The following is a 55122-nucleotide window of genomic DNA, read 5'->3' on the forward strand; positions in this document are numbered from 1 at the left end:
CGCTTCAGCGGCGGCGACTCGATCTACTCTACACACCCCCAACACCCCACGCAAATCATCGCCGCAACACGATCCCGTGGCCCAAAACCCCCTACAACACGGCCGGTTTCGGGTCGAAGGACCCCAAACAAGGACTTTCGGACCGCAAAGAGTCAACATGCCGTGCGTCACAAAATCGGCGCGGCCGCCACGGCGCCTCAAATAAGTACGCCCTAGTGCCCCGGTGCGCCCTCGGTCTTGCGCATCATGGTGGACAGCACAACGGCAACCACCGCGATGAAGGTGGCTGTGAGGAATGCGGCCTGCATCCCGGCAACGAAGCCGGACGCAGCTGCGACCACCGCGAAGATCGAAACGAGAAGTGCAGTCCCTGCGGCTCCCGCCACCTGCTGCAGCGTGCTCATGATGGCCGAGCCATGAGAGTAGAGGTGCGGCGGGAGCGGGTTGAGGCCAGTGGTGAACGCCGGCGTGAACAGCAACGCCAACCCCAGGCTAAGTACCGCGTAAAGGACCACGACCCACCACAAAGGGCTGGCCGCGTTGAGCATTGAGAACTGCCACAGCGTAAGCACCAACAGGACGGAACCCGTCACAGTCAGCGGCAGCGGGCCGATCTTGTCAAACAGCCTGCCGACAACCGGGCCGAGCAGGCCCATCGCCAAACCGCCCGGAAGGAGCGCCAGGCCGGTCTCCATCGGCTGGAGGCGGAGAACGTTCTGCAGATAGAGCGGCAGCAGGATCACCGCGCCGAAGAGGGCCATCATGGCAACCACCATGAGGAGGACCGAGACCGTGAACATGCGGAAGTTGAAAGCCCTGAGATCCAGTAGTGGCGCGTCGGACTTCTGCAGTTTGAGCTGGCGGAAAACAAACGCCACCATGCACAGCACACCGACCGCGAGCGCCGCGATAGGAACGGCGGTTGCGCCTGAGTGGCCGCCGATCTGGCTCAGGCCATAGACCAGCCCGCCGAAGGCAGGAACCGTCAGGACCACTGAGAGGAAGTCCAACTTGACGTTGCCGCGTTCACCGACGTTGGTCAGGAACCTGGCGCCGATGCCCATAGCCAACAACGCCACCGGCAGCACGAAGATGAACATGAATCGCCACGAAAAGTGGTCGAGGATAATCCCGGAAACCGTGGGACCCAAAGCCGGCGCGACCGAGATCGCGATGGTCACGTTGCCCATCACCGCACCGCGGCGGGACAGGGGCACCAAGGTCAAGATGGTGGTCATCAGCAGAGGCAGCATGATTGCCGTGCCGCCCGCTTGGACGATGCGCGCCAACAGGAGCACCCCGAAACCCGGGGCCAAAGCCGCGAGCAGGGTGCCGCCGCTGAACAGGCCGGTGGCCAGCAGGAACGAAGCCCGGGTGGTGAGCCTCTGCAGGATGAAGCCGGTGGTGGGGATGACCACGGCCATGGTCAGCATGAATCCAGTGGAGAGCCACTGGACTGTCGGGGCGTCAACGCTGAGGTCGGTCATGAGCCGCTGCAAGGCGACGTTCATGATGGTCTCGTTGAGGATCACCACGAAAGTGGCCACAAGGAGCGTGACGATGACGGTAACAGCCTCGCGCGACATCCTGTCGCTGGCCAGCTGTGTCGCCGATGATTCTGGCGCGGATTCGCCGTGCGCGTCTGATGTGACGTCGGTAGACATGAGGATTCCTCAGCTTTGGGTGCGATGGTTCCGGCGCTCGGCACCGTTGAAGACTGCAACAGTCTAAGCCGCAACAGCATTCCCGTCAGCAGCTTAATCCAAACGTTTGCGGACCGGCATCCGGAAGTTAAGCGTGCCGGAAGTTAAAGGTGCCGGAAGTTAAGACTGCTCAGGAACTCAGCGGGACGTTGTCGATCAACCGCACAGGGCCGACCTTTGCCGCAATGATCGCAAGCCCCTCACCCCGAAAGGGGGTTTCCTTGCAGTTTTCGGCGAGCGGTTCCAGCGTGCGCGGATCGACGACGTCGAAGTAGTCCAGCTGCACAAGGGGCTGCGATTCAACGAGCGCGACGGCGGAGTCCAGCTCGAGCGGCTCATTCGCCAAGGCGCGGGACTCGAGGAGGCGGAGGGCGCGGGACAGCACCAGCGCCGCCTCCTGCTCTTCCCCGGACAGGAAACGGTTCCGGCTGGAAAGGGCCAGCCCTTCGGGGTTGCGCACAGTGGGCACAGCCACGATGTCCACTGGAAAGCTGAGATCTGCCACCATCCGCTTCACGAGAGCCAACTGCTGGGCATCCTTCTGGCCAAAGTACGCGCGGTACGCGGCAGCACCGCCGTCGGCGGCTGGACCGCCCGGCAGTCCGTAGTGCAGCAGTTTGGCAACCACCGTCAGTGCGCCGTCGAAGTGGCCGGGGCGCGAGGCACCCTCCCATTTCTCTCCGAGCGGTCCCGAAGTCACCCGGACCAGCGGCTCGCCCCCGGGGTAGACCTCCTCCACGGTAGGGGCGAAGACGAGATCCACGCCCTCGGCGTCAAGGAGCGCCATATCGGCATCAAGCGTCCTCGGATAGCGTTCGAGGTCCGCGGCCTCGCCGAACTGCAGGGGGTTCACAAAGATCGAGGCCACCACAACGTCATTCTGTTGTACGGCGGTGCGGGCGAGCGCCGCATGACCTGTGTGCAGCGCACCCATCGTGGGGACGAGGCCTTGCGAGCTCCCCCGCTTTTCCGCGAGCAAGCGCGCGCTTTCGGCGCGCAGTTCCGCCGCGGTGGTTACAAGTTTGATGGTCATTCCCGGTTTCCTTCCTGCGTCCCGGCAGGGTCGTTGCCCGGACGTTCCTCACCGTTGTCCGGCGTACCTAAGGCGTCCAGGGCGTTGTTGATGTCCGCAAGCTGGCCTTCTTTGAGCAGTCCTCGATTGACAGCCCGGCGGGCCGTGGCGCGGGCCATGGCCCGGTAAGCGGCAAGGACATCGCCGCCGGCACCGCCGTCGTACTCCTTGAGGGCCTCCGCATGGGCGGCGACCGTCCCCACATCCCCGCGGGCCACCGGCCCGGTCAGTGCCGATTCGCCCGAAGCCAGGGCGTTCTCCAAGGTAGCGCGAAGCAAAGGGCCCAGCATGCGCTCCGGCGCGTCGACGCCGATGTCCCGGAGCAGCTGGGATGACTGGGCCACGAGGGTGACCATATGGTTCGAACTGTGCGCGAGGGCCGCGTGGTAAAGCGTGCGGTCGGCCTCGGCAATGGCGACCGGCTCAGCGCCCATCTCCACCACGAGGGCCTGGGCGATGGGCAACATCGCGGCGTCGGCGGTCACACCGAAAGTGCAGTCCATGAGCCGGGTGAGGTCCAGGCTCATGCCCGTGAACGTCATGGCCGGGTGGAGTGCGAGCGGAATGGCACCCGCCGCGCGCACCGGCTTCAGTATTCCGACGCCGAAACGGCCGGAAGTGTGCGCCACGAGCTGTCCGGGCTGCCACGCGCCAAGCTTGGCCAGTCCTGCCACCAGCTCGCCGAGGGCATCGTCCGGAACGGCAAGGAGCACCAGTTCGGACCTCTCCACGATTTCTTGGATTTCGAGGATCGGCACCCCGGGCAAGAGCGCCTCCGCCCGCTCCCGGCTCGCCTCCGACACTGCGGAAACCCCGACGACGGCGTGCTCGGCCGCGCGCAGGGCCGCACCCAACACGGCACCCACCTTGCCGGCGCCGATGATTCCAACGCCGAGTCGTCCTGGCCTAGCCATGGTCGGTTTCCTCCTGGGTTGATGCACGCTGCGGGGTTGAGGCACGCTGCGGGGCCGGCACCGCGGACGGACGTTGCGCCAACCAATGCTCGGAATTGTCCTGCGCCAGGTTCTGCAGTTCGCGGGCTTTGCGGGCCCGGACGGCCTGCTGGTCGAACAAGCCGACTGCCTGCTCGGTGGCTGCCTGGATAAGCTTGGGCGCCACCGGCCCGGGGGTCGTATGCAACACGAGGTCCGCGACGCCGAAGAGCCGGGCCAACGGACCTTGGTGGAGGGCGATGGACTGGGTTCGTTGATGCGGGACCACCACCAGCTTCCGCCACAATCGACCGGAGCGCAGCAGCAGGGCCGTGTCCGTTGACAGGAAGCCGTTGCGTCGCCAGCCCAACGGGGAAAGGATCCAGGCGCGCTTTGGCGTGGTCACAAAGCCGGCGCCCGAGTCCAAGCCTGTCAACCCTGCGGCGAATACGCGCTCGGGATCGGCGGTGCCGGGATCGGGCAAGACCAGTGAGAGCATCATCATCACCTCGGGCTGCCGCCCGACGGGAAGCAACATGGTCCGGTGCTCGCCTTCGCTACGGCGGTGTTCACCATAGCCGGCAACGTTCACATGGATTCTGTACCAGCCAAGAATCCGCCACAGCGGCGGCTGGGTGACTTTCAGGGCCTGGATCCGGCCGGGAGGAACGGTCTGGGCCCGGGTGTCCAGGAGCCCGTAGCGCAGGCGGATGCCGTCCGGGGAGATGGCCGCCGTAAAGTTGTAGCCCGTGTTGAACGAGCGCCAGTAGGCGGTTCCCAAACCAAGGATGGCCGGAATCAGGTAGAGGATGAATGCCCGGGATTCGGTCAGTACCGACACCACCACGGACGCGATGGCGCTGAGCACAATGAAGAAGCTCTGCTCGCTCAAGATCAGGGAACCGACAAGCCGTCCAGGCGGTACGTAGAGCACCACCTGTTCAGGCGCTTCGGGCACCTCCACCGTTTCGCTGCCGTCAGCAATACCGGCGGCCCGGCCGAGGATGGTGGCACGGAGTTGTTTGGCTTGCTCGAGCCTGAGGTACGAGAGCCGCACGGCCGAGTGGCCCGCGTCCGCCACCTCGAACTTCAGCTCCGCGAGCCCGAAGATGCGGGCAAGCAGGGGCTGCACGATATCAATCGCCTGGACCCGGTCAAGCCGCGCCTGGCGCTGCTGTTTGAACAAGAAGCCGGTGTTGACCCTTACATAGCCTTCGGCAAGCTGGTACCTGGTGAAGTACCAGCTGAGGACGAAGGACCCCAAGGCCAGTAACAGCACGACTACGCCCCCGGCCAGGAGCAAGAGGGCGCGTTCGTTGAAGTGGTCGCCCAGGTTCCCGCGGCCTTGGATGGCCCGTTCGAAGGTATCGCGGCCGAAAAAATACACGATCGCCGCTAGCGCCACCCATCCCCGCACGAAAGGCGACGCCGGGTGGACGCGGTGCCAATCGCCGTCGACGACGGTCTGTTCCTGGGTCACAGCCCGGCCAGCCTCGCTTCGCCGCGGGCCGAAAGCTGCTCGCGCAGCCGTGCGCCTTCAGCGGCGGGAAGTCCGGGAAGGTGGGCGTGGGTTCGGGCTGACGCCGTGTGGAGCTTGACGGTGCACAGTCCAAGGACCCGCTCGACGGGTCCGACGGCGACGTCGACGTACTGCATCCGGCCGTAGGGAACCACCATCGTCCGCTGGAAGAAGATGCCGTGGCGGATCAGCAAGTCATCGTCGCGTTCCGCATAGCCGATGGCCCTCACTTGCCGAGGAATCAACGCAAGCCGCCAGAGGGCAAGCAGGAGAAACGCCCCTGGAACGGTGACGGCGAGCCACATCGGCGGCCACTTCCACCATCCGAGTTCCACAAAGAGCAACGGAAGACTGAACAAGCCGACTGTGATCAGGTTCGCAATAGCCCATTCGACGAGCCGCACCGTCACGTATTTCGGCGAAACACGCAGCCACTCGATGCCGGGAGGATCAATCGCCACGGTATGCATATTCGCCTTCGCCCTTGGCCTCGCCACGGCGTGAATCCCCGACGCCGGGGCCGCCTTCCAGGTCTTCCGGAGGGATTCGGCAGAACCGTTCCACGACGAAGCCCACGATGGTCATGATGACCCCGCCCCCGCCCATGATGAGCGCGAGCCACAAGAGGCCTTGATCGCTGCGGAAATTCCAGAGCCGGAGTTGCTCAATCGCGATTCCCACATGCCAGCCCAGCAGCACGGTTCCCGCATAGGCGCAGGCCTGGGCCAGCACTAAAGTCCGCGCGGCCAGGATCGGGTTGAGCATGGTCTTCTTCTTGCCGTTGCGCCAGCGCAGGACGCGGATGCCCATGATCAAGGTGAGCACGGCGATAAAGCCCATGGTTACCAGCGCGGAAGGAGGAAGCACCGGCGTCGCCATGCTGTACCGCGTAGTGAGCACAGTGGCCAGCCAGCCGATCGCCGTAAGGGCGACGGCGATGATCGCCAACAAGAGCGGACGCATGGCCTTCATGGACTACTCCACCGCTCCCGCGGCAGCAACGCTGCCGGATCCGTCGAAGCCGTCGAAAGGCCGAAGCCCGGGAAAGTCCTCTGCCTTGGTGGCCAGTTCGGCGACGCTCTCACCCTTGAGCTGCGCCGCGGGGTCCAGAAGGGCCCAGGGGTAGAGCACGAAGGCCCGCTCGGCGGCCCGCGGATGCGGCAGGGTCAGGGTTTCGTCGTCGCTGGTGAGATCGCCATAGACGATGATGTCCACGTCCAGGGTGCGGGGGCCCCAGCGGACCTCGCGGACCCGGTGGTGCGCTTGTTCGACGTCGTGGCAGTGCTGCAACAGTTCGAGCGGTGTCAACGTGGTCTCAATGGCGATCACCATGTTGAGGAAGTCCGGTTGCCCCACGGGCCCGCCCACGGCTTTGGTTTGTACCACGGGAGAGACACCGAGCAGGCGGATTTCAGGGCGGTCAACGAGGTCGGCAACGGCCGTGGACAGGGTGTCGTTCCGCTCACCCAGGTTGCTGCCGAGAGCCAGGATGGCTTTTGTGAAACGGGAGGTCATGAGCGCTCCCTATGGACACTGACGGTGACGTCCCCGAAGGGTACTTCGATGGGAGCCTTGGGTTTGTGGACCGTGACATCGACGGCGTCGATGTTGAACCCGGCCAGGATCCCCTCGGCGATCCGGACGGCAAGGGCTTCGATCAGGTTGAGTGGTTCGCCAGTGATGAGGGATGTGATGTACTCCGCCACTTCGCCGTAGTGCGCCGTGAATTGCAGGTCATCGGTTTCCGCCGCCTTGCTGAAATCGGTGTACAGCACCGCATCGACGACGAACGGCTGCCCGTCCCGGCGCTCGAAGTCGAAGACACCGTGATGCCCGACGGCGGTCACGCCGGTCAGAGTGATCTTGTCCAAACCGGTTCCTCCCCCTTTGTTCACGAAAGTCAGTGCCTGATGCGCGCGGCAACCTTGACGGCGTCAAGGCTGGGGCCGACGTCGTGCACGCGCACGGCCCAGGCGCCGTTGGCGGCACTGATTGCCGTGATCGCAGTGGTTGCGTGATCGCGTTCCTCCGGTGCCGCCGCCTTGCCGGCGACTGTCAGGAGCGAACCGAGGAAGCGCTTGCGGGAAGCCCCGATCAGGACCTTGTGGCCGAGTTCATCCAGCTTGCCCATGTACTTGAGGAGTTGCCAGTTCTGGTCGGCGTCCTTGGAGAAGCCGAGGCCTGGATCGACAATGATCTGTTCCGGTGTGACGCCTGCGGCGTAGAGCTTGTCGCGGACGCCCTTGAGCTCCTCGATGACTTCCTCAACCACATCGCCGTAGTCGGCAAGGCTGTTCATGGTCTCGGCGTCGCCCCGGCGATGCGTCAGGACATAAGGCACCTTGGTGCGTGCAACGAGTTCGGCCATCTCCGGTTCGAGGCTGAGCCCGGAGACGTCGTTGATGATCGCCGCTCCGGCCTCCACGGCCGCAGCGGCCGTCGAGGCGTGCGTCGTGTCGATGCTGACAAGCGCCCCGGCCTTCACGAGTGCCTGAATCACCGGCAAGACCCGTCGCTGTTCTTCCTCCGGGGATACGGGCTCGGCGCCCGGGCGGGTCGATTCGCCGCCGACGTCGATGATGTCCGCCCCCGCGTACAACATACGCAATCCGTGGGCGATGGCGGTGTCCGCCGTGGGGTGCTTGCCGCCGTCGCTGAATGAATCCGGCGTGACGTTCAGAATTCCCATGACAAGCGTGCGGTCGGTCGGCAGGTCCGCGAAACGGGCTGCTGGACGTGGTTTGCGGAGAATGGGCAGCGGGCTGGTGGCCGGTCCCGTTCCTGGTGCTGCTGCGAGGGAATCCATGGTCAGTGTTACCTTCCGAGTATGAGGCTCATGGCTTCGGCGCGGGTGGCCGGGTCATGAAGTTGCCCGCGCACCGCGCTGGTGACGGTCTTGGCTCCGGGCTTGCGGATGCCGCGCATGGACATGCACATGTGTTCGCATTCGACGACGACGATCGCGCCCCTGGGCTTGAGGTGGGTCACGAGCGCTTCGACGATCTGGGTGGTCAGGCGTTCCTGCACTTGGGGGCGGCGGGCGTAAATATCGACGAGACGGGCCAGCTTGCTCAGCCCGGTCACCTTGCCGTCGGGGGAAGGGATGTACCCAACGTGCGCGACGCCGTGGAACGGAACCAGATGGTGCTCGCACGTGGAATAGAACGGGATGTCCTTGACCAGCACGAGCTCCTCATGGTCGAGGTCGAACGTAGTGGACAGGACATCCTCGGGATCCTGGTGCAGGCCAGCGAAGACCTCGGAGTACGCCTTGGCAACACGCTTTGGCGTATCGAGCAGTCCGCCACGGTCCGGATCCTCGCCCACGGCGATAAGGATCTCCCGGACGGCCGCCTCGATGCGGGGGCGGTCGACCTTATATGAGTGGTGGCCGTGGCCGTGGCCACCTGTTTTCCCCCCGGAGGTGCCGCCGAAGTCATGACCGGCGGCACCGCTGAAGTCGTCGTCGTCGATATGAGTCACAGCAGAAAGCTTAGCCTTGATGCGAACCGTCGATGCCCGCGTCAGGTCCTTGACCGGTGAACGACTCCTGGCTTCCGACTCCCTGCGGGTGCGGGGGCTGGGCGTCCAAAGGCTCTTCGAGACGGGCCTTCTTGGCTTGTTCCTGGGCCTCGCGCTCAGCCCTCTCGGCGCTCGATTCCACGGGCGGAATCGTCTGGACCGGACGGGATTCCTTGGAAAGCCAGATCTCGCGGAAGTCCCGCTTGCGGATGTCCCTGAAGATGTCGGCAATCTCGGCCTGGTTGAGCGTTTCGCGCTCGAGCAGTTCGAACGCCAACTGGTCCAGGACGTCACGGTTTTCGGTCAGGATGGCATAGGCCTCGTCGTGCGCCTGGTCGATCAGGCGGCGTACTTCCTCATCGACGATGTACGCCACCGAGTCGGAGTAGTTGCGTTCCTGTGCCATGTCGCGGCCCAGGAACGGCTCGCCGCCGCCCGCGCCCAGCTTCACGGCGCCGATCCGCTCGCTCATGCCGAACTGCGTGACCATCTTGCGGGCCGTGGCCGTGGCCTTTTCGATGTCGTTCGAGGCGCCCGTGGAGGGGTCGTGGAACACGATTTCCTCGGCGACCCGGCCACCCATGGCGTAGGCCATCTGGTCCAGGAGTTCGTTGCGCGTGATCGAATACTTGTCGTCCTCGGGAACAACCATCGTGTATCCAAGGGCACGGCCACGCGGCAGGATAGTGATCTTCGTGACAGGGGCAGAATTGCGCAATGCTGCTGCCACCAGGGCGTGGCCGCCTTCGTGGTACGCGGTGATCTTCCGTTCCATTTCCTTCATGACGCGGCTGCGCTTCTGCGGACCGGCCATGACGCGGTCAATTGCCTCGTCGAGGGCGCGGTCGTCAATCAGGTTGGCATTGGACCTCGCTGTCAGGAGCGCGGCCTCGTTGAGCACGTTGGCCAGGTCCGCACCCGTGTAGCCCGGGGTCTTCTTCGCGACGCCCTTGAGGTCCACCCCATGGGCCATCGGCTTGCCCTTGGCGTGGACGTTCAGGATCTGTTCGCGACCAACCAGGTCAGGTGCTTCAACAGTGATTTGCCGGTCGAAGCGGCCTGGACGGAGCAGGGCAGGGTCCAGGACGTCCGGACGGTTGGTTGCCGCGATCAGGATGACGTTGGTCTTGACGTCGAAGCCGTCCATTTCAACCAGGAGCTGGTTGAGGGTCTGCTCGCGCTCGTCGTTGCCGCCGCCGATGCCGGCGCCACGGTGGCGGCCGACGGCGTCGATCTCGTCAACGAAGATGATGGCAGGCGCGTTGGACTTGGCTTGCTCGAAAAGGTCGCGGACGCGGGAGGCGCCGACGCCGACGAACATTTCGACGAAGTCCGAGCCGGAGATGGAGAAGAACGGAACGCCGGCCTCGCCTGCTACGGCACGGGCCAGGAGGGTCTTGCCGGTGCCCGGAGGGCCGTACAACAGCACGCCCTTGGGGATCTTGGCGCCTACGGCCTGGAACTTTGCCGGCTCTGCGAGGAATTCCTTGATTTCCTGGAGCTCTTCGACCGCTTCGTCGGCGCCGGCGACGTCAGCGAAGGTGACCTGCGGCATGTCCTTGTTGACCAGCTTGGCCTTCGACTTCCCGAACTGCATCACCTTGGAACCGCCGCCTTGCATGCGCGAAAGCAGGAACCAGAAAAGCACACCCAGCAGGAGGACGGGAATGAGGAGTGAGAACAGCCCGGAGAACCAGTTGTTCTCGACAGGCTGGTCCGTGAAGCCGCCGGCGGGTTGGGCGTTGGTGACGGCCTTGACGACGTCCCCGGCTCGCGCGGTGACGTAGAAGAATTGGACGTTCTTGCCCTTGTCCTGGCCGTCGATGACGAGGTTGTCTTTCAGCGTCAGGTCGACGCGATTCTCGGCATCGTAGATCTTGGCCTGGTCCACCTTGCCGCTCTGGGCGAGGATCGCGAGGCCCTTGTCGGTGTCGATACGGGTGGATCCGCCGGGGGCAAGGGTTGCAAATGCCACCAGGAGCAAGCCGACTACGACAACAATCCAGATGCCCGGGCCCTTGAAGAAACTCTTAGCTTTCATCTGTTCGGGGGCTCCGCCCCGTCCCTCCTGGTAGTGCTGCACGGCGCAGCTTCTGCGCGCGTGTGGTGCTGCGTCAGTTTCTAGCTTTACACCGTTCGGAGTGATTCACGCACAGTGAGCGGCAAAAGTTCCCTCTAGGCGTACATGAACAGGGAATTCAGCTTGCACCTACTGCACGGTACAGACCGGGTTGGTGCCGGCCAATCCCATGGATGCGTTCGCGGCGGCCAAGGTGGAGACCCACCCTGAGCTGTCCTTCGTCTGGACGTAGACGCCGTAAGAGCCGCCGAGCAAGCCGACCAGGATGCCCGATTTGAATTGCGTCGTGTACACGCCCCCCACGGGGCCCGTGGTGGAGAGGTTGGATCCCGGCGTCACCGGCGTCAAGTTCTGGAGGAGGCCGCCGTTGGCCACGTAGTAGTTCACGTTGGCGGGCGCCGAATACGCGGTTCCGTCCGGGAATCGCCAGTTGACGGTGATCACGGGGTTGGTCCCTGCGACGCCGGGACTGAGCGTGCACGGGGCGATCATGACGGGTTGTGGAACCGTGAGCGCTTTCAGTGTTCCGGATCCGTATTCGGAGACCGACCAGTTCGCCACAGTGGTCCCTGTTCCGGCAGGGATCACCAGCAGCGCCGCTGCGAACCCGGCCGCGGTGAGCAGCGACTTCAGCCTGGGCGCACGGATGAGGCACCTTCCCCGTTCGTGCGCCGCCCGAAGTCTTGCCATCAGTCCGTACCCGGGTCACTGACGGACGCTGTTCCGGCGGCTTCCGCGCCCCCGCGCGCGCCGGCAAGCCTGGACGCGAGAGCACCCGCCAGGACGGCGCCAAGGCCTAGAGCCGCAAAGATGCCCAGGCGGAAGCCGGTATCAGGGAGGGCTGCGCCGGAAAAGTCCACCGCTCCGGCGGGCTCTCCGGCTGCGTCCACCCTCGCCACAAGCGTGGCCGCAAGGCCCTGTGCGCTGTTGCCCGCCGACGGCGACAGCGTCACCTCAAGCAGCAGTTCGACGCCGGCCGGGATGCCGCCGTCGGGATTTGCAAGACTGGCCGCGGCACCCAAGGAGGAAAGCCTCGTCGCCGGGATGACGGTATTTTCGCCGGACGGGCAGACCCCCGCCACCCAGGCGGTAGTGCAGCTGCGGACACCCACCGTAACCAGTCCATCGGACGCATCTGATGAGGCAAGCCCCAGAAGCGGGCCGTCCGCAAGCAGCCGCACCCTTAAATCGTGAAGCGTCACGGCCCGGGTGGTCACCCCGATAAGCCATCGGCTGGTTGACCCCGGCGCAAGTAGCGTCGGCGGATTGTTGCTTCCGTGCGTCAGGATCAGGTCCGGTCCATCTGTCGCTGCAGACGCCGGAGCGGCGCTGAGCAATCCGAGCAAGGCCAAGGCAGCTGTTGCCGCGTAACGCCGGAAGCTCCCGTGTCCGATCATGCACCCGCCTCGGGTCGCGCCCGCGAGGCTTCCTCCGGCCGGGGCCACAGCGCCCAGGTCACCAACAAGGACACGGCAATCGTCGTGCCGCCAAGCACCCATGGGCTCGATGCCCCCGCGACAATGTAGGCAATACCCGGCACTGAGTAGAGCACTGTGCGGACTTTGGAGACGGTGTACGGTGCGGGATCCTCCACGGGATTGGCGTCGCCTTTTAGGGTGAGGACGGCCGTGGTGCCGGACACCATCCGGGCGGATGTGACCCGGTGGGTAACGGGTAGCTGCGCTGGCCGGTCCACAGTGACAACGTCGCCGATCCGCACCTCCGACGCCGGAACCTCTTGAACTACGGCCAATGATCCAGCGGGAATCCCGGGGGACATCAAGCCGGTCTTGAACATGATGAGCGTGACATGGAAAAAGACGGCTGCAAGCGTCAGGAGGATGCAGATCGCGCCACCGATAGCCGCGACGTTGAGCAACGTCTCGCGCACGACGTCGGCGAGGCGCCCGCGGTTGCCGGCCGTCCGCCGTCGGGTCTCCACCGGCTCAAGCGCCACCATCATGAGTCCGACGTTCCCTTGATTTCCCAGGTTGCCGTCATGTTGGCCCCCTGCAGGGAGTTGTCAGCTGAGGAAAGCATCGTGACCTCAAAGCACAGCTGCGCTGGGCTCAGCGAGTTCGCGGCCACCGCCGTGGCGGCTCCGGCCGTAGTGAGCGGCACCTTCGAGGCAGAGGTCCCGACTAGGTAGCTCGCACCGGCCGTGAACTGGCTCGAGTCGCATGTTCCGGACGAGTAGCGGACCACGCGATAGGCCAAGGCAGCAGCCAGGGCGGCGTTGTCGTTGCTGGCTCCCTGGAGCGTCAAGGTTCCGGATAGTGACCCGGCAGTAGTCCGGATCCAGATGGGCGCGTAGTTGACGCTGTTTGGTGACATTCCTGCCGCATTGAATGCCATGGTGGCAGCGGATCCCGACGTGGGATGTGCCAACCATGTACCTCCCGAGTTGACGGAGGATTCGAGCCGGAACGAACTGGCCGTGAACGTCCCTGTCGCGAACTCCGAATCGTTCCAGGCAGCGAGGGTCAGCGTGGATCCAACACCGAGGACAAGGCCCCCGGCCAAGATCGCACGCACTCGGAGGAAGCGCTGGCGGCCCCTTTCAGGCCGACAAGTCGCCCTGCGTCCGGTCATCGCAGCTGGTCAGGAGGTGGATGCCGCAGCGAACTGCCACGTGGCCGTCCCGCTTTGCCCTTGGACCAAGCCCGCACCCGCCGTCACTTTGAAGCAGAGGAAGACCGCGGCACCGGGAGCGCTGGCCGGGCTGCCGGCGTTGAGGGTAAAGGTAACTCCGCTCAGCGCTCCGCCGAGAGCGGTACCCGCCGGCACCAGATCCGTTCCCGTGGTGCTGCTGGAGCACCCGAAGGACGTGGGCTGGACGAGTTCGTAACTCAGGTTGGCCACTGACCCGGCGGCGGTGGGTGTGTTCAGCGTGACAGTGGCGCCTGTGGTGGTGTTGGCCGCCAACCGCACCGCGAAAGGTACGTACACGGTATCCCCCGGCGCCAGATTGGACGGATTGACGGTGAACGGCAAGGTGGCTCCAGGGGAGGCAGCGTGATCGGCGTATGATGTGCCGTCTGTGCTTCCTTGAAGGTTGAACGTGCCCGCCGCGAACGTTCCGGTGGCGAACTCGGAATCGTTCCACGCGGCCAGGACCACCGCCGCCCCAACCCCCAGAACCAATCCGCCGGCCAAAAGCGCCCGGACTTTTCCACGACGTGACGTTGAAACCGACTCAGTACTCAAAATGTCCCCCCCACAGGTCAATTCACATGAATAGTGAGCGAAACGATAACACCTAAGTTGCCCCCTGTCGGCTGTCTTCCCCGATTAAGTTAAAAAGAGAAGCCGGCTTCCCGCGAGGGGTTGCCGGCTTCTCTTGTTCGCATTTCGCGGCGAAACCGCGAAATGCAAGGCTATTCGTAAACGTGCGGGGCCAACGTTCCCACAAAGTCCAGGTTGCGGTATTTCTCGGCGTAATCGAGGCCATATCCGACGACGAATTCGTTGGGAATGTCATAGCCGACGTACTTGACGTCGATCTCGACCTTGGCGGCCGTCGGCTTGCGGAAAGCCGTGCAAATTTCCACCGAAGCGGTGCCCCGCGATTCGAGGTTGGTCTTGAGCCAGGAGAGGGTCAGGCCGGAATCGATGATGTCTTCGACAATCAGGACATCCTTGCCCATGAGGTCGGTATCAAGGTCCTTGAGGATGCGGACGACGCCGGAGGACTGGGTACCGGAGCCGTATGAAGACACCGCCATCCAGTCCATGCTGACGTGGCTGTGCAGCGCACGCGCGAGGTCCGCCATGACCATGACTGCACCCTTGAGCACGCCTACGATCAGCAGCTCACGGCCCTGGTAATCCTTGTCAATCTGTGCAGCAAGTTCGGCGATCCGTTGCTGGATCTGCTCCTTGGTGTAGAGAACGTGTTTGAGGTCTGCCTGGACGTCGTTTGAATCCACCAATGGCTCCTGTGTTGATGCGTGGGTGCGGCTACTGTTGGGGCGATCTTTGATGCCGGAATACTAGCTTCCCACAGCCGCCGCCTTCGCGGGGAACAGCAGTTCCCCCGGCTGAGGCCTCCCGCTCCAATTCGCTCAGGGATGCGCGGTAGACGCTGACGTTTCCGGGAAGCTGCACTGGACCAGCGGATCCCTGCCGCCGCAGCAACGCTTCGGCCGCTTGAAGCCGCCCGTAGCCGGGCTGTTGGCCCCCGACGTCGGCCGCCGCCTTCGCGATCACCCGGAACCTCAGCGCGGGGGACAATTCCCTTAAGGAATCTTCCGGAAGCCAGACGCCGTCGTCGCTCCGGTTCACGAGGCCCGCGTAGCTCTCAGCGGCGAGTTGCTCCAGGAAATCGGCGTCCTGCTGGAGGATCGCGGCAGTGCGGGCGAGCGATTCGGCAACACCGGGTCCAAGCTTCTCCTCAAGCACCGGCATCACCTCGGCCCGGGTCCGCGACCGGGCAAACGCAGGGTCGGCGTTGGTGGGGTCATGCCACGTTTCGAGGTCCTCGACCTCGCAGATTTCCAACGTTTCGGCACGGCGTAGGCCCAGGAAGGGGCGAAGGAGCTTGCCGCGGGCGGGCCGCATGCCGGCGAGGGAACGGGTTCCCGAGCCGCGGGCCAAGCCCAGCAGCACCTGTTCGGCTTGGTCGTCCAACGTGTGCCCAAGCAAGATTGCTCCGCAATCGAGTTCGGTGGCGGCTGCTTCGAGGGCCGCGTGCCGGGCGTCCCGGGCTGCCGCCTCGGGTCCGAAGCCGGTAGCCGCCACCTTCACGGTACGCAGCTGGACCGGCGAAAGTCCCAGTCCTTCCAGGATGGCCACGGTTCGTGCCGCGACGTCGGCCGAGCCTTCCTGCAGCTGGTGGTCGACCACGACGGCGGCTACGCTCACGGGGCGGCCGTGAACATGGCCCCGGCGGGCAAAGTATGCTGCCACGGAAGCAAGCGCCATGGAGTCCGGACCACCACTGCACGCCACCAGGACCCTTTCGGGATAGCCCGCGGAGGCCAGCGCGTCCTGCACCATGTTCCGTGCTTTGCCGACGACCGGCGCCAAACGTCCGGGACGGCGTCGTCCGCTGCGGTTTTCGGTAGTGCCTTCCTCGCCGGGAACCGATGTGGTGCCTGCGGTCACAGCCCCATCCGCTCAAGCCACAGCTTGGAGTCGTGGATTTCAGTTTCCGTGGGCAGTTTGTCGGCCGATTCCCAGACCCGGTTCAGGCCCTCCATGCCCGATGCCGCAACCACTTCGCGAACAAACTTGGCTCCGTCGCTGTACTGTCGCATCTTGGCATCCAGGCCGAGGATGTTGCGGATGAACTTCTCAATCACGCCGCGGTCCTTGCCCCGTGCGTTGAAGCGCTGCCTGATGGTCTTCACTGAAGGGACCAAGGTGGAATCAACGGCGTCCATCACCACGTTGGCGTGGCCTTCCAGCAAGCTCATGACGGCCGTGAGATGCGAGAGCGACGCCTTTTCCTCCGGGTTCTGCAGCAGGTCCAAAATGGCCCCACGGCCCGGCGTGGCGCCGGCGGTGCGGTCGCGCAGGGAGCGGGCGGCGGCCGTGGCGCGATCCATGATGGAGTCCACGTTGCCGATGAGATTGGTGCTGAGGCGCTCGATTTCCTCCAGCATGTGGGTCCGGAGCCACGGGGCGGCGGCGAACTGCACCCGGTGGGTCTGCTCGTGAAGGCAGACCCATAGCCGGAAGTCGTCAGGATCGACGTTGAGTTCACGCTCCACGGAGATGATGTTCGGGGCAACCAGCAGGAGCCGGCCCGCAGGGGGTGCTTTCGAGTCCGGGGCAAGCGCAGCGAACGGATCGTATTGGCCCAGGACCTTGCTGGACAGGAAGGCCAGCACAGCTCCGAGCTGGCTGCCCGTGATCGCACCGCTCGCGGCCGCCGCTGCCGGTGTCATCGCCGGGCCCCGCCGGGAATCCAGCATGTGCTTGAGGGCCGGCTGGAGCATCACGGCAAAACTTTGGGTATTGGCCTTCGCCCATGACGCCCGGTCAACCACGAGCACATGGGAGTCGCGGAGATCGCGTGCGGCTTCCAACCCCGTGATGTCATGAACATGCGGGACCGAGATCTCCGCACTCGAACGCAGGCTGTCCACGGCTTTGCCGATTTGGGCCGGGCTCAAGGCGGGACCGGCGGGAGCGAGCCGGGCGGCCGTGGAGGCGGCCAGCTCCCAGTTGATGAGGGACTGGGCTTGCTGCTTAGACTCCATACGAACCATCAGAACACAACAGTCTGAATCTGCACCCTTAAGTTCGCTCAGCGGCGAACGTCAGGGTGCAGATTCTCGAAGCTCAAAGACCTTACGGACGCACCCGTTAAGGACCGGCGCACCCGATAAGGACCGGCGCACCCAGTGCAACGGGCGCTTGGGTCCTTAGAGGGTGCGTGCATGCACACCTGGTTCCTGGCGGGTACCGGCGAACGTCAACCGGCCCGGCAGCCACACGACGCAAGTGCGGTGGCGGACCTGTCCAACGCCACCTTGTTCCCCGTTGCGCCCGGAGTCAGGCCGTTGCCGATGAAGGAAAAGACCAGAAGACGGCCGTTCGCGTCCACCACATAGCCACTCAAAGCGATCACGGAATTCAGGGTGCCGGTCTTGGCCCGCACCAATCCGGCCCCTTGGGACGTGGTGGCGTCTACGTAACGGTCGCCGAGCGTCCCGGTCAGCCCGGCAACCGGGAACCCTGCAAGGGCGGCACGAAGACGGGTATCCGGTCCGGACGTAATCGCCCGCACCACATCCGCGAACTGCCGCGCCGACACCTGGTTGCCCAACGCAAGGCCGGACACGTCCGCCAAATGCATGGAGTCAGTGGCGATCCCCAGTTCCGCCACTTGGGCGCTAACGGCCGCTGTCGCGCCGTCGTTGGATCCCGGCTTTCCCATGGAGAGCGCGGCCAGCCGGCCGAATACCTCCGCCAGGTAGTTGTCCGAGGTTTCCAGCATCAAGTCCACTTGCTCACGGACGGTTGCGGACAGCACGCCGGCGAGGACGTCCTGCTTCCCCGCCGGGGCGGTGGCACGTTCCACGCCGGGGACCACCGTGATTCCGGCCGCGGCGCCCGCGGCCTGGAGTTTCCCGGCGAACGCCTCGGCGGCGGCGAGCGCGGCGTCTTGCGGACGTGGACCGGTGGTTGCACCGGGGCTTGTCCGGGCTGAATTCAGGGCGAGCGGATGGATCGGCGCGGTTTCACCGGCTGCGACGTCGTCGGGGCTCCACGCCGGATTCAAGGCGGGGCCGGTGAACAGCCCATCGTCCAACTGCACTGTGACCGGGCCCTTCACGCCGCGGTCCTGGAGCGCTTTTACCGCATCCGCCGCGAGGGTCTCCAGGCCGGCATGGCCAAGCACGTCATTGGGCCGGGACGGGCCGTCGCCGAGCAGGACGTCACCTCCGGCGCCCAGGATGATGGTCGACGGCGTAGCTCCCACCAGGACCCGCGTGGTGAAGCGGGTCTCCGGGCCGATCGCCCGCAGCGCCGAGACCGCCGTAAGCAGCTTCATATTGGACGCCGGCACCCGGTTCTTGGCGCCGTCGCGATCGTAGAGCGGAAGTCCAGTCAGCGCATCCTCAACGAAGCCGGTGAAGTCTCCCCCGCCGTCGGGGGTCAAGAGGGCGTTGAGCTGGCTGGTGACATCGGCCGCCAGCGGGACCGGGGCGGATGCGTCCAAAGGCCCGACAACCTGGGTGCGGTTCAGCTGCTTGGGGACTTGTTGCCAGGCAGGCACCGTGGGTGCGGGCGCACCTGCTACCCCGAAGACGCCAGGACCGAAGAATCCGGGTGCGACTCCAAGACCCATCGGCACGGCCAAGGCCGCGATGACCACAGCCAACAAAACCAGTGGCAGCGAGCGGACGACGCCCTTTGGCCCAGGCTTCGCCGGCCTCCTTGGCCTGCGATTCCTGGGTCTGAGAGCGTGGGTCTCTTGCTGTTCGGGAGCCTGCCTTTCAGCCCCCGCCTTGTCAACGCCCGTCATGCAGCTTTAGTCCTCAAAGTCTTGAATGTCCCCACCGTTTCAAGAAACTTGGGCCTCTCGCTATATCCTCAATAGTAGTCGGCGGCGTCGGCTGCTCTGTTGCCGCGCCCATGCCAATATCGCCAAGGAGCATTCCATGAAGCACGACGTCACGATCGAGATCCCCAAGGGGTCGCGCGTCAAGTACGAAGTTGACCACGAGACCGGCCGCGTCCGCCTGGACCGCGTCCTGTTCACCTCCATGCAGTACCCCACTCACTACGGGTTCTTCGAGAACACCCTTGGCGAGGACGGCGACCCGCTGGACGCATTGGTCCTCTTGCAGGACTTCGACCTCTACCCCGGCGTCATTGTCGAGGCCCGCCCGATCGGCGTCTTCAACATGACCGACGACGGCGGTGGAGACGCCAAGGTTCTTTGCGTTCCGGCCGACCCGCGTTTCGACCACATCCAGGAAATCTCCGATGTCAGTGAATTCCTGATCAAGGAGATCGAGCATTTCTTCACCCGGTACAAGGACCTTGAGCCGGGCAAGTGGGTCAAGGCTGAAGGCTGGGCCGACCGCGCCGCCGCCGAAGCCGAGCTGGAAGCTTCCATCAAGCGTTACGTTCCGGCCGCGCACTAGTCCCCACCGCCACCCTAGCCTCGCTCCGCTCGGCCAGGGAACCCGGGCGGCGTGGGCCCATCCACCGCCACCCTAGCCTCGCTCCGCTCGGCCAGGGAACCCGGGCGGCGTGGGCCCATCCACCGCCACCCTAGCCTCGCTCCGCTCGGCCAGGGAACCCGGGCGGCGTGGGCCCATCCACCGCCACCCTAGCCTCGCTCCGCTCGGCCAGGGAACCCGGGCGGCGTGGGCCCATCCACCGCCACCCTAGCCTCGCTCCGCTCGGCCAGGGAACCCGGGCGGCGTGGGCCCAGCCACTACGACGACGGCGGGTGCGGTTCCATGCGAACCGCACCCGCCGCCGNAAGCTTCCATCAAGCGTTACGTTCCGGCCGCGCACTAGTCCCCACCGCCACCCTAGCCTCGCTCCGCTCGGCCAGGGAACCCGGGCGGCGTGGGCCCAGCCACTACGACGACGGCGGGTGCGGTTCCATGCGAACCGCACCCGCCGCCGTCGTTAAGTCATTCACCCTAACAGGTAGCCATCCTTGAAAGTCGGCTACCTGCCGGTAATGATTGATCCACCATGTTCACGCTGACCATCAACCAACGCGACAGCCGCGGCAACGGAGACCTCGTCCCTCAGTTGCTCAAGGACCTGCGCCACATTCCTGCGTGCTTGGACTTTGACCGCTCTGTCGAGGATGAAATCCAAGGGATCGTGGACAGCCCCCAACAAGCCGTGGAAACCGCGCTCATCGCGTTGCGGACCGGCCAGTGGTACGTGGGGATCGGCGTCGGGCCGGTCAACGAACCCTTGCCCAAGCAAGTCAAGGACGCGTCCGGGCACGGCCTCGTCTACGCCCGCCGCGCCGTCGACAGGCTACGCAACAGCAAGGAGCGCATCCCTGTTGCCGTCGAGGGACCGATTGCGGCCCTTGCCGCCGAATCCGAGGCCGTGCTGCGGCTCCTCGGGCACATCGTTCAACACCGCACTGTTGCCGAGTGGCGCGTGCTGGACCTGCTGACGCCCGGGGTGCGCGGACAACAGAAAGCCGTGGCGCAGGAACTGGGGATCAGCACACAGGCCGTCAGCAAGGCCCTCGCCCGGGCCCAGTGGGTCGAGGAGCACGCAGCAAGGCCCGCAGCCGCCCGGCTGCTGGCAATGATCCTCGAGGTCTACTGACCACCTGGCTGTACTGCCCAGGCAGGGTTTCCTTTGCCGGCGTGCGCCGGCCCCGGCTCGACACGAAGCCGGCTCCCTGCTTACGTTGGATCCATGAGCCTCAAGCCACAACTTCGGCGGCTCCTTCCCGCGCTCCGGCATGCTTTTTCGCAGCACCACCTCCTTTTTGCCGGGAAAACGGCCCTCGCCGCCGGACTGGCTTGGTATTTGGCGCCGTTCATGCCGGGGCCAGCCGCCTCCTATCCGTACTACGCTCCCTTGGGCGTCCTGGTCAGCATGCACCCGACCGTCGTGGCGTCGGCCAAGCACGGACTGCAGAGCCTGCTGGGGCTCGGCCTGGGCATCGGAATGGCCTTCGCCGTCACCACGGTAGCCACGCCCAGCGCTCTTTCCGTTGCGGTGGTGGTGGGAGTGGGGGTCATCATCGGGGGTTTCCCTCGCTTGGGCGCGGCATCGGAATGGGTCCCCATGGCTGCCCTCTTCGTGCTCGTCCTGGGCAACTCCAACGCCCCAGGGTTTTCTTTTGGTTACGTGCTCCAAATGGCCATGGGAGTGGCGGTGGGAATACTCGTCAATTGGTTGGTCTTCCCTCCGTTGCATCTCGAGGGCATCGACCCGGCAATTGCAGGCCACCAACGCGCCCTTTCCCGGCAATTGCGGGACATGGCGACGGCCATGACCGAATCCTGGCCTCCCAACCACAAAGAGTGGGCCGGACGCAGCGGAGAGCTGTCACGGACCGCCCAAGCCGTGCGGACCGCAGTGCGGGAAGCGGAAGTGAGCGCCAAAGCGAATCCCCGGTCCCGCCGCGCCGCCCGCCGCCTCCCGTCCGACTTGGCCGGCTTGAGGACCGTCGATCGGCTGACCTTCCACGTCCAGGACATCACCGACGTCCTGCAGAGCGTCATTTGGGAGGAAGACGCCGGAACGGTCATCCCGGACGGCGTGCTTGAGAACCTTTCCGAAGCCTTGGAGTCGGTAGCCGGAGCGATCAATGAATGGCGGAACGGCGAAGCCCGGCGCTTGTCGGACCGCATGGCCGAGGCCAAGGAACGGGTGGCCGGGCTTGGCGATGCGATCACCGAAGCCGCCACCGGCCAGGCTTCGGTGAACGCCGCCGCCTCGGTGGCCATGAGCCTGCGGCGCATGATCACCGTGATCGCAGAGGCCGACTAGCTCAGAGCGCGCCACCGGCTGAGCGAATGCGGGCCAGCACCGCGCTCGTGGAATGCTCCGCCACGTAATCCAAAATCCTAACGACGCCGCCGCAACGCTCAACGGCCTCGGTTTCGGCGAGCATCTCGGGCGTGTAGTCCCCGCCCTTGGCGTACACATCGGGCTTCAGCAACTCGATGAGCGGGATGGGAGTCGGAGTATCGAACACGGTGACGTAGTCCACGCAACTGAGCGCGGCGATAACTGCAGCCCGGTCCGCTTCCTGGTTCACGGGCCGGTCCGGGCCCTTGAGTTGCCGGACCGAGGAATCGCTGTTGAGCGCCACCACGAGAACATCCCCCAATTGCTTGGCCTGGTTCAGGTAACGGGTATGGCCGCGGTGGAGGACGTCGAAACAGCCGTTTGTCAGCACGATCCGGCGCCCCTCCGCCCGGTGCACGGCAAGTTCGGCCGCAAGTTCCGTAGCGGTGAGCGCCGTGTCCGCGAACTGCCCCAGGTGCCGGGCCAGCTCTTCCGTTGTGCACACTGACGTGCCCGGCCGGTGCACGACGACGTCCGCCGCGGCCTGCGCGAAGTCGACGCTCGTCGTCAAAGGAAGGCCGGCGGCCCTCGCGATGGTCAGTGCGGCAACGAAGGTATCGCCGGCACCGGAAGCTTGCTTTTCAGCTTCCGGCCGCGCCCACGTGCGGTGGCTGGCCTGGTCGGACCGCAACGTTAGCGTGCCGTCGCGGTCAAGGGTCACGACGACGGCGGAGGCACCGGATGCGCCCAAGAGACCGGCAGCGTGGGCCTCGATCGAGGGACAACGGGCCGCTCCCGCCGGGAACTCCGTCGCCACGAGGCGGCTGGCTTCCTCGGCATTCGGCGTGGCCACGTCCGGAGCCAGTTGGGACCACCGGGCGGGATCGTGCGCATCCACCACGAGGAGGGCTTTGCGGCGTACTTGGCCGGACGGTCCAAGGGCTTCGACGAGGGCATCCTTGGCCGGTCCTTCGAGCGTGCCGGCCGAGTAGTCGCAGAGCACTACGGCATCGCAGCCGTCCAGCGCTCTGGGGATGGCTGCCGCAAGGCTCCCCAACGCCTCCTGCGGGACCTCGGAGGCACAATCGTCCAAGCGGACCATGATCTGGCCGCCGCTGCTCACGCGGAACTTGGTGGTGGTGGTCATCGCCGGGTGGGTCGCCAAGCAGGAGACGTCCACCCCGCCGTCGGCCAGCTTTTCAGTGAGCTGCTTGCCGGCCGAGTCCTCGCCTATCAAGGAGGCAAAGCGGACCCGGGCACCCAACGCTGCGAGGTTCATCGCTGTGTTCGCGGCGCCTCCGGGCACGAAATCCCTGCGCCTGAGCTGGACGACCGGGGCCGGAGCCTCCCGGCATAACCGCTCAATCACCCCATCCCACCAGCCGTCAAGGATGGCGTCACCGATGACAGTGATTACTGGCATTTCCTCGGCCAGCCGTCGCGGCAACCATTCAGCCAGGCCTTCTTGATTGGAGAGGCGTGCCATGGGGTACCTTCCGGTAGTCGGCGTGTTCTTACTCCCCATGTACCCCCGAAGCCATGCCTTCACACACGGTGCACCCGAGTTTTCCCATCCGGCGGCCACGAGGAGTACTGCGGCACTGAAACCCTAGGCCGAACCTTCGAAAGGAAGCAGAGCATGGACCATCCGGTATCGAGCAGCACAACACCAGTCCCGGCGTACGGACCGGGCGTAGGACCCGTGTTGGAGAAGTTTCCCGGGGTGGAGCGGATTGCCGTCCTGCGGGGCGGCGGCCTGGGCGACCTCTTGTACGCCTACCCTGCGCTCACAGCGCTGAAGGAGGGCTACCCGGACGCGGAGATCACGCTCCTGGGAACCCCGATCCACGAGGTGCTGGCGGCAGAGACCGCCGGCCCCGTCAATGAGGTGGTGATCCTGCCTTTCGCCGAAGGAGTGCGTGACGGCGCCGGGGACCCGTCCGGCCAGGAGCAGTTCTTCGCCAGCATGCAGGCAAGGAACTTCAATCTCGCACTTCAAATGCATGGCGGCGGGCGCTATTCCAACCCTTTCCTGCTTCGCCTCGGTGCCGAGCACACTGTTGGCACGCAAACGCCAGATGCCGCTCCCCTCGAACGGAACCTGGACTACATCTACTACCAAAACGAACCCGACCGCTGGCTTGAAGTGGCGGGCCTTGCGGGCGCCCCGCCGGTCATACCCGGTCCAATCCGTCCCCTTGCCGCGCACCAAAGGAACATCGCCCCGCTCCTCGCGCGACCGGAGCGTCCGCTCGTAGTGGTGCATCCGGGGGCCACCGACCCCCGAAGGCGGTGGCCGGCGTCGTGCTTTGCGGAAGCGGCGGCGAAGATCGCCGCCGAAGGCGCCCAGGTACTCGTGGTCGGCGACGGATCGGAGCGCATGCTCGCCCAAGAGGTGGCAGACCTGGCCTCGGGAGCCTTGGAGTCCGGGCACACGGACGCGGTCCGCTCGGTGGCGGGAGATCTCGGCCTTGGAGACCTCGCGGCGCTCTTGGACGCCGCCAGCGTGTTGTTGGCCAGCGACTCCGGGCCGCGGCACCTCGCCCAGGCGCTCGGAACCCCCACGGTGGGAATCTTCTGGATCGGAAACGCCATCAACGCGGGGCCACGGGGCCGTTCGTTGCACCGGGTCCACATGTCGTGGGAGACACGGTGCCCGGTCTGCGGCATCGACATCACCCAAGTGGGATGGACCGCGCCCCGCTGCGGCCACGACGACACCGTTATTCGGGGTGTCGACGTGGCCGCGGTTGTTCAGGACGTGCGGGACCTTATGGCCACGAGCCTTCTTCTGCGGGGCAAATGAGGAGTTCGCGGACCTCGCATCCCGCGGGCTGCGACAACGCGAAAACCACTGCTTGGGCGACGTTCGCCGGATCGTTGAGCTTCGAATCGTCCTGCGGCTTGTACTGCTCCTCGCGGTCGTCGAAGAAGTGGGTCTTCATTCCGCCGGGAATGATGGTGGTGACGCCGATGACCCCGCCGGTTTCGGCCGCCAAGGCGCGGCTGAAACCGATGACGCCGAACTTGGAAGCGCAGTACGCGGTAGCGTCCGGCAGCGCCCGGAGGCCCAGCGTCGACGCAATGGTGACCGCACGGCCCCGCGATTCCTTGAGGTAGGGCAGGGCGGCGCGGACAACGGACACCGTGCCGAGGAGGTTCACCCCGATCACCCGCTCCCACTCGACCGCGGGAACGTCGCCCAGCTTGCCGCACCTGTCGATACCGGCGGCGGTAACTACCGCGTCCAATCCGCCCAGGCTCTCGGCTGCCTCACGCACGGCTTCCTCCACCTCCTCGCGCCTGGAGACATCCACTTCCCGGGCCTTCGCACCGGAAACGTTGCTGACGTCCCGGTCGAAGACGAAGGGCGTTCCTCCGGCATCGCGGATCGCCTCGACGATTGCTGCTCCGAGGCCGGAGCCGCCGCCTGTCACAATGACGCGGCCTGGTGTTTGCGTGCTCATACAGGATCCTTTCGTTTGCGGTGGCTGCCGGACGGTCCGGCTGCCGGGATCAGGGGTTGTCAGCCGACCTTGGCGAGCGCCTCGGCCAGGCCACTCGTGGATCTGGCGGGATGGAAAGGAACGGTGACGCATTTGCCACCCCAGCTCTCCACGAGCCGGGCTTCGGGAAGGTCCCCGGGTTGGTAGTCGCCTCCCTTGACCCATATGTCCGGGCGAATGGACTCGATGGAAGCCTCCGGGGTGTCCTCATCGAAAATCACCACGGCGTCCACGCAATGGAGGGCCAAAAGGAGCTCAGCGCGGTCTTCCTGGCTCACGATCGGCCGTGGATCACCCTTGAGGCGACGCACCGAATCGTCCGAGTTCAGGCACACGACCAAGCAATCCCCCATGCTTCGGGCAGCGGCCAAGGTGCGGGCGTGGCCGGCATGCAGAAGGTCGAAGCAGCCTCCGGTGGCGACGACGGTACCTCCGGCGGCACGCACATTGTGCGCGAGTTGGACCCCGTCGGACCCGCTTCCTGGCCCGGTGCTGATTCCGGAGTCCGGCATGGGCCGGCGCATGACCGTCGACGCCCGTGTCCTTGCTGCCGGGCTGGTTGCCTGGTTGCTCGCACCCGCGAGTGACGCGGCTCCCCCGTTTCCGAGGAACTCGGACGCGTCTGCCACCGCGCGGGCAGCGGCACGAGGCAGCTCAAGGCCCAGCGCCAAGTAGATGGCGAGGCTTCCCGCCAGCCTGTCTCCGGCGCCGCAGGGATCCTCGACGCGGGCCGGCGGGGCGGGAACGTGTTCCACGCCGGAGCGGTCGACCAGCACGGCTCCGTCCTCGCCGACGGTGACCATGACGGCTTGGCAATTCCATTGTTCGAGGAGGAGCTTCCCGGCCTCCTCGGCGGCCTTCCGCATGGGATGGGTGCCGGACGGTTTAGCGAAGGCGAGCGCCTCCGCCAGGTTGGGCGTTGCCACGGCGACTCCACCCACCGGCTTGCTTCCGGACGGGTGCGGATCCCACACCACGGGCACCCGGGAAGCTGCAGCCGAAAGGGCTGCCCGAACATCGGCGTTGGACGTGATGCCCCGGCCGTAGTCGGCAACCAGGATCACCTCCGCCGACTCGATCGCAGCCACCATCTCCCGGGTGCAGCCCGGCGTGGGCACGGGAGCGCAGCCTTCGTCGAAACGGACCATTTGGTGCGTCCCGATCCGGACCCGGGTCTTCGTGGGTGTCGCGGCGAGCGGGGCTCCGGCAAGCACGGAGACGCCGGCCAAGGCGGCACCGAGGTGGCTCGCGCCGTCGTCGTCCGATAGCCCGGTGACCAAGGTGACGTGGTGGCCGTCGCGCGCCAGGAGCGTTGCGGCAAGGCCGGCACCGCCAGCCCGACGCCGGATATCCGCGACGTCGACCACCGGCACCGGCGCATCGGGGCTGAGCCTCGATGCGGTGCCATTGATGTCGACGTCGAGGAGGACGTCCCCCACCACCGTCACCTTCACGGCTGGACCCCGTGCGGCCCGGCCGTTGGCGAACCGGTCCGGCGGGCAACTTCGGCGTCGAATGCGCGGCACATCGCATGGATGGCGATGAGGTGCCCCTCTTGCGCGTTGGCTGCGAGCGCTTCGATGGTGATGGCGTCGTCGCACGTCGAAGACAAGAGGTTCGGTCCCTTGCCGGTGAGGGCCCACGTGCTGATGCCGCGCTCCTTGGCCGCCATGGCGGCACGCAGCAGGTTGGGGCTGCGGCCACTCGTGGAAAGCAACAGCAAGACGTCGCCCACGCGGCCGTGGGCGCGGACCTGGCGGGCGAATAGTTCCTCGTAGCCGTAGTCGTTGGCCACGGCCGTCACGCTTGAAGAGTCGGCATGGAGGGCGATCGCCGAAAACGGGACGCGCTCGGAGTCGAACCTGCCCACGAGTTCGGCGGTGAGGTGCTGCGCCTCGGCGGCCGAGCCGCCGTTGCCTGCGGCAAGCAAGCGCCGGCCGGCCATGAGGCGGACGGCCAGTTCGGTTCCCCAGGCTGAAAGCCGGCCGGCCTGGGAACGCAGCGAATCCAAAGCTGGAAGGACATTGTCCAAATGATCGGCCACAATTTTCTCGTTCCGGGACATGTGTTCCCGTTCCGCGGACCATCCGTCGGGAACCGTGTCCGGGACGGAACGCAGGGCAGTGACCGGAACGGTGGATTTCGCTGTCACAGGACTACTCCTTCCAAGGGCTCATAGCTGTCGCCTGCACGCCGGGAGGCTGCGAGGACCGACCGGTACGCTTTCTCAGTGTCCGCGGCCACGCGATCCCACGAGTACCGGGACCGGGCACGCCGCATGCCGGCACGCCCCATCTCGGCCCGGAGGACCGGGTCAGCCAGCAACTCCTGGACCGCTGCCGCAATCGCTTCCGGGTCGCGCGGAGGAACGTGCAGCCCCGTCCGGTGGTCGACGACGGTCTCCCGCAGGCCGCCGACCGCCGCCGCAACCACAGGAACCCCGCAAGCCATCGCTTCTAGCGGGACGATGCCGAAAGGCTCGTACCAAGGCGTGCAAGCGACGACGTCGGCGCTCCGGAAAATGCCCGGCATCGCTCCCCGCGGTACCTGGCCCAGCATCGTCACTTGATCGGCAACGCCAAGATCCCGCGCTATTGCACGCAAGCGCTGGACTTCGGGATCTTCGTCGAGCGCCAAGGCGTCCCCGGAACCGCCGACGATGAGGAGCTCGACGTCTTCGAACCCCGCCTCGGCGAGCAACGGCAATGATTGGATGACCAGGTCAACGCCTTTCCGCGGGACCAAACGGCCGACGATGAGGATCCGGTGCTTGCGCGGGCGGGAACCCGTGCCCGAACACGCCTTGCCGTCGTAAGCGACGCGGGCGGAAGCACCGTCGTCGGACTTTCCGTTGAACAACTCAAGGTCCACGCCGCACGGGGCAATGGACACCTTGGCCGGATTGATGCCGAGCGCCTTCAACTCGAAAACCTCGTCGGGGCAGGTCGCCACGATCCAATCGGCGGTCCGGCCCACCCACGGCTCCAACCACGCCCGGGCTGCCGGGCTGGTGTCCGCGGCGCCTTGGTGCCGGCGCTTTACGGCGCCGAGGGCGTGGAAGGTCTGCACCACTGGGACCTTCCCGCTTCCTTGGGCTCGACCGGCCGCCTGGAGGGCCGCGAGCCCGGACATCCAGAAATGGGCGTGCACGACGTCGGGCACGTTTTCCCCCCAGTCCTGGCAGATTCCGTCAGCCAATTGGCTCATGAACGGCAATAGATCATCCTTGGGAATGTGCTTTGCCGGGCCGGCGTCGATGTGGACCACCGTGAGTCCGTGCTCCACCGGAACCTTGGCGGGGAGGTCCGGATCGTCGCGGCGCGTGTAGACCGTGACCTGGTGCCCCCTTCGCGCCAAGTTCGAAGAGAGGGCCGCCACATGGACGTTCTGACCCCCGGCGTCAACACCGCCCAGCGCGGCCAAGGGACTCGCATGTTCGGAAACCATGGAGATTTTCATCGATGTATCCTCTCTGTGCCATGACCGGCGAAGGCCATACCGGACGGCGGACGGGCTGGGCTGAGGTCCGCCAGGAGTTCGTCCCACGCGTCAAGGAATTTCGCCAGGCTGTAGCGCTCCAAAGCGGCCTCCCGGGCAGCCTTCCCCATATTGGAAGCGACCTCCGGCCGTTGCAAAAGATGGCGGGCGAAGCGGCTGAGCTCCGCCAGGTCGTTGGAAACCAGACCGGCTTCCGGCGGAATCGCCCGGGTAGCTTCGGTTGTTGCGAGTGCCACCACCGGCATTCCCGCATGCATCGCCTCCAATAAGGACAATCCGAGGGACGTCCAGCGCATCGGGTGCAAGTAGAGGCGGCACTTGGCCAGTTCCTGGTGGAGGTGCGTCGCCGGCACGTCGCCCGCGACCCTGATCGGCCCGGCTCCGGGATCGGAGTCCGCCAGGTGCAACGCCTCCGGCAGGCCCTCGGTGCCCATCCCGAACACCCGCAGCGGGGCAACCTGGGCGAAACCGGGGAGGAGGTCCGTTCCCGTGACCCGGCCGCGGCGGACCGGCTCGTTGACCACCACGCCCATTTCCTCGAGTTCTCCGGTGTACAGATAGCCCGGATCCGGAATTCCGTGCTCAATGACAACCGTGGGGGCCGGGCCGCTGTCCCAGATGAGCTGATTGAAGTGGGTGACATGAACCACGGGGATGTTGCGCTGTCCGGCCAAAGGATGGACACTCGTCGGCACGTCCCCCTTCGGAGTGTTGTGCTCGACGTAGACGGCGGGCAGGTCGATTCCCGGCCGTCGCCCCAACGCCGAAGCAACGGCGTCGATTTCCTCGGGCCGCTGCAAGACAACAACATCGACGCTCCCCGGATCGATGCTGTCCAGTTCGATTTCCTTCGCCGCGTCAGGCCAGTCGCGGCCGCCGCGGCCCAAGCCCCACGCGCCGCGGTCGGGAGTCACCGGGAGGAGGTACTCATGCCGGCCCCGGATGAAGGCTTCCATCCATCCGCCGTGGACATGCCACACCAGGATCCGCATTATTTCCCCACCTTTCTCCGGGTTGTCAGGGACGACACTCCGCCCAACAGCCGCTCAACGGCTTCGACCACCTGTTCGGGCGCGACGGAGGCCAGGCAAGGGTGCCCCGGAACAGGACATTCGCGGGCCCGCGAGTTCGCGCAGGGTGCATCCTGGTCCCCGAGGAGTTCCAGCGGTACTCCGTAGGGCGCCCACCTGACGGCCGGGACGACCGGTGAAAACAGGCACACAACGGGAGTTCCCACAGCGGCAGCCAGATGTGCGGGTCCCGTGTTCCCGGTGACGACGACGGCGGCCCCCTTGAGTACCTCGGCGAGGGTCCGGAGGGAGGTGCGCCCGCCCAAGTTGACGGCCGAAGGTCCGGCCACCGTCGCCGTGAGCGAGGCTTCAGCCGGGCCTCCGGTCACCACAACCCGGTGTCCGTAGGCTTCCAGCAGTTCGACGAGCGCGGCGTGATGGAGGGCGGGCCAAGCCCTGGCCGGGACGGTCGCGCCCGGATGCACCACGATGTAGCTACCTTCCCGGGTGAGTTCCTCCACAAGCCGGTCGGGCTCCTTGGCAGGAGCGATGCGCAACTTGCCATCGTCCCCCGACGGGAGCTCGAATCCGGCGGCCCGGGCTATCCCCAACGCGCGGATCGCCTCGGGCTGGTCTTCAACGAAGTCCTCGCCGGGCTTGAGGCGGACATCCAAGAGCGACCCGGCGTAATCGGTGGACGCGCCCGTGATTCGTTCAACGCCGGCCAGGCGCAGCAACAAGGCGAGGGGCAGTGGGGACTGATGGAAGGACGTGAGGATAACGGCTTCGTCGATCCTGGAAGCGCGGACAAAATCCACCAGCCTGTTCGTCAATTCGGCATCCGCGGCCGGTGCGGGGTTCGCGATCCAGGGGCAGGGCCATGTGTGTGTCTCCGTGACGCTCGGCAACATCTGGCCGGCGCTTGCACCCTCCGGGCCGCACAAGAGCAGGACATCGTTGGGACGGCTCCCGTCGGGTTTCTTCCCATGAGCCACGGCCCTCAAAGCGGGGCCCGCGAGGAGGACGTCTCCCATGCTGTCCAGCCGGGCAACCAGGACGCGGCTCATGGGCGCCCTCCCCGGGGGACTTGGCCGACGGGGACTTGGCCGACGGGGACTTGGCCGTGCGGCGGCGTCGGCGGCGTCGGCGGTCCAAGCAGGATATCCACAGCGTGCCACAAGTCGCGGGCCACGACCCCGGCGCATTCCACTTCCTCAACCCGGGTGGCAGGCGTCGGCACCAGGACGTGCCGGACGCCGGCGGCCCTCGCTGCCTCGACATCCACTCCAATATCGCCCACGTAGGCCACCTCGTCCGGTGCCACTCCAAGACGGCGGCAGGCATTGATGATCATTCCGGGGGCAGGCTTCCGGCATCCGCAGTTGTCTTCCTGCCGGTGCGGACACACTTCCCAGACGTCGAAAGGTCCGAACAGCTGATCGATCCGGCGGTTGACTGCATCAACCTGGCTGAGCGAAAGCAAGCCGCGCGCAACGCCCGACTGGTTGCTCGCCACGCCGGTGGCCAGTCCCGCCGAGCGAACCCGATCCACTGCCGCCCGGGCATGATCCATGGCCCGCACGAGTCGTGGATCGCCGTTATACGGCACATCGACCACCAGCGTTCCATCGCGGTCAAACAGGACCGCTTTCAACGTTCCAGTTCCTCCCATACCCGCAAAGTTCCCCACTTCTCCTTCGCTAAACAGCACGGTGCGGAGAAGTTTCCTTCCGCCGTCGACGTCCGGGCAGTGCCGCTAGACTCCAAGCGGGAGGCGTGAATGGATACTGCTGGGACTAATGAACAACCTTTGCTGCTAGCCCTCCGGGCGCTCAAACTCGGCGATTTGCTCGTAGCGGTGCCTGCACTTCGCGGCCTCCGGCGAGCCTTCCCGGGCCATCGGATCCTTTATGCGGCCCCCGCGTGGCTTGGCGACGCGATCGAACTTGTGGGCGGCATCGATAACCTTGCGACGCCCGGACTCGATGATCCTTTGGCGATCCAACCCGGGACAGTGGACGTTGCGGTGAACCTGCATGGAAACGGACCCGAGAGCCGGCAACGGATCAATGAACTGCGTGCCCGGCAGATCATCGCGCACCGCGCCGACGGCGTCCAGGGGCCGGAGTGGACCAACGGGCTTCACGAGCGGGAGCGTTGGACCCGGTTGCTCGCCTGGCACGGCATCGACGCTGATCCGCTGGATTACCGCCTCAAGAAGCCTGCATTGGCGTCGCGTTTTCCCGGCGCTACCGTGGTGCACGTCGGGGCTGCGTACGGCAGCAGGTTATGGCCCGTGGAGCGATTCGCCGAGGTTGCGGCGGAACTCGCCAAAGCAGGACACCAGGTGGTCCTTACTGGCAGCACTTCCGAGCGTGAACGCGCCGTGGAGACCGCCAGATTGGCTAACCTCAAGGGAGCAAAGCTCGACGACGGCGCGGTGCTGGCAGGGCAGCAGAGCCTCGCCGAATTCGCGGCTACTGTTGGCGAAGCCCGGCTCGTCGTGTCGGCCGACACCGGTGCTGCACACTTGGCTTCCGCCTACGATCGACCGTCCGTGGTGTTGTTCGGCCCGGCGCCTGCCGAGGAATGGGGTCCGCCGCCGGGACCGCACGTGGTGCTCACCGCCGTCGAACGCCGGCGCGGTGACGTATTCGCGGCTGATCCTGATCCCGCGCTCCTGGCCGTCAGCGTCGGCGACGTCCTTCAGGCAATTCAGGGATTGGGTCGTTGGAGCGAGGACCGTTAAGGTCGCGGTTTTCATCCAGGAGGGTTTTTTGGAGGGAGACCAGGATCCGCGCGAGCCTTCGAGAAACCTGCATTTGGGACATCCCGAGTGCCTCGGCAATGCTCGACTGTATCTCCTCGCGGTAATAGCGCCGGTAAAGCAGGTGACGGTCCTCCGCGCTGAGACCGCGGATGGCATTACGCAAAGCTAGGACATCTTCCAGCCGTTCTGTCGGCGAGCCTGGTGCGGCGAGGCAGGAATGCAAGGATTCGGCGCTTTCGGGTGCCGGCGCATCTAAGGAGTCGGGTCGCTTGCTGGTTCCGGCGGTCAATGCCTCCCGAACCTGCCCGGCGCTGAGCCCGAGCTCCACTGCAACCTCGTCGGGGGACGGGGTCCGCCGCAGTTTCTGGGACATTTCCTCCATGCGTGCCAACACCTCGCGGCGGAGGTCCTGGACTGTCCTTGGGGGGCGCACTACCCAGCAGTGGTCCCGGAGATATCTTTTGACCTCGCCGGCTATCGTGGGTGCGGCGTAGGCCGGGAAGCTGGCCCCCTTCGACTCATCGAAGCCGCGGGCTGCTTTGATCAAGCCCATGTAGGCGACTTGCCGAACGTCGTCGAGGTCGTTGGATCGCGAGGAATAGCGGCACGCAATGGAATTCGCCAAGTACAAGTGGTCAAGGACCAAACCGTCTTGGAAGCTGCGCCGGATGCTCCCTTCAGGGGTTTGCCCGGCGTGAACGCTGTTAAAGTGCTGTGTCCCGGTGGATGGCATCGGACCTCGATCCTTGGCCTTTCGCGGACGGGCCGGCTGCTCGACCCTAAAGTAAGCGACTTACTTTAAAAGGAAAGCATGCTTACTATTTTCTTTCAACGGGGCTAGGCTCGAAGAGTAGCTCCATCCGGGAATCGCCGGGATCAGACCATTCCAACTGATGACGAAACGAACATGAGGAGATTCACAGATGCATACAGTCACAAAGGCCGTTGAAGTTGAGGTTCCCGTGTCTGTCGCCTACAACCAGTGGACACAATTCGAGTCTTTCCCACGCTTCATGAGCGGCGTGGAAGAAGTCCGCCAAATCGACGACGCCACCCTGCACTTCTCCACAAAGATCGCAGGCGTCAAACGTGAATATGATGCCCGGATCACCGAACAGGTCCCGGACACCGTGATCAGCTGGGAAAGCCTGGAGCAACCCCGCAACGCAGGATCCGTCCAGTTCGACTCCCTCGGTCCGGCCCGCTCAGGCGTGCGGGTCACCCTCGAATGGGAGCCGGCGACCCTCACGGAAAAGGCAGGCGCCGCACTGTCGGCGGACGAAATGCAAGTGGCTGCGGACCTGGACAAATTCAAGGACTTCATCGAAGACCGTCAACGCGAGACCGGCGCCTGGCGCGGGACCGTGGGCGGCGCCGACGTCGAAGGTGGCGGCCCGCTCGGGAACGACGTGGCGCAGGGGCGAACCATGGAAGGCGGAACGCCCACCATCTGAGACTAAATGCGTGTCTAGAGGAGGCTTCGCAGCACCAAGGCCGCGCCGTCGTCGTACACCGACGCGGTGACCTCGTCCGCGACGGCGAGCACTTCCCCGGGAGCCTGGCCCATGGCTACGCCGCGCCCGGCCCAACTGAGCATCTCGATGTCGTTTCGTCCGTCGCCGACTGCAACCGTGTGGTGCGGGTGCGTGCCGAGCCGCTGGCGCAGTTGCTCCAAGGCGCTGGCCTTGGTGACCCCGGCGGCGGCGATATCCAGCCAGGCCGTCCAGCCCACCGAGTAGGTGACCCCGGACAATCCGACCGAGCGGATCGCGCTGGAGAATTCCTCGGCGGTGTTCTCGCTGCTGAACACCACAACGCGCACCGCAGTGGCCTCAAGCATGGTCTGGAAATCTACGCCGATGGCCTCAACGCCGAAGCTGGCGTCCTGGAATCGCTCGGTGGAGAGGAAATTCCCGTCCTCGTCCTCGAGTGCGTACTTTGCCGACGGGAGCTGCTCGCGAAGGGCCCTGAGCGCGGGGGCGGGATCGAAAGTGGCCTTGTGGATGACCTCGTAGCCCGCGTCGAGTTCAGGGTCGAGCCGCAAGGTGACACCGCCGTTGCAGCACACGGCATAGCCGCGTTCCAGGCCGATCTGTTCAATGATGGGCAGGGTGGCGTTCAATGAACGGCCGGTGGCGATCAAGACGTCATGGCCGTGAGCGACAACCGCTTTTGCGGCCTCGCGCACACCAGGAGACATGTGGCCATCGTGATCCACGAGGGTTCCGTCGACGTCCAACGCGACCATGAGTTTGTGATTCGAATTCCGCTGGTCATCGATGCCAGCGACTGAGGTATCAGTCAAAATAGTCATGCCTACAGTGAAGCAGACACCACGGACGCCAGCTAGGACGCAGGCCACAGCAAGGGATTAACAGGCGGTGAATACTCCCACCTTGTCCACAGTCCCGCTCCACCTTTTGCGGACAATTCATCCCCGCGCGCGGGGATGAATCCGCCACAAGGCGATGAATTTCCTCAAATTATCCACATGGGCCAAGTCAGGGATATTCCAGCGAGCTGGAGAGTTCGACGGCGATGCGAAGTATCTGCGAGACGAGTACCTTGGAGGCCTCCCCCTCGATCGGACAAAGAAAATCCCCGGCTAGCGGCGCATTCACCATGGGACGCGATGGTGAATTCGCCGTTAGCCGGGGAGGAGGCTTTGCCTGCAGCTCGGGCTACAGAACGGGCAGGACCTCGAGGCCTCCGAGGTACTTCTGGAGTGCCTTCGGGACGTTGACCGAGCCATCCGCGTTCTGGTGGTGCTCCAGGATAGCCACGATCCAGCGGGTGGTGGCCAGCGTGCCGTTCAGGGTGGCGACGGCGCGCGTGCCCTTGGCCACGCCGTCCTCGTTGACCGCTCGCTCACGGATGTTCAGGCGGCGGGCCTGGAACGTGGTGCAGTTGGACGTCGACGTGAGCTCGCGGTAAGCGTTCTGGGTGGGGACCCACGCTTCACAGTCGAACTTCCGGGCCGCGGACATGCCGAGATCGCCCGCCGCCGTGTCGATCACGCGGTACGGGAGCTCCACCTTGGCCAGCATTTCCTCTTCCCACGCCAGGAGCCGCTCGTGCTCCGCGGCGGCCTCCTCAGCGGTGGTGTAGATGAACATCTCCACTTTGTTGAACTGGTGGACGCGGATGATGCCGCGGGTGTCCTTGCCGTGCGAACCGGCCTCCCGACGGTAGCAGGAGCTCTGCCCCGCGTAGCGGATGGGACCTGCGGAAAGGTCCAGGATCTCGTCCGCGTGGTAGCCCGCCAAGGGTACTTCGGAGGTTCCCACGAGGTAAAGGTCGTCTTCGGCGAGACGGTAGATCTCGGCGTCGTGCTTTACATCGAAGCCGGTGCCCTGCATGGTCTCGGGACGCACCAAAGTGGGCGTGATCATCGGGATGAAGCCGGCCTCAATGGCCTGGTCCATGGCCATCTGCAGCAGGGCCATTTCAAGCCGGGCACCGACGCCGCGGAGGAAGTAGAAGCGCGCGCCGGATACCTTGGCGCCGCGTTCCATGTCGATCGCGCCAATGAGTTCGCCGATTTCCAGGTGGTCCCTCGGTTCGAAGTCCGTGAATTCGCGCGGGGTGCCGACCGTCTTGACCACGACGAAGTCGTCCTCGCCGCCCTCCGGCACGCCGTCCACAATCAAGTTGGGAATGATGCGGAGCAGCTCTTCCTGCTTGGCCTGCGCTGCGTCGGCTTCGGCAGAGGCCGCCTTGACCGAATTGGCCAGTTCCTTGACCTCGGCCAGCAGCGCCTGCTTTTCCTCGCCCTTGGCCTGTGCCACCTTCTTGCCGAAGACGTTCTGCTCCGCGCGGAGGTTTTCGTAGCGGATCAGGGCGGCGCGGCGGTCTGCATCGGCGGAAATGATCGCGTCCACCACGGACTCGTCCGCGCCGCGGGCGCGCTGGCTTGCACGGAACTTGTCCGGGTTTTCGCTGAGGTCTTTTACGTCGATCACCAGACAAGAGTATCGAATGAGCACGCAGCTCCGCGGCCGGTGCCCGACGGCGGGCGGCACCCGCTTCCGCCGTGCACGGCCGCGCCTGCAGCGGGATAGGGTTGAAGCACCATGAGCAACTGGATCCTGTACGTGATTCTGGCTGGGGGCGTGGTCTTTGCCGTCTCCAGTTGGTGGGGCGTGCGCAGGCTCAGGGCCAGGCATACCCGCAGCGCCGTCCATGAGGATGCCCACAAGCCGGAAGCCGGCCTGCAAAAGGTGGCCGTTATCCTCAACCCGGTGAAGGCGAAAGCCGAGGAGGCCCGGAAGGTCATCCGGGAAGCCTGCCATCTTGCGGGCTGGGACGAACCCCGTTTCTTCGAGACCACCGCGGACGATCCCGGCCATTCGCAAACCAGGGCGGCACTAGCGGGTGGGCCCGACGTCGTACTGGTCGGCGGCGGCGACGGTACCGTGCGCGTCGTGGCTGAGGCCCTCGCGCACACCAACGTCGCGATGGGCTTGATTCCCTTAGGAACCGGAAACCTGCTGGCACGCAACGTAAATCTGGATGTAAACGACCTGCGGGGCAACGTACGCACGGCGCTCTTCGGCCACCAGCGCTACATCGACACCGCCCGAATGTCGATCCATAACGAGCGGACAGGCACCTCGTCCGAGCATGCGTTCCTGGTCATTGCCGGCATGGGCCTGGATGCCGAGGTCGTGGGCGATACCAACGACGGCCTCAAGAAAGCAGTCGGCTGGCTGGCCTACACCGAAGCGGGTGTCCGCCACCTGCCCGGCCGGCGCAAGAGGGTCACCATTTCCCTGGATGACGAGCCGGAGCAATCCCGGAAAATCCGAAGCGTCCTGTTCGCCAATTGCGGCCTGATTCCGGGCGGCATCGATTTCATCCCCGGTGCGATGATCGACGACGGCGTGCTGGACGTCGTGGTCATGAGCCCCCGCAGTGCCATCGGATGGCTCGCGATGTACGCAAAGGTCTTGTTCAAGCACAACCGGAACCTGCCGGTCATGAATTTCTACCGTTCGGGCAAAGTGGTCATCAGCAGCAGCGAACCGATGGCCACGCAACTCGACGGTGATCCCGCGGGCGAGGCCACAAAAGTCACCGTCGAGGTGGAACCGCGTTCCCTCCTCGTGCGCGTCCAATAACCGTTCCCCATGCACTAACCGTGCGCGCACGCCTGCGGCTATTTAGCGTTCTTCGCCGGTTCTGCCGGCTCGTTTTCGGCCAGCTTACTTTCCGCCAGTTTCTTTTCCGCCAGTTTGCTTTCCGCTAGTTTGCTTTCCGCCAGGGCCCTGGCGGCCGCGCGGGCTTCCGACTGCTCGCGAATCATGGCCTGTTCTTCCTCAAAGCGCAGCCGATCGGCCCGGTCGGCGTCGTCGCCGTCCCAGTCCTGGTTGTCCGCCTTGGGCTTGGGATTGACGATCATTCCCTGGCCGCTGGTGTCATCGCTGTTTCCTGACATGGCCCGCTCCCTCCGTTAGGGGCATGCGTCCATCATTTGTGGATCAAGCAAGCATACGCACAGTTTTATCCACGCGATAGGGGTTGAAGAGTCAATAATCCAATGCTTTGCGAAGCCGGTCCGGGCCGGTCAGACGCTCGGTTCGCCGCCCAGAATGCCCCGCACCCAGGCGTGCGCGGAGGCGAACGCGGCGTCGGAGGTATGTGGAGAAACCAAGGCTTTCTGTTGGTCCGCGCGGGCGTAGGACCCTAGGAAGCGCGTTGCGGGGCTGATCCGGTGCAGGCCCGCCAAGGCGTCGGCAACCCGCGCGTCCGACGCGTGGCCGTCGGCGTCGATACTGAAGAAATAGTGACCCAGGTACTGGCCGGTGGGCCGGGACTCGATGCGGCTCAGGTTGACCCCGCGGGTGGCAAACTGGTCCAGGATTTCCATCAGGGCGCCCGGGCGGTCTTCGGGGAGGGGCACGACGACGGTTGTCTTGTCCGCGCCGGTGCGTTCAGTCAAGGCGCCGGGCCGGCTGACCAGGACGAAGCGGGTAACCGCACCGGGGTTGTCCCCGATGTTCTCCGCAAGGATCTCCAGTCCCGGCCGTTCGGCCGCGACGAGGGGGGCGCAGATGGCCGCGTCATAGTGCACCTCGCCTTCGAGAAGCCCGACGGCGGCGGCAGCCGTGGAGGATCCCGGCACATATTCCGCATTTGGGATATTTTGGTCGACCCACAGCCTGCACTGCGCCCAGGCATGGCCATGGGTGGACACCCGCCGGATGTCCGAAATCTTCACGCCGGGCCGGGCAACCAGGACGAACGTGATGGGAACGAGGGCTTCGCGGATGATCCGCAGCTCGGTTCCGGTGGCAATGGCATCCAAGGTGGCGGTCACGCCGCCCTCCACCGAGTTCTCGATCGGCACCATGGCCGCATCCGCCTCCCCTTGGCGGACTTTCTCAAGGGCCGTGTTCACATTGGTGCAAGGGACCTTCTTGGCGTCGGCCGCGCCGGGAACCTGCAGGAGGGCCGCCTCCGTGAAGGTGCCTTCAGGACCGAGGAAGGTGTATGTGAGCACGGATCCCGACATGTATATATTCCTTATTTGTTATGTTTTTGGGGCTACAGGACGACCGGCTTGAGGCCGTTCTCGGAAACCATGGGACGGCCGGTCTCGAACCACATGTCCATGCCTCCGGCGATATTTGTGGCGGTATAACCCTGACCCACGAGCCACTGAACCGCCCGGTAGGACCGGCCGCCGGTACGGCAGATCACATACAGGTCATCGTCAGGGTCAAGTTCCTCAAGGCGTGCCGGGATCTGGTCAAGCGGAATATGCAGCGCACCTCCGGCGTGGCCCGCTACCCATTCGTAATCCTCACGGACATCCAGGATCTTCGCGTCCGCCGGAACATCGCCGACAGGCACGGTCTCGAAATCGCTCACGTGGGTCCCTCCCAGTTGATTCGGTTCTCCAATCCAGCCTACCGTTGCAGGGACCGAGAACGCTTAAAGCAACGGGAGGCGCCATGGCAGCGGACGAACCGACCATCCTGGCAACCTCCGGCGGCTATAAGTCCGGACATCGCACCAGGATGGAGTTCGACCTCCTGGTTCACCACGCCGTCGAACTGTCCGGGGTCAGCGGACGTGCGCCGCGGGTGGCGCATCTTGGCACGGCTTCCGGAGACCAGCGTTGGTTCGCCGCGGAATTGGACCAAGCCGCCCGGGTCGCAGGCTTCGATTTCAGCCACCTGAACCTTTTCACGATGCCCAATCACGGCGATCCGGAGGCCTACCTTGCCGAACAGGACGTGGTGTGGGTCAACGGCGGCTCCGTGGTCAATCTCCTGGCGGTATGGCGCGCGCACAACCTGGACAGCATCCTGCGGCGCATCTGGGAACAGGGGGTGGTGCTTGCCGGTGTGTCCGCCGGCTCGATTTGCTGGTTCCAGGGCGGCACCACGGATTCGTATGGCCCCGAATTGCGCTCCGTAACCAATGGACTGGCCTTTCTCCCCTACGCCAACGGCGTCCACTACGATTCCGAGCCGGGACGCCGCCCGCTGATCCACCGGTTGGTAGCGGAAGGCGTGCTGGGCGAAACGCACTGCACCGACGACGGCGTCGGGCTGGTTTACAGAGGGACCGAACTTGCCGACGTGGTAGCCGAGGTTAGGGGCAAGGCTGCCTACCGCGTCACCGCGGCATCCGGCGAGCTGGCCGGCAGCGTTGCCGTGGAGGAGCGCTTGGAGCCCCGCTTCCTTGGGTGACATCCACGAACTCGGCGCGGTGGGTTTGCGCCAAGCCTTGATCACCGGCCGGCTCTCCGCAACCGAGGCAGCGGAGTATTTCCTGACCAGGATCGGGCAGCTGAACGATGGGCTGGGCGCCTTCGTCACGGTGACCGCGGACCAGGCGATGGTCGATGCCCGGGCCGCGGACGCCGCCTACCTTCGTTGGCGCGGCGGAGGCCCCGGTCTTCCGCTCCTGCACGGTGTGCCGCTGGCATTCAAAGACCTCACCGATGTTGCGGGTGTAGTGACGACGCACGGCAGCGCCGCCTTGGACCGTAAGCCCGCTCCGGAGGACGGCGCGCTTGCCGCGACCCTTAAAGGCGCGGGTGCAATCTCACTGGGAAAGACCCAGGTTCCCGAATTCGGGCTCACGGCCTACAGCGAAAACCGCGTCGCACCGCCGTCGCGCAATCCACACGCATTGAGCCGCAGCTCAGGCGGTTCTTCGGGAGGCAGCGCTGCAGCGGTGGCGGCGGGGTTGGTTCCTTTCGCGCCGGGTAGCGACGGCGGTGGTTCCATACGTATTCCCGCCGCGGCATGCGGACTGCTGGGGTTGAAGCCGGGCCGCGGGCTGGTGCCGGCCGGCGAGAGCGTCGGTGACGCGGCACGGCTGGTGGTGGCCGGACCCTTGGCGCGCTCCGCCGCCGACGCGGCGCTCATGATGGACGCCCTGGTGCCCGGCGGCGTACGGCCTGAAGGGGGCTACCTCGCGGGCCTGGAGGAAGCCCCCGCCCCCTTGCGCATCGGCGCGAGCCTGGACAGCCCGTGGTCCGCCACCTTCCCCTTCACTCCGGAGCGGGAAGCCCTTGGCGCATTCGCCAGGGGCATTGACTTGCTGACCGACGCGGGCCACTCCGTCTTCGACGCCGGGATCCGCTATGACAATCGCTATCCGGAAGCCTTCACCACCGCCTGGACCGCCGGCGTCGGGAGCGCGCGGATCCCGGCGCAGCGCGAAGCCCTGCTGACCCCGCTGACCCGGACGTTCCGGCGTCGGGCGCAACAGCGCAGCGCAGCGAAGGTCAACGAGGCCGTTGCCTTCCTGCGGCAGTTCACCCACGACAGCATTGTCCAGTATGCACAGTGGGATTTGGTCCTGACGCCGTCGCTGGCCCAGACGCCAAGGCCCGTGGGCTGGTTCACGGGAGCAGCGACCGGAGGCGAGCATTGGCCGGCCCCCGACTGGCCAGGCGATGCCGACGAGGACTACCGGAAGCAATGCGAGTTTGCGCCCTGGTCCTCCATGGTGAATGTGTGCGGACTGCCGGCAATCACCGTGCCCGTCCATTGGACCGGCCCGCGGCCTGGTACGGGTCTTCCCATGGGCATCCAGCTCATCGGAAAGCCGGGATCCGAGCTGTTGCTCCTGCGGCTGGCACGCCAGCTTGAGCAGCAGCAAAAAACGGTATTGCACTCCGGAATGTAGTTGCCCGGGGCATCTATAAAATGTGACAATGCGCTCACTCGCTGTCACCATGGATTAGATGAGCACAACTCTCGAGACACGGACGCCCGCCAAAAAAGCGGGCGATTCTTCATTTTTCGGCCACCCAAAGATGCTGGCCAGCCTCTTCTCCGTAGAAATGTGGGAACGATTCTCCTTCTACGGAATGCAGGGAATCCTCCTTTACTACATGTACTTCACCGCCGACCATGGCGGACTCTCGATCGACAAATCGCTCGCCGCCGGACTGGTCGGCGCGTACGGCGGAGGTGTCTACCTCTCCACGATCCTGGGCGCCTGGTTGGCGGACCGGCTTTTCGGCTCCGAGCGGGTGCTGTTCGGTTCCGCCATCATGATTATGGCCGGGCACATCGCGCTTGCTCTCCTGCCCGGGATCCCGGGCCTGGTGGCGGGCCTCGTGCTGGTGGGTATCGGCTCCGGCGGCCTCAAGGCAAACGCAACAGCGCTGGTCGGCACCCTGTATGGGGAGAAGGACGAACGCCGTGACGCCGGCTTCTCCATCTTCTACATGGGCATCAACCTCGGTGCCCTCATTGGACCCCTTGTTACCGGCTGGCTGCAGGAAAACAACGGCTTCCACTGGGGCTTCGGCGCAGCCGCTATCGGCATGGCGATCGGCCTGGTCATCTACGCACTCGGCCGCAACAAGCTCCCGGAAGAAGCCCACCGCGTCCCCAACCCCCTCCCCTCCGCACAGCGCAGCCGCTACGGACTCGTCTTCTTCGGCATCGCCGTCGTGATCGCCGGGCTGCTGATGACCGGCGTGGTGAACCCCGGCAACTTGGCCCGCAGCATGGCTTACGCCGCGATTGTCGCCTCGATCATCTATTTCACGCTGATTTTCCGGAGCAAGAAAGTCACGCCGCTTGAGCGCAACCGTGTAGTTGCATTCATCCCGCTGTACATCGCGTCCGCAGCGTTCTGGGCACTCTTCCAGCAGCAGTTCACGTTCATCGCCGTGTACTCGGAGGAAAAACTGGACCGCAACCTCTTCGGCTGGGAAATGCCGGCGGCGTGGGTGCAGTCGATCAACCCCGTCTTCATCATCGTCTTCGCGGGCGTCATGGCTGCCCTCTGGACAAAACTCGGTCCGAAGCAGCCGGGATCCCCCATCAAGTTCGCCGCCGGACTCTTCGTGATGGGCCTGGCATTCCTGGCCTTCATCCCCTTGTCCGGCAGTGCAAAGACCCCGCTGCTTGCGCTCGTGGGAATTCTGTTCCTCTTCACCCTGGCGGAGTTGTTCCTGTCCCCCATCGGGCTGTCCGTGAGCACCAAGCTGGCCCCGCAGGCCTTCCACACCCAGATGGTGGCTTTGTTCTTCCTCTCGGTGTCCCTCGGCACCGCGCTGGCCGGCATCCTGGCCGGACTGTACAACCCGGACAACGAACTGCCGTACTTCCTGGGCGTCGGCGGCACGGCCGTAGTGATCGCCGTCGCCTTGGCAGCCGGTTCACCCGCCATCAAGAAATTGATGGGCGGCGTCCGCTAGTCATTCAACCGGGCCAAACCGCGACGGCGGCCGGTGTGTTCGGCGGGTTTCCCGCCTAGCGCACCGGCCGCCGTCGTCGTTCTAGTAGGTATAGTTGCGTCGCGCCGTGGAGGCGACAACCGCGATAAAAACCCAGAAAAGAGCCGCCAGGGCAATGCCCAGGTATCCCATCACAAGGCCCGCAATGGCCATGCCCTTGCCGGCCGGCTCCTTCTTGAGCCCCATGTGGCCCAGGATCACGGCAGCAATCTGGGGCAGGACGAAGAAGCCAAAGCCCACGAAAGCGGCGATCCCGCAGCACATGCTCGCGATGCTCAGGCCCTTGGGCTCGGGAGCCACACCGTAGTAAGCCGGCTGGCCATAGGGGCTGGCAGGCTGGCCGTATGCGGGTGGTACCTGAGGAGGTTGCCCATATGGCGATGCGGGCTGTCCGTAGGGGCTGGCAGGCTGCTGGCCGTAGGGCGCCTGAGCAGGTTGCTGGCCATAGGCCGTCTGGCCGTATTGGGCCGGACCACCCTGGGACTGGCCATATGGTTCCTGCGACTGCTGGCCGTGGGGCTGCTCTTGCGGCTGCCCGTAAGGGCCGGAAGCCGCCGGCGGGGCAAACGGCCGCTCGCCGTGCGCGTTCCCACCCTCGGGAGCGTTCTCGGGTTTAGCTGGTTGGTCAGTCATCGAAATATCCCCTCGCGAGTCTTTGTGCCCAGCCTACCGCCGGGCGATGGCGCACATAAGCTCCGCGGGTCCCGGCGCCGCAACGCCATGCCGCACTCCGGTAAACGGGCAGTGAATCTTCGTGGTTCAAGCGGAAATTCGAAGTCACAGGCACCGCAATAGCCGTTTTCTCTTCAAGCGCACCGAACGGTCTGGCATGCTGGGTCAATGGCTAGCCGTGCGGGCACTGTTGCCCTTCCCCAGGACCTTGTAGACATCACCGCTCTTCTTGACGCGTACTACGACGTGGCGCCGGATCTTAGCGATCCCGCACAACGCGTTGCCTTCGGCACCTCCGGGCATCGGGGGTCGAGCCTCAAGGCCTCGTTCAATGAAGCGCATATCCTCGCCATTACCCAGGCGATCGTGGAGTACCGCGCCGGGCAAGGCATCACCGGCCCGCTCTTCCTGGCCAAGGACACCCACGGGCTCAGCGAACCAGCACAGAATTCCGCCCTTGAGGTCCTTGCCGCCAACGGCGTCAACGTACTCGTCGACGCGCGCCACGGCTATACGCCAACCCCGGCCCTGAGCCACGCGATCCTGAAATACAACAACGAAGCCGGCCCCGGGCAGCCCCAGGCGGACGGCATCGTGGTGACGCCGAGCCACAACCCTCCGGCCGACGGCGGTTTCAAATACAATCCGCCGCACGGCGGTCCTGCGGACACCGACGCCACCGGCTGGATCGCCAACCGCGCCAACGAGCTTCTTGAAAACGGGCTGCGGGGAGTCAAACGGATTCCGTTGAACGACGCCCTGAAGGCGGACGGTACGGGCAAGTTCGACTTCCTGAGCAGCTATGTGGACGATCTCCCTTCCGTCCTGGACCTTGATGCCATCCGCTCCGCCGGCGTTCGCATCGGCGCGGACCCCATGGGCGGCGCATCCGTGGACTACTGGGGTGAAATCGGCGAGCGCCACCAGCTCGACCTCACCGTGGTCAACCCCACGGTGGACCCGCAGTGGGCTTTCATGACCCTCGACTGGGACGAGAAGATCCGCATGGACTGCTCCTCGCCGTCGGCCATGGCCTCACTCATCAAGCGCATGTCTGACAGTGCCGCGGGCAGCGCCTACGACGTCGCCACCGGAAATGACGCCGACGCCGACCGGCACGGCATTGTCACCCCCGACGGCGGGCTGATGAACCCGAACCACTATCTCGCCGTCGCGATCGATTACCTCTACCGCAACCGCACCGGTTGGAACCCCGAGTCAGTGGTGGGCAAGACCCTCGTCTCCTCCTCCATCATCGACCGGGTAGCCGCGGGACTGGGCCGCAAGCTCGTGGAAGTTCCCGTTGGCTTCAAGTGGTTCGTCCCCGGCTTGCTCTCCGGCGAGGGTGCCTTCGGTGGCGAAGAATCCGCGGGGGCCTCCTTCAACAAGCGCGACGGAAGCGTCTGGACCACCGACAAGGACGGCATCCTGTTGGCCCTCTTGGCTTCGGAGATCACGGCCGTCACCGGCCGTTCGCCGTCGCAGCTGTACAAGGGGCTCACCGACCAGTTCGGCTCGCCGGTATATGCCAGGATCGACGCCGCCGCCACGCGGGAGCAGAAAGCAGCGCTCGGCAAGCTTTCGTCGTCGGACGTGTCAGCCACCACGCTGGCCGGCGAGGAAATCACCGCCAAGCTGACTGAGGCTCCGGGCAACGGGGCGTCGATCGGCGGCCTCAAGGTGGTCACGGAGAACGCCTGGTTCGCGGCCCGCCCGTCGGGAACCGAGGACGTCTACAAGATCTACGCCGAGTCCTTCAAGGGCGCCGACCATTTGAAGCAGGTCCAGGATGAGGCCAAGGCCCTAGTGGACAGCGTGATTTCCTAGCCTTCGCCCGGCTGATTCCGCCGGGAGGCGCCACACTTTCAGGATCTGCCGGATCGTGTGGTCGCCTTCCGGCGCCATGTCCACCAAGGCGACCTGGTCGAGCACGACAGCGTCACCCGGCTTGGGGCGCTTGCCGTCGTGATGCGAAATGTGGGGGCGGTAGTTCTCCATGATGTATCGCGGAGTCGCTGCCCGCCCGCCAATGCTCTCCACCGCTTCGAACACTTCTTGATGCAGGCCTTGCAAAACGGGGTGATGTTCCACCAGGCTGACCGGGATGGACCCTTGGTGGCCGAATCCGGCGTCGGGTCCCACGGTGAGTTCCGCCCCCAAGGCGCCCATCGCGGGGGCCGTGACAAGCCCGCTGAGGCGCGCGGCGACGTCCACACCATCTGAGGTCTCGACGTCGAACCTCAACAGGGTGATGTGCAGCGGCCAGTCGCTGCGCGGAAAGACGAGCCCTTCAGCCACGGCCTCGACGAACGCCACCAGAATCAGGTTCCGCATAAGGAAATTTTGCCACCGCACTTGCCATCTGCAGCGACGCCCGGTCAGATAACGGGCCCTAAACTCCAACGCCCGGCCAGATCCCGGGCCTTAAATGCCGACGCCCGGTCAGATATCGGGCCTTAAACCCCAACGCTCGCTCACCAGGGTGAGCGAGCGTTGGGGAAAAAGCCGCCGGAAGTGAGCGAGCGTCACCTGGGGCGAAGGGGTCAGACGGTGCGGACGACGTCCTCGTAGGCGAACTTCGGCTTGGCTTCGCCGAAAGCGTCCGGACCCGGCTGGCCGATGTTGACCACGAGGAAGCTCTTCTGGTCCCCGGCCGGGAAGAATTCAGCATCGATCGCAGCGAAATCGGCACCGGTCATGGGGCCGGCTGCGAAGCCGAGCGAGCGGACAGCGAGGATGAAGTAGCCGGCCTGCAAGTGGGCGTTGTTGTTGCCCGTGGTCGCTGTGAACTCGGGGTTGGCGTCGTACATCGCCTTCGGGGCGGAATAGACCGGGAGGAACTTGTCCCACTGCTCGTGCCAGGCGGTGTCGTAGGACAGCACGGCGACCAGCGGAGCAGAGGCCGTCTTGGCCCTATTGCCCGTGGAGAGGGTCTCGACGAGCTTGGCGCGGGCCTCGTCCGAACGAACGTAGGTGACGCGCAAAGGCTGGGAGTTGAACGCCGTCGGGCCAAACTTGGTCAGTTCGTAGATGGCGCGGGCCTGTTCCTCGGTGACCTCACCGGCAAACGAGTTGGCGGTTCGGGCTTCGGCAAAGATGGCGTCGACTGCTGCGGCGTCAATCACGGCTTCTTCATGGGCGATTGTCATTCGCGTACCTTTCGCTGTGCCAGCAGCCATCGACGGCCGGGCGCTTTTGGTTTCCATAGTTGCAACTTCAACCTCCCGTCGCCTCTTCCCGTGAAGGTGCGTGACGTTCCACACAGAAGTCGGCTTGCCGTCCGGGCGGTAAGGTTGCACCCGGACAATCACAACTTTCAGGGAAGGCTCCCGTAGATGAGCATGCTCGGAACCAAATGGAAGCTGCACGGCGACGGCAAGTCGATCCGGCCCGGAACCGTAGTGGCACCCGAGGAGCGGCTGGCATGGCCGCTGACCATCGGCGTCGGCATGCAGCACGTCGTCGCGATGTTCGGAGCCACCTTCCTGGTGCCCATCATCACGGGCATGCCGCCGGCCACCACACTGCTCTTTTCCGGCCTCGGCACACTGTTGTTCCTGGTCATCACCAAGGGCCGTGTACCGAGCTACCTCGGTTCGAGTTTTGCCTTCATCGCCCCGATTCTGGCGTCGCAGCAGCAGTTCGGCGTTCCCGGTGCGCTGGGCGGCGTGGTGCTTGCCGGCGTCGTACTGGCGCTCGTCGGCGCAGTGGTGCAGAAGTTCGGCGCCGAGTGGATCAACCGGACGATGCCACCTATCGTCACGGGCGCAATCGTTGCCCTGATCGGGCTGAACCTGGCCCCGGCCGCAAAGGCGAACTTCGACAAGGCCCCGGTCACTGCCCTCGTCACGCTGGTGACGATCATCCTGGGGAGCGTCCTCTTCCGCGGCATTCTGGGGCGCCTGAGCATCCTGGTGGGCGTCGTGGTGGGCTACCTCACCGCCATGACCCGCGGCGAGGTGGACTACTCCAAGATGGACGCGGCGTCGTGGATCGGCCTGCCCCACTTCCAGACTCCGGAGTTCCACCTCGGCGTCGTGGGCTTGTTCGTGCCGGTGGTCCTGGTGCTCGTGGCCGAGAACGTGGGGCACGTGAAGTCCGTCGCCGCGATGACGGGACGCAACCTCGACGACGTCTCCGGCCGTGCGTTGATTGCCGACGGCGCCGCGACCGTCCTCGCAGGGCTCGGCGGGGGCTCCGGAACCACCACGTACGCGGAGAACATCGGAGTCATGGCAGCCACGAAGGTCTACTCGACGGCCGCCTACTGGGTTGCCGGCGCCTTCGCCATCCTCTTGAGCTTCTCGCCCAAGTTCGGCGAACTCATTGCCACAGTGCCTCCGGGTGTGCTGGGCGGAGCCGCGACGATGCTCTACGGCATGATCGGCGTCCTCGGCGTGAAGATCTGGGTGCAAAACAAGGTCAACTTCTCGAACCCGATCAACCTGACCACGGCCGCCGTCGCACTGATTATCGGGATCGCGGATTACACGTGGACCATCGGTGAACTAAAGTTCACGGGCATCGCGCTGGGTTCGGCCGCTGCCTTGGTGGTTTACCACGGCATGAAGGGCCTGGCCCGCTGGCGCGGGACGGTTGCCGAGCCGGAGATGGAAACCGCCGGACCCCCTCCGGCCGCGAAGGCTGCGATGAACGCGGCGGCAAAGAGGGCGGGCAAGAAGAAGCCCTGAGCATGCCCCCTCCTGGGTTTAAGGAACGGACATATTGCTGTTATGTCCGTTCCTCGTAGCCAAGGCAGAGCATGCTCTCCCTTCCACCGGCACGGCAGCCATCCGCGGCCACAGAGCATGCCCCCTCTGTGCAGTCAGGACTGGACATATTCGCACTATGCCCACTCCTCGCATCCAACGGGGGGCATGTCCCCGGGAGCAGTGGAGCTTAGGCCCCTTCCAGCACCTGGCTCGTCGCCCACGCGAGGTACTTGGCGGCGTTCGCCACGGCGTCGGCGGCGTCAGGTACGCCATCCCGGCGTTGCGCGACGTCGAGGAGCTGGGCAGCGGCCACCACCCCGTGCCCGGCTAGTTCCTCCGGTGTCACCAGGATCCTGCCGGCCACGACGATCACCGGAATGCCTTGACTTTGCGCCGAATCCGCGAGGGCGATGGGCGCCTTGCCGGTCAGCGACTGTGAGTCCATGGACCCTTCGCCGGTGATCACCAGGTCCGCGCCGCCGAGCTGCTCGGGAAGCCCGGTGAGTCCCGCCACGAGGGCAAATCCGCCTTCCAGTGTCGCCTGGGTGAAAGCCAGGAACGACGCCGGGAAGCCTCCGGCCGCGCCGGCGCCGGGAACGTCGACATCGTTACCCGTCGCTTCCCGAAGGAGCGACGCCCAGTTCCGCAGGCCGGCGTCGAGCAGTTCAACCGCTTCCTCGTCCGCTCCCTTTTGCGGGCCGAAAACATGCGCGGCGCCGTCGTTGCCAAAAAGCGGGTTCCTGACATCGACGGCGATCCGGAACCTTACTGCGGTCAGCCGCGGATCGAGCCCGGAGACATCGAGGGACACGACGTCGGCGAGCGAGCCCCCGCCGAGCGGAACCACGTTCCCGGCCGCGTCCAAGGGCTTGAGCCCCAGCGCACGCAGCGCACCGCTGCCGCCGTCGGACATCGCAGAACCGCCCACGCCGAGCACAATCTCGGTGGCCCCGGCGTCAAGTGCCGCGGCGATGAGCTGGCCGCAACCGTAGCTGTGGGCGCGCAGGGCGTTTTCCGGAGTCGGCTCCATGTGTGCCAGTCCGGAAGCTTGCGCGGTTTCGATCACCGCAGTGGCTCCGCCGAAGGAATTTTCGCGGATGGCCCAGGCCGCGCCAACCGGCTTAAGAATCGGTCCGACGACGGCATTGATCCGCTCTTCGTAGCCTGCTGCGACGGCCGCTTCCAGTGTTCCTTCGCCACCGTCGGCGATCGGAAATTGCGTCACCACGGCGTCCGGATAGACGCGCAAGGCCCCTTCGGCCATCGCAGAGGCTGCTTCTGCAGCGGTGAGGGAACCTTTGAATTTGTCCGGGGCGATCAGGATGCGCATGCTCCCATCCTGCCAGCGGAGCAAAGCTTTTCGCAGATTCGGTCGCGGGATGTCAGGAACGCACCGACAACGACGCCGAGCGCGACTTCCTGGCGGCCCGTGTCCGGGCGCTCACCACCACTGCCCCCGGCTCTGCAGCACCGACTTCAGACGATCCGCACGGTCGCTGACCAGGCCGTCCACGCCCATGTCCAGCAACCTGGCCATCTCGGCCGGATCGTTGACTGTCCAGACGTGAACTTGCAGCCCAAGCCCGTGAGCGCGCCGCAGGAAACCGGGCGTCACTACGGTCAGGGGGCCGTAGCGGACCGGCACTTGGAGGGCATCGACGTCGTGCAGGATCTTGCGCAGCCAGCGCTGCGGGAGTAGCGGTCCAAGGAGCGTGAAGGCGGCGTTGCAGGCGATGCCTGCCGAGGAAGGCGCGGGGCGGCCGAGCAGGCGCAGGACGGCGCGTCGACGTCGGTCGGAGAAGCTCGCGATCAGTACGCGGTCATGGGCGTCGAGTTGTTCAATGACCCGGGCGAGCGGTTTGACGGTATGCCAATCCTTGACATCGATGTTGAGCCGCGCCTCGGGGAATTCCGTCAGGACGTCCGCCAGGCGGGGAATTGCTTCGCGGCCGCCGATCCGGGCCTTGGCGACCTCGGCAGCGCTGAGGCTCGAGATGCGGCCGTGGGCATCCGTGACGCGGTCGAGGGTGTCGTCGTGGAAAAGGAGCACCACGCCGTCGGCCGTGGTGCGGGCATCGGTCTCAAGGTGGGTGAAGCCGAGCTCAAGCGCCGCGCTGAATGCCGAGGCTGAGTTTTCAAGCCCACCCGGCGAAAACCCACGGTGCGCGAAGGCCAGTGGAGCGGGTAGTCCGTCCGGTCGGCTGAAGAAGGGCAAATGCGGGCTCACACGGGTAGCGTACCGTCCGCGGCGCCTCAGGAGTCCTGCGGGACGATCTCTACGCCGTCGCCGCAGTGCACCAGCGTGCGGCCGCGGCCGCCGTCGAGGTTTACCCAGACCACGCTGTGGTCGTGCGACACGGCATCCACTTGGCCGGGGTTTTCAAAACCCGGCGCAAGTTTGACGCTCACGCGGTCTCCGCGGCGCAACTGCTTCCAATGCTCTTCCGGCACTGCGCGGCGGACGGGGGCGTCGGGCCACCCTGTCGTCTTCCTCTTGGCCATCATGTCCCCTGTGATCGGCAACTAATTTCGGCACGAGCTTATGGGGAGTAGTTGAACGGCAGTTGGACTGGAGCTGTGTAATGGGTGTGCGCAAGAGGGCGGTTCCTCGACCCGCGGTGCCCTAGCGGTGAGGCACGGACGCAAGCTTTGCCTCGAGGATCTGGGCCACGCCGTCGTCGTCGAAATGGGGTGCTTGCTGGCCCGCGGCGCTGATCGCCTCAGGGTGGCCGCTGGCCATGGCGTAGCCGTCGCCCGCCCAGCGCAGCATTTCGACGTCGTTGGGCATGTCACCGAAGGCCACCACGTCGGCAGCCTCGATGCCAAGGGATGCCGCATATTGGGCGAGCGTGACGGCTTTGTTGATGCCGGGGGGCGACATTTCCAGGAGTGCGGTCCGCGGCGCCGAGTGGGTGGTTTCCACGAGGTGCGCGACGGCGGGCTGGACCTTGGCGAGAAAATCATCCGGAGTGCCGCTGCGCGTCACGGCTAGGAACTTCACGACGGCGTCGTCCGCGGTCAGCGTTTCGTCCAGCCAGGCGGGGGTGAACTCGGCGAGGAGCTCGCTGGTCTGGTTCTCGATGAACCCGGGCTCGAGATGGAATCCCGTGAGTGTTTCGACCGCGAACAAGGCGTCGGGCCGGAGCTGCTTGATGATCCCGCGGGCCTCGAGCACGGACTCGATGCTCAAGGTATTGGCCGAAATCAGCTTGTCAGCTTCAAGGTCCCACACCACGGCCCCGTTGGAGCAGATGACGATCCCGCTGTGGCCGATCTGCTCGCGAAGCGGATAGAGCCAGCGCGGCGGCCGCCCGGTTACAAACACCACCTCGATGCCCGCAACGCGGCAGGCGTGGAATGCGCGGATGGTGCGGCTGCTGATCTTGCCATCATGCCCAAGGATGGTACCGTCAATGTCACTTGCTACGAGCCGCATCATGTCAGTCTACGTGGGGGCCGCCGTCGGCCTGGCCCCCAAGCTAGGACCGCTCGAACCGGCCCGTGATGACGGCCCGGCCCAGCGTGTGGCTAGCCAGCTTGCGGACGAGCGCTTCAGTGGAGGCACCGGCGTCGAGGCCCAGTTCTTCGACGTCGACTGCGTGCACGGCCACGATGTAGCGGTGCGGACCATGCCCGGGCGGAGGCGCCGCACCGAGGTAGCCGGGGAACCCGGCGTCGTTCTTGAGTTGAACCGCTCCGGCCGGCAAGTGCGCGCCGCCCGGAACGCCCGCACCGGCAGGCAACGAATCCGTACTGGCCGGGATATTGACCACGGCCCAGTGCCAGAAGCCGCCAACCCTGGGTGCATCGGGGTCGAAGACGGTGACGACGTAACCCTTGGTGCCCTCGGGGGCTCCGCTCCAGCTCAACTGCGGGGATTCGTCCTTGCCGCCGCTCACACCGAGGCGCTTGCTGGTCTGGGCAGGACTGAGTGCATCGCCGTCCTTCAGCGAGCCGCTGGAGACATCGAAGGACGGGACGTGCGGGAGATCGGTGTAGCTCATGGCTGCCCCTCGACGCTTGCCCCGGCCTCCGGGACGCCCAGCGCGTTGAGCTCCGCCCTCGTCGGCGGATTCGCACCCGGCCGGGAAACCGTTATTGCCGCTGCCCGCGCCGCATGGTGGAGGAGGCCTTCGAGCACTTCAGCGGGCATGGCGTGCAATTCGTCCCTGTTCTGGGCCCCTGCCAGTCCGCGGTCGACGATCCCGGAGAGGAGCGCGGCCATGAAGGAATCGCCGGCACCCACGGTATCCGCCACCTCCACATCGGGGGCGTCAACCTGGACAGCGCCCGCCGCGGTGACACCCCAGGGGCCGTCCGCACCCCGCGTGACCACCACGACGGCGGGTCCCCCGCTGCCGCCCAAGCGCAACCAGCCCCGGGCCGATTCCAGGACGTCGGCGCCGGGATAGAGCCACTCAAGGTCCTCGTCGGAGGCCTTGACCACGTCGGCAAGCGCGACGAATCTCTCCACCTGGGCCCGTGCAAATTCCCGATCCTGGATGATGCTGGGCCGGCAGTTTGGATCGAAGCTGACGGTCACGTTCGGATGGGCATGCTCGACGGCGGCAAGGACTTCCGCGGCCCCGGGCTCCAACATGGTGGCAATCGAGCCCGTATGCAGGAGTGATGTCCCCTGAAGCATGAAAGGCAGGCGCGCCGAGAGGCCGGGAAGCTCCCAGGCGAGGTCGAAGGTGTAGCTGGCCGCGCCGTCGTCATCGATCAGGGCGGTGGCCACGCTGGTGGGATTCTCGTCCGGCGGCAGCGGCACCATGACGGAACTGGAGCGCAGGTGGGCTGCGATCGAGTCGCCGTACGCATCCTCGCCGAAACGGCCGATGAACTGGACCGGGTGGCCGAGCCTGGCCAAGCCAACGGCGACGTTGAGCGGGCTTCCGCCCACGTGGGCTTCAATTCCCGACGATCGCTGAACCACATCGACCAGCGCTTCACCTATGACTGTCAGCATGGGACAACTCTGCCACGCGGATGTGGTGTACGTCTCCCGATGACTGCCGGTGACTTTGCCGGCGAACCGTCACGCGAGCAGCCGCTGCACCAACTCCCGGCACTTCTTGTACGCAACGGCACGGGGATCGATCAGGTCGAAATGATCGCCGGGCACCTTGAGGAACTGCGCTGCGCCCCCGGAAGCGGTGGCCGCGGCAACATAAGCCTCGGACTGGCTGCACGGGACATCCTCGTCCGACGCGGCATGGACGGCGAAGACCGGAACGGGGATGGGCAGCGACCTCATGGGGTCCGCATAGATGTGCCTCTTGGGGTATCTCACCGAGTCGCCACCCATGAGGTTGTCCACAGCGCCGTTGCTCAGGTTGAGCCGCTCGGCGTCGGCCAGGTTCAGCAGGCCGGATTGGCTCACGACGCCGGTCAGCCGCACTGCCGCGCCGTTCTCATGCCGATGGAGCTGCCGGTCGGCGTCCGGGGCGCCGATCTTGGACAGCTTGTCGCGCCCCGCCGCCCAGACGGCGAGGTGCCCGCCCGCGGAGTGTCCCAGCGCCACCACTTTGTTCAGGTTGAGTTCATGTTTGCCGGCGATCTCGCCCAAGTGGTCTATGCCGTCGAGGACATCTTCGAACGTATGCGGCCAGCCGCCCCCGTTTCCGGCCCTGCGGTACTCAAGGTTCCAAGCCGCAATTCCGTGCGCGGCGAGGTCCCGGGCGATTGGCTCACCGAGTTCCGCGCCGTACTGGGAGCGCCAGTAGCCTCCGTGGATCACCACCACCACTCCATCGGATCTGCTGCGGTGTGGCTGCAGCGTGTCTGGTACGAATAGTTCGCCCCATTGGCTGGAGTGCTGGCCGTAGTAGTACTTGTGCCGCTTCATCGTGTCCTCCTTTGTGCCGAGCCTATCGCGGAGCGGCGCCGCTGGGCGGGAGCACGCGACGAGTCAGAGTCCGGAGTGGTCCAACGTCAAGCGCGGACGTGTCACGGCGGCCCGCTGGCTAGGAGGTAAGAGGGGGCCGATTACTGGTCTGCTTCAGCGAGTTGCAGGACCGGCTGGGTCCTGCAACTGCAGCTTGGGTTGTGATGTGCGCCGGTGGCGTCGCCGAGCCTCCGGATCATTCCGGCTGCTTTCGTGGCTGTGGGGCGTTTGAGGGGGTCCGGATTCGTCATTTCGAGCAGCGTCGTGGCCCAGCGCCTGGAGACTATGTCGGGAACACGGGGCTCACGGAGGGTCCTGGCGACCATGGTTTCCAGCGGCGTTCCCGGGTAGGTCTTGGTGCCAGTGAGGCATTCAAGAGCGACCAGCCCGGTCGCGTAGACGTCACTCGCCGCGGTGGGTGGATATCCACGGGCCTCTTCGGGACTCAGGTAGTGGGGTGTGCCGGCAGAAGTGCCCAGCGCCTGGCGTCGCCCGCTGGTTGCGATTCCGAAATCGGATAGCTTCGCCGGGGCGGCCGCATCGTTGCCTGGCGCAGC

General features: G+C 65.5%; 57 protein-coding genes (1 of these 57 only partly in view). 12 read left to right on the forward strand and 45 right to left on the reverse strand.

Annotated elements, in window-relative coordinates; genetic code table 11:
- Positions 1-212 precede the first annotated feature (212 nt).
- The 20 genes from L0B83_RS16425 to dacB form a co-directional block, all read right to left on the reverse strand.
- A complete protein-coding gene (locus L0B83_RS16425; protein WP_234759629.1) occupies positions 213-1664 on the reverse strand; it encodes a DHA2 family efflux MFS transporter permease subunit in 1452 nt (483 codons plus the stop codon).
- A gap of 169 nt (positions 1665-1833) precedes the next feature.
- Positions 1834-2736 (reverse strand): pantoate--beta-alanine ligase, encoded by a 903-nt coding sequence (gene panC / locus L0B83_RS16430; RefSeq protein WP_234759630.1) that lies wholly within the window; start codon positions 2734-2736, stop codon positions 1834-1836.
- Positions 2733-3689 carry a Rossmann-like and DUF2520 domain-containing protein gene (locus tag L0B83_RS16435; protein WP_234759631.1) on the reverse strand — a complete coding sequence of 319 codons (957 nt, stop codon included), beginning with the start codon at positions 3687-3689 and terminating at the stop codon, positions 2733-2735. The genes panC and L0B83_RS16435 overlap by 4 nt, the downstream gene beginning before the upstream one ends.
- Positions 3682-5187 (reverse strand): PH domain-containing protein, encoded by a 1506-nt coding sequence (locus L0B83_RS16440; RefSeq protein WP_234759632.1) that lies wholly within the window; start codon positions 5185-5187, stop codon positions 3682-3684. Before L0B83_RS16440 ends, L0B83_RS16435 begins: the two co-directional genes overlap by 8 nt.
- A complete protein-coding gene (locus L0B83_RS16445; RefSeq protein ID WP_234759633.1) occupies positions 5184-5696 on the reverse strand; it encodes a PH domain-containing protein in 513 nt (170 codons plus the stop codon). The genes L0B83_RS16440 and L0B83_RS16445 overlap by 4 nt, the downstream gene beginning before the upstream one ends.
- Complete coding sequence (locus tag L0B83_RS16450) at positions 5677-6198, reverse strand: DUF3180 domain-containing protein (protein ID WP_234759634.1); 522 nt, start codon at positions 6196-6198, stop codon at positions 5677-5679. The genes L0B83_RS16445 and L0B83_RS16450 overlap by 20 nt, the downstream gene beginning before the upstream one ends.
- 3 nt (positions 6199-6201) lie before the next feature.
- A complete protein-coding gene (gene folK / locus L0B83_RS16455) occupies positions 6202-6741 on the reverse strand; it encodes a 2-amino-4-hydroxy-6-hydroxymethyldihydropteridine diphosphokinase (RefSeq protein WP_234759635.1) in 540 nt (179 codons plus the stop codon).
- A complete protein-coding gene (folB, locus tag L0B83_RS16460) occupies positions 6738-7097 on the reverse strand; it encodes a dihydroneopterin aldolase (protein WP_234759636.1) in 360 nt (119 codons plus the stop codon). The genes folK and folB overlap by 4 nt, the downstream gene beginning before the upstream one ends.
- 29 nt (positions 7098-7126) lie before the next feature.
- On the reverse strand, positions 7127-8032 hold the full coding sequence (gene folP, locus L0B83_RS16465) for a dihydropteroate synthase (RefSeq protein ID WP_234759637.1): 906 nt from the start codon (positions 8030-8032) through the stop codon (positions 7127-7129).
- Positions 8033-8040: 8 nt separating this feature from the next.
- Positions 8041-8709, reverse strand: coding sequence for a GTP cyclohydrolase I FolE (gene folE / locus L0B83_RS16470; RefSeq protein WP_234759638.1), 669 nt, complete (start codon positions 8707-8709; stop codon positions 8041-8043).
- Between the two features lie 10 nt (positions 8710-8719).
- Positions 8720-10789, reverse strand: a complete 2070-nt coding sequence (ftsH, locus tag L0B83_RS16475; protein WP_234759639.1) for an ATP-dependent zinc metalloprotease FtsH — start codon at positions 10787-10789, stop codon at positions 8720-8722.
- A 168-nt stretch (positions 10790-10957) separates the two neighbouring features.
- Complete coding sequence (locus L0B83_RS16480; RefSeq protein WP_234759640.1) at positions 10958-11518, reverse strand: hypothetical protein; 561 nt, start codon at positions 11516-11518, stop codon at positions 10958-10960.
- Entirely contained in the window at positions 11518-12225 is a 708-nt protein-coding gene (locus L0B83_RS16485) for a hypothetical protein (RefSeq protein ID WP_234759641.1), read from the reverse strand. Before L0B83_RS16485 ends, L0B83_RS16480 begins: the two co-directional genes overlap by 1 nt.
- Positions 12222-12791, reverse strand: a complete 570-nt coding sequence (locus L0B83_RS16490; RefSeq protein WP_234759642.1) for a signal peptidase I — start codon at positions 12789-12791, stop codon at positions 12222-12224. Before L0B83_RS16490 ends, L0B83_RS16485 begins: the two co-directional genes overlap by 4 nt.
- A complete protein-coding gene (locus L0B83_RS16495) occupies positions 12788-13363 on the reverse strand; it encodes a SipW-dependent-type signal peptide-containing protein (RefSeq protein WP_234759643.1) in 576 nt (191 codons plus the stop codon). The genes L0B83_RS16490 and L0B83_RS16495 overlap by 4 nt, the downstream gene beginning before the upstream one ends.
- A gap of 66 nt (positions 13364-13429) precedes the next feature.
- On the reverse strand, positions 13430-14035 hold the full coding sequence (locus tag L0B83_RS16500) for a SipW-dependent-type signal peptide-containing protein (protein WP_234759644.1): 606 nt from the start codon (positions 14033-14035) through the stop codon (positions 13430-13432).
- A gap of 170 nt (positions 14036-14205) precedes the next feature.
- The gene (gene hpt / locus L0B83_RS16505; protein ID WP_234759645.1) at positions 14206-14757 is read right to left on the reverse strand and encodes a hypoxanthine phosphoribosyltransferase; all 552 of its coding nucleotides are present in this window, start codon (positions 14755-14757) and stop codon (positions 14206-14208) included.
- 31 nt (positions 14758-14788) lie between these two features.
- Entirely contained in the window at positions 14789-15826 is a 1038-nt protein-coding gene (tilS, locus tag L0B83_RS16510) for a tRNA lysidine(34) synthetase TilS (RefSeq protein ID WP_234759683.1), read from the reverse strand.
- A 104-nt stretch (positions 15827-15930) separates the two neighbouring features.
- Positions 15931-17034, reverse strand: coding sequence for an Rv3626c family coenzyme F420 biosynthesis-associated protein (locus L0B83_RS16515; RefSeq protein ID WP_234759646.1), 1104 nt, complete (start codon positions 17032-17034; stop codon positions 15931-15933).
- Positions 17035-17249: 215 nt separating this feature from the next.
- Positions 17250-18656, reverse strand: a complete 1407-nt coding sequence (dacB, locus tag L0B83_RS16520) for a D-alanyl-D-alanine carboxypeptidase/D-alanyl-D-alanine endopeptidase (protein WP_308194008.1) — start codon at positions 18654-18656, stop codon at positions 17250-17252.
- A gap of 286 nt (positions 18657-18942) precedes the next feature.
- Between dacB and L0B83_RS16525 the strand changes: the two genes are divergently transcribed.
- The 3 genes from L0B83_RS16525 to L0B83_RS16535 all read left to right on the forward strand — a co-directional run bounded on the left by L0B83_RS16525 (position 18943) and on the right by L0B83_RS16535 (position 21772).
- Positions 18943-19431, forward strand: coding sequence for an inorganic diphosphatase (locus L0B83_RS16525; protein ID WP_234759647.1), 489 nt, complete (start codon positions 18943-18945; stop codon positions 19429-19431).
- A gap of 565 nt (positions 19432-19996) precedes the next feature.
- On the forward strand, positions 19997-20596 hold the full coding sequence (locus L0B83_RS16530) for a hypothetical protein (RefSeq protein WP_234759648.1): 600 nt from the start codon (positions 19997-19999) through the stop codon (positions 20594-20596).
- Positions 20597-20689: 93 nt separating this feature from the next.
- Positions 20690-21772, forward strand: a complete 1083-nt coding sequence (locus L0B83_RS16535; RefSeq protein ID WP_234759649.1) for an FUSC family protein — start codon at positions 20690-20692, stop codon at positions 21770-21772.
- Position 21773: 1 nt separating this feature from the next.
- On the opposite strand, the gene rfaE2 (L0B83_RS16540) is transcribed toward L0B83_RS16535, so the two are convergent.
- Entirely contained in the window at positions 21774-23279 is a 1506-nt protein-coding gene (rfaE2, locus tag L0B83_RS16540) for a D-glycero-beta-D-manno-heptose 1-phosphate adenylyltransferase (protein ID WP_234759650.1), read from the reverse strand.
- Positions 23280-23432: 153 nt separating this feature from the next.
- Between rfaE2 (L0B83_RS16540) and L0B83_RS16545 the strand changes: the two genes are divergently transcribed.
- Complete coding sequence (locus L0B83_RS16545) at positions 23433-24599, forward strand: glycosyltransferase family 9 protein (RefSeq protein ID WP_234759651.1); 1167 nt, start codon at positions 23433-23435, stop codon at positions 24597-24599.
- Here L0B83_RS16545 and L0B83_RS16550 read toward each other — a convergent pair.
- The 7 genes from L0B83_RS16550 to L0B83_RS16580 all read right to left on the reverse strand — a co-directional run bounded on the left by L0B83_RS16550 (position 24565) and on the right by L0B83_RS16580 (position 31479).
- Complete coding sequence (locus tag L0B83_RS16550; protein WP_234759652.1) at positions 24565-25260, reverse strand: SDR family oxidoreductase; 696 nt, start codon at positions 25258-25260, stop codon at positions 24565-24567. The two genes, L0B83_RS16545 and L0B83_RS16550, sit on opposite strands and share 35 nt — an antisense overlap.
- A 59-nt stretch (positions 25261-25319) precedes the next feature.
- A complete protein-coding gene (gene rfaE2 / locus L0B83_RS16555; RefSeq protein WP_234759653.1) occupies positions 25320-26753 on the reverse strand; it encodes a D-glycero-beta-D-manno-heptose 1-phosphate adenylyltransferase in 1434 nt (477 codons plus the stop codon).
- The gene (locus L0B83_RS16560; RefSeq protein WP_234759685.1) at positions 26750-27364 is read right to left on the reverse strand and encodes a D-sedoheptulose-7-phosphate isomerase; all 615 of its coding nucleotides are present in this window, start codon (positions 27362-27364) and stop codon (positions 26750-26752) included. Before L0B83_RS16560 ends, rfaE2 (L0B83_RS16555) begins: the two co-directional genes overlap by 4 nt.
- A gap of 83 nt (positions 27365-27447) precedes the next feature.
- Complete coding sequence (locus L0B83_RS16565) at positions 27448-28758, reverse strand: glycosyltransferase (protein WP_234759654.1); 1311 nt, start codon at positions 28756-28758, stop codon at positions 27448-27450.
- On the reverse strand, positions 28755-29789 hold the full coding sequence (locus L0B83_RS16570; protein ID WP_234759655.1) for a glycosyltransferase: 1035 nt from the start codon (positions 29787-29789) through the stop codon (positions 28755-28757). The genes L0B83_RS16565 and L0B83_RS16570 overlap by 4 nt, the downstream gene beginning before the upstream one ends.
- The gene (locus tag L0B83_RS16575; protein ID WP_234759656.1) at positions 29789-30874 is read right to left on the reverse strand and encodes a glycosyltransferase family 9 protein; all 1086 of its coding nucleotides are present in this window, start codon (positions 30872-30874) and stop codon (positions 29789-29791) included. The genes L0B83_RS16570 and L0B83_RS16575 overlap by 1 nt, the downstream gene beginning before the upstream one ends.
- On the reverse strand, positions 30871-31479 hold the full coding sequence (locus L0B83_RS16580) for a D-glycero-alpha-D-manno-heptose-1,7-bisphosphate 7-phosphatase (protein WP_234759657.1): 609 nt from the start codon (positions 31477-31479) through the stop codon (positions 30871-30873). The genes L0B83_RS16575 and L0B83_RS16580 overlap by 4 nt, the downstream gene beginning before the upstream one ends.
- Before the next feature lie 108 nt (positions 31480-31587).
- Between L0B83_RS16580 and L0B83_RS16585 the strand changes: the two genes are divergently transcribed.
- Positions 31588-32556, forward strand: a complete 969-nt coding sequence (locus L0B83_RS16585; protein WP_234759658.1) for a glycosyltransferase family 9 protein — start codon at positions 31588-31590, stop codon at positions 32554-32556.
- On the opposite strand, the gene L0B83_RS16590 is transcribed toward L0B83_RS16585, so the two are convergent.
- Positions 32495-33310: a sigma-70 family RNA polymerase sigma factor gene (locus tag L0B83_RS16590; RefSeq protein WP_234759659.1), complete on the reverse strand. Its 816-nt coding sequence runs from the start codon at positions 33308-33310 to the stop codon at positions 32495-32497. The two genes, L0B83_RS16585 and L0B83_RS16590, sit on opposite strands and share 62 nt — an antisense overlap.
- A gap of 190 nt (positions 33311-33500) precedes the next feature.
- Here L0B83_RS16590 and L0B83_RS16595 point away from each other — a divergent pair, with 190 nt between their 5' ends.
- Positions 33501-34031 carry an SRPBCC family protein gene (locus L0B83_RS16595; protein WP_234759660.1) on the forward strand — a complete coding sequence of 177 codons (531 nt, stop codon included), beginning with the start codon at positions 33501-33503 and terminating at the stop codon, positions 34029-34031.
- A 14-nt stretch (positions 34032-34045) separates the two neighbouring features.
- Here L0B83_RS16595 and L0B83_RS16600 read toward each other — a convergent pair whose 3' ends face one another.
- Positions 34046-34891 carry an HAD family hydrolase gene (locus tag L0B83_RS16600; protein ID WP_234759661.1) on the reverse strand — a complete coding sequence of 282 codons (846 nt, stop codon included), beginning with the start codon at positions 34889-34891 and terminating at the stop codon, positions 34046-34048.
- A gap of 367 nt (positions 34892-35258) precedes the next feature.
- Positions 35259-36539, reverse strand: a complete 1281-nt coding sequence (gene serS, locus L0B83_RS16605) for a serine--tRNA ligase (protein WP_234759662.1) — start codon at positions 36537-36539, stop codon at positions 35259-35261.
- Between the two features lie 111 nt (positions 36540-36650).
- On the opposite strand from serS, the gene L0B83_RS16610 reads away from it, so the two are divergent.
- The gene (locus L0B83_RS16610; RefSeq protein WP_234759663.1) at positions 36651-37697 is read left to right on the forward strand and encodes a diacylglycerol/lipid kinase family protein; all 1047 of its coding nucleotides are present in this window, start codon (positions 36651-36653) and stop codon (positions 37695-37697) included.
- A gap of 38 nt (positions 37698-37735) precedes the next feature.
- On the opposite strand, the gene L0B83_RS16615 is transcribed toward L0B83_RS16610, so the two are convergent.
- From L0B83_RS16615 to L0B83_RS16625, 3 genes are all read right to left on the reverse strand, one after another.
- A complete protein-coding gene (locus tag L0B83_RS16615; RefSeq protein WP_234759664.1) occupies positions 37736-38014 on the reverse strand; it encodes a hypothetical protein in 279 nt (92 codons plus the stop codon).
- Positions 38015-38143: 129 nt separating this feature from the next.
- On the reverse strand, positions 38144-39091 hold the full coding sequence (gene pheA / locus L0B83_RS16620) for a prephenate dehydratase (RefSeq protein WP_234759665.1): 948 nt from the start codon (positions 39089-39091) through the stop codon (positions 38144-38146).
- A 32-nt stretch (positions 39092-39123) separates the two neighbouring features.
- Positions 39124-39450: a rhodanese-like domain-containing protein gene (locus L0B83_RS16625; RefSeq protein ID WP_234759666.1), complete on the reverse strand. Its 327-nt coding sequence runs from the start codon at positions 39448-39450 to the stop codon at positions 39124-39126.
- Between the two features lie 83 nt (positions 39451-39533).
- Here L0B83_RS16625 and L0B83_RS16630 point away from each other — a divergent pair, with 83 nt between their 5' ends.
- The 3 genes from L0B83_RS16630 to L0B83_RS16640 are packed head-to-tail and all read left to right on the forward strand — an operon-like array spanning position 39534 to position 43255.
- On the forward strand, positions 39534-40277 hold the full coding sequence (locus L0B83_RS16630) for a Type 1 glutamine amidotransferase-like domain-containing protein (protein WP_234759667.1): 744 nt from the start codon (positions 39534-39536) through the stop codon (positions 40275-40277).
- The gene (locus L0B83_RS16635) at positions 40270-41727 is read left to right on the forward strand and encodes an amidase (protein ID WP_234759668.1); all 1458 of its coding nucleotides are present in this window, start codon (positions 40270-40272) and stop codon (positions 41725-41727) included. The genes L0B83_RS16630 and L0B83_RS16635 overlap by 8 nt, the downstream gene beginning before the upstream one ends.
- Before the next feature lie 58 nt (positions 41728-41785).
- Positions 41786-43255, forward strand: a complete 1470-nt coding sequence (locus tag L0B83_RS16640; RefSeq protein WP_268821034.1) for a peptide MFS transporter — start codon at positions 41786-41788, stop codon at positions 43253-43255.
- Positions 43256-43336: 81 nt separating this feature from the next.
- Here the strand turns inward: L0B83_RS16640 and L0B83_RS16645 are convergent, their stop codons facing one another.
- Positions 43337-43927 (reverse strand): DUF4190 domain-containing protein, encoded by a 591-nt coding sequence (locus L0B83_RS16645; RefSeq protein WP_234759669.1) that lies wholly within the window; start codon positions 43925-43927, stop codon positions 43337-43339.
- Between the two features lie 207 nt (positions 43928-44134).
- On the opposite strand from L0B83_RS16645, the gene pgm reads away from it, so the two are divergent.
- Positions 44135-45793 carry a phosphoglucomutase (alpha-D-glucose-1,6-bisphosphate-dependent) gene (gene pgm / locus L0B83_RS16650; RefSeq protein WP_234759670.1) on the forward strand — a complete coding sequence of 553 codons (1659 nt, stop codon included), beginning with the start codon at positions 44135-44137 and terminating at the stop codon, positions 45791-45793.
- Here the strand turns inward: pgm and L0B83_RS16655 are convergent.
- Both L0B83_RS16655 and L0B83_RS16660 read right to left on the reverse strand, forming a co-directional pair.
- Positions 45770-46300, reverse strand: coding sequence for a 2'-5' RNA ligase family protein (locus L0B83_RS16655; protein ID WP_234759671.1), 531 nt, complete (start codon positions 46298-46300; stop codon positions 45770-45772). The two genes, pgm and L0B83_RS16655, sit on opposite strands and share 24 nt — an antisense overlap.
- 209 nt (positions 46301-46509) lie before the next feature.
- Entirely contained in the window at positions 46510-47115 is a 606-nt protein-coding gene (locus tag L0B83_RS16660; RefSeq protein WP_234759672.1) for a malonic semialdehyde reductase, read from the reverse strand.
- Positions 47116-47301: 186 nt separating this feature from the next.
- Between L0B83_RS16660 and L0B83_RS16665 the strand changes: the two genes are divergently transcribed.
- On the forward strand, positions 47302-48657 hold the full coding sequence (locus tag L0B83_RS16665; protein ID WP_234759673.1) for a uracil-xanthine permease family protein: 1356 nt from the start codon (positions 47302-47304) through the stop codon (positions 48655-48657).
- Between the two features lie 208 nt (positions 48658-48865).
- Here L0B83_RS16665 and L0B83_RS16670 read toward each other — a convergent pair whose 3' ends face one another.
- The 8 genes from L0B83_RS16670 to L0B83_RS16705 all read right to left on the reverse strand — a co-directional run.
- Entirely contained in the window at positions 48866-50008 is a 1143-nt protein-coding gene (locus L0B83_RS16670; protein WP_234759674.1) for a glycerate kinase, read from the reverse strand.
- Positions 50009-50119: 111 nt separating this feature from the next.
- Complete coding sequence (locus L0B83_RS16675) at positions 50120-50905, reverse strand: glycerophosphodiester phosphodiesterase family protein (protein ID WP_234759675.1); 786 nt, start codon at positions 50903-50905, stop codon at positions 50120-50122.
- Positions 50906-50931: 26 nt separating this feature from the next.
- Positions 50932-51183, reverse strand: coding sequence for a hypothetical protein (locus L0B83_RS16680; RefSeq protein ID WP_372461209.1), 252 nt, complete (start codon positions 51181-51183; stop codon positions 50932-50934).
- A 118-nt stretch (positions 51184-51301) separates the two neighbouring features.
- A complete protein-coding gene (locus L0B83_RS16685; RefSeq protein WP_234759676.1) occupies positions 51302-52114 on the reverse strand; it encodes an HAD family hydrolase in 813 nt (270 codons plus the stop codon).
- A 43-nt stretch (positions 52115-52157) separates the two neighbouring features.
- Positions 52158-52682: a YbhB/YbcL family Raf kinase inhibitor-like protein gene (locus tag L0B83_RS16690; RefSeq protein ID WP_234759677.1), complete on the reverse strand. Its 525-nt coding sequence runs from the start codon at positions 52680-52682 to the stop codon at positions 52158-52160.
- Positions 52679-53647, reverse strand: a complete 969-nt coding sequence (locus L0B83_RS16695) for a carbohydrate kinase family protein (protein ID WP_234759678.1) — start codon at positions 53645-53647, stop codon at positions 52679-52681. Before L0B83_RS16695 ends, L0B83_RS16690 begins: the two co-directional genes overlap by 4 nt.
- Before the next feature lie 69 nt (positions 53648-53716).
- Complete coding sequence (locus L0B83_RS16700) at positions 53717-54526, reverse strand: alpha/beta hydrolase (protein ID WP_234759679.1); 810 nt, start codon at positions 54524-54526, stop codon at positions 53717-53719.
- A 140-nt stretch (positions 54527-54666) separates the two neighbouring features.
- Positions 54667-55122, reverse strand: the end of a protein-coding gene (locus L0B83_RS16705; protein WP_234759680.1) for a serine/threonine-protein kinase. 501 nt of this gene lie beyond the right edge of the window; only the last 456 of its 957 coding nucleotides appear in the window; its start codon lies off the right edge, out of view; it ends in the stop codon at positions 54667-54669.

The organism is Arthrobacter alkaliphilus (genome assembly GCF_021483235.1).
Classification (GTDB): Bacteria; Actinomycetota; Actinomycetes; order Actinomycetales; family Micrococcaceae; genus Arthrobacter; species Arthrobacter alkaliphilus.

Bases quoted from the DNA above. Each gene is read 5' to 3' on its own strand.
- L0B83_RS16450 (WP_234759634.1), bottom strand. From the start codon at position 6,198: ATGAAGGCCATGCGTCCGCTCTTGTTGGCGATCATCGCCGTCGCCCTT.
- folP (WP_234759637.1), bottom strand. From the start codon at position 8,032: ATGGATTCCCTCGCAGCAGCACCAGGAACGGGACCGGCCACCAGCCCG.
- L0B83_RS16530 (WP_234759648.1), top strand. From the start codon at position 19,997: ATGTTCACGCTGACCATCAACCAACGCGACAGCCGCGGCAACGGAGAC.
- L0B83_RS16595 (WP_234759660.1), top strand. From the start codon at position 33,501: ATGCATACAGTCACAAAGGCCGTTGAAGTTGAGGTTCCCGTGTCTGTC.
- L0B83_RS16585 (WP_234759658.1), top strand. From the start codon at position 31,588: ATGGATACTGCTGGGACTAATGAACAACCTTTGCTGCTAGCCCTCCGG.
- L0B83_RS16665 (WP_234759673.1), top strand. From the start codon at position 47,302: ATGAGCATGCTCGGAACCAAATGGAAGCTGCACGGCGACGGCAAGTCG.
- L0B83_RS16535 (WP_234759649.1), top strand. From the start codon at position 20,690: ATGAGCCTCAAGCCACAACTTCGGCGGCTCCTTCCCGCGCTCCGGCAT.
- L0B83_RS16485 (WP_234759641.1), bottom strand. From the start codon at position 12,225: ATGATCGGACACGGGAGCTTCCGGCGTTACGCGGCAACAGCTGCCTTG.
- L0B83_RS16660 (WP_234759672.1), bottom strand. From the start codon at position 47,115: ATGACAATCGCCCATGAAGAAGCCGTGATTGACGCCGCAGCAGTCGAC.
- L0B83_RS16695 (WP_234759678.1), bottom strand. From the start codon at position 53,647: ATGCTGACAGTCATAGGTGAAGCGCTGGTCGATGTGGTTCAGCGATCG.
- L0B83_RS16645 (WP_234759669.1), bottom strand. From the start codon at position 43,927: ATGACTGACCAACCAGCTAAACCCGAGAACGCTCCCGAGGGTGGGAAC.
- L0B83_RS16655 (WP_234759671.1), bottom strand. From the start codon at position 46,300: ATGCGGAACCTGATTCTGGTGGCGTTCGTCGAGGCCGTGGCTGAAGGG.
- pheA (WP_234759665.1), bottom strand. From the start codon at position 39,091: ATGTCGGGATCCGTGCTCACATACACCTTCCTCGGTCCTGAAGGCACC.
- L0B83_RS16630 (WP_234759667.1), top strand. From the start codon at position 39,534: ATGGCAGCGGACGAACCGACCATCCTGGCAACCTCCGGCGGCTATAAG.
- L0B83_RS16685 (WP_234759676.1), bottom strand. From the start codon at position 52,114: ATGCGGCTCGTAGCAAGTGACATTGACGGTACCATCCTTGGGCATGAT.
- L0B83_RS16480 (WP_234759640.1), bottom strand. From the start codon at position 11,518: ATGGCAAGACTTCGGGCGGCGCACGAACGGGGAAGGTGCCTCATCCGT.
- L0B83_RS16565 (WP_234759654.1), bottom strand. From the start codon at position 28,758: ATGAAAATCTCCATGGTTTCCGAACATGCGAGTCCCTTGGCCGCGCTG.
- L0B83_RS16525 (WP_234759647.1), top strand. From the start codon at position 18,943: ATGAAGCACGACGTCACGATCGAGATCCCCAAGGGGTCGCGCGTCAAG.
- L0B83_RS16575 (WP_234759656.1), bottom strand. From the start codon at position 30,874: ATGAGCCGCGTCCTGGTTGCCCGGCTGGACAGCATGGGAGACGTCCTC.
- L0B83_RS16570 (WP_234759655.1), bottom strand. From the start codon at position 29,789: ATGCGGATCCTGGTGTGGCATGTCCACGGCGGATGGATGGAAGCCTTC.
- L0B83_RS16445 (WP_234759633.1), bottom strand. From the start codon at position 5,696: ATGCATACCGTGGCGATTGATCCTCCCGGCATCGAGTGGCTGCGTGTT.
- pgm (WP_234759670.1), top strand. From the start codon at position 44,135: ATGGCTAGCCGTGCGGGCACTGTTGCCCTTCCCCAGGACCTTGTAGAC.
- L0B83_RS16615 (WP_234759664.1), bottom strand. From the start codon at position 38,014: ATGTCAGGAAACAGCGATGACACCAGCGGCCAGGGAATGATCGTCAAT.
- tilS (WP_234759683.1), bottom strand. From the start codon at position 15,826: ATGGTGCAGGACGCGCTGGCCTCCGCGGGCTATCCCGAAAGGGTCCTG.
- L0B83_RS16580 (WP_234759657.1), bottom strand. From the start codon at position 31,479: ATGGGAGGAACTGGAACGTTGAAAGCGGTCCTGTTTGACCGCGATGGA.
- L0B83_RS16690 (WP_234759677.1), bottom strand. From the start codon at position 52,682: ATGAGCTACACCGATCTCCCGCACGTCCCGTCCTTCGATGTCTCCAGC.
- L0B83_RS16545 (WP_234759651.1), top strand. From the start codon at position 23,433: ATGGACCATCCGGTATCGAGCAGCACAACACCAGTCCCGGCGTACGGA.
- L0B83_RS16700 (WP_234759679.1), bottom strand. From the start codon at position 54,526: ATGAAGCGGCACAAGTACTACTACGGCCAGCACTCCAGCCAATGGGGC.
- L0B83_RS16590 (WP_234759659.1), bottom strand. From the start codon at position 33,310: ATGCCATCCACCGGGACACAGCACTTTAACAGCGTTCACGCCGGGCAA.
- L0B83_RS16560 (WP_234759685.1), bottom strand. From the start codon at position 27,364: ATGTCCCGGAACGAGAAAATTGTGGCCGATCATTTGGACAATGTCCTT.
- L0B83_RS16600 (WP_234759661.1), bottom strand. From the start codon at position 34,891: ATGACTATTTTGACTGATACCTCAGTCGCTGGCATCGATGACCAGCGG.
- L0B83_RS16640 (WP_268821034.1), top strand. From the start codon at position 41,786: ATGAGCACAACTCTCGAGACACGGACGCCCGCCAAAAAAGCGGGCGAT.
- L0B83_RS16435 (WP_234759631.1), bottom strand. From the start codon at position 3,689: ATGGCTAGGCCAGGACGACTCGGCGTTGGAATCATCGGCGCCGGCAAG.
- L0B83_RS16670 (WP_234759674.1), bottom strand. From the start codon at position 50,008: ATGCGCATCCTGATCGCCCCGGACAAATTCAAAGGTTCCCTCACCGCT.
- L0B83_RS16490 (WP_234759642.1), bottom strand. From the start codon at position 12,791: ATGATGGTGGCGCTTGAGCCGGTGGAGACCCGACGGCGGACGGCCGGC.
- L0B83_RS16515 (WP_234759646.1), bottom strand. From the start codon at position 17,034: ATGGAGTCTAAGCAGCAAGCCCAGTCCCTCATCAACTGGGAGCTGGCC.
- L0B83_RS16680 (WP_372461209.1), bottom strand. From the start codon at position 51,183: ATGATGGCCAAGAGGAAGACGACAGGGTGGCCCGACGCCCCCGTCCGC.
- L0B83_RS16610 (WP_234759663.1), top strand. From the start codon at position 36,651: ATGAGCAACTGGATCCTGTACGTGATTCTGGCTGGGGGCGTGGTCTTT.
- folK (WP_234759635.1), bottom strand. From the start codon at position 6,741: ATGACCTCCCGTTTCACAAAAGCCATCCTGGCTCTCGGCAGCAACCTG.
- L0B83_RS16425 (WP_234759629.1), bottom strand. From the start codon at position 1,664: ATGTCTACCGACGTCACATCAGACGCGCACGGCGAATCCGCGCCAGAA.
- panC (WP_234759630.1), bottom strand. From the start codon at position 2,736: ATGACCATCAAACTTGTAACCACCGCGGCGGAACTGCGCGCCGAAAGC.
- ftsH (WP_234759639.1), bottom strand. From the start codon at position 10,789: ATGAAAGCTAAGAGTTTCTTCAAGGGCCCGGGCATCTGGATTGTTGTC.
- rfaE2 (WP_234759650.1), bottom strand. From the start codon at position 23,279: ATGGCACGCCTCTCCAATCAAGAAGGCCTGGCTGAATGGTTGCCGCGA.
- L0B83_RS16550 (WP_234759652.1), bottom strand. From the start codon at position 25,260: ATGAGCACGCAAACACCAGGCCGCGTCATTGTGACAGGCGGCGGCTCC.